56 protein-coding genes and 1 tRNA gene (1 of these 57 cut by a window edge) are annotated in these 56,462 nt (G+C 55.9%); 20 read left to right on the forward strand and 37 right to left on the reverse strand.

The window, feature by feature from the left end; genetic code table 11:
- From B2T33_RS02395 to B2T33_RS02405, 3 genes are all read left to right on the forward strand, one after another.
- Window positions 1-219: SDR family oxidoreductase (locus B2T33_RS02395; RefSeq protein ID WP_286791053.1), on the forward strand; the 219-nt coding region annotated here is incomplete at its 5' end.
- A gap of 159 nt (window positions 220-378) precedes the next feature.
- A complete protein-coding gene (locus B2T33_RS02400; RefSeq protein ID WP_286791054.1) occupies window positions 379-651 on the forward strand; it encodes a GIY-YIG nuclease family protein in 273 nt (90 codons plus the stop codon).
- A gap of 97 nt (window positions 652-748) precedes the next feature.
- Window positions 749-1,096 carry a hypothetical protein gene (locus B2T33_RS02405; RefSeq protein WP_008890446.1) on the forward strand — a complete coding sequence of 116 codons (348 nt, stop codon included), beginning with the start codon at window positions 749-751 and terminating at the stop codon, window positions 1,094-1,096.
- Window positions 1,097-1,176: 80 nt separating this feature from the next.
- Here B2T33_RS02405 and B2T33_RS02410 read toward each other — a convergent pair whose 3' ends face one another.
- From B2T33_RS02410 to cysD, 9 genes are all read right to left on the reverse strand, one after another.
- Window positions 1,177-2,280 carry an ABC transporter substrate-binding protein gene (locus tag B2T33_RS02410; protein ID WP_197147120.1) on the reverse strand — a complete coding sequence of 368 codons (1,104 nt, stop codon included), beginning with the start codon at window positions 2,278-2,280 and terminating at the stop codon, window positions 1,177-1,179.
- A gap of 169 nt (window positions 2,281-2,449) precedes the next feature.
- Window positions 2,450-3,088, reverse strand: a complete 639-nt coding sequence (locus tag B2T33_RS02415; protein ID WP_008890448.1) for a CDP-alcohol phosphatidyltransferase family protein — start codon at window positions 3,086-3,088, stop codon at window positions 2,450-2,452.
- A 92-nt stretch (window positions 3,089-3,180) separates the two neighbouring features.
- Complete coding sequence (locus tag B2T33_RS02420; RefSeq protein WP_286791055.1) at window positions 3,181-4,116, reverse strand: glucosaminidase domain-containing protein; 936 nt, start codon at window positions 4,114-4,116, stop codon at window positions 3,181-3,183.
- Window positions 4,117-4,179: 63 nt separating this feature from the next.
- Window positions 4,180-4,890 (reverse strand): GNAT family N-acetyltransferase, encoded by a 711-nt coding sequence (locus tag B2T33_RS02425; RefSeq protein ID WP_286791056.1) that lies wholly within the window; start codon window positions 4,888-4,890, stop codon window positions 4,180-4,182.
- A gap of 118 nt (window positions 4,891-5,008) precedes the next feature.
- The gene (locus B2T33_RS02430) at window positions 5,009-8,383 is read right to left on the reverse strand and encodes an error-prone DNA polymerase (RefSeq protein ID WP_286791057.1); all 3,375 of its coding nucleotides are present in this window, start codon (window positions 8,381-8,383) and stop codon (window positions 5,009-5,011) included.
- 4 nt (window positions 8,384-8,387) lie between these two features.
- Complete coding sequence (locus B2T33_RS02435; RefSeq protein ID WP_414716628.1) at window positions 8,388-10,022, reverse strand: Y-family DNA polymerase; 1,635 nt, start codon at window positions 10,020-10,022, stop codon at window positions 8,388-8,390.
- Window positions 9,934-10,746 (reverse strand): ImuA family protein, encoded by an 813-nt coding sequence (locus B2T33_RS02440; RefSeq protein ID WP_286791059.1) that lies wholly within the window; start codon window positions 10,744-10,746, stop codon window positions 9,934-9,936. The genes B2T33_RS02435 and B2T33_RS02440 overlap by 89 nt, the downstream gene beginning before the upstream one ends.
- Window positions 10,747-10,905: 159 nt before the next feature.
- Window positions 10,906-12,825, reverse strand: a complete 1,920-nt coding sequence (gene cysN, locus B2T33_RS02445) for a sulfate adenylyltransferase subunit CysN (RefSeq protein WP_286791060.1) — start codon at window positions 12,823-12,825, stop codon at window positions 10,906-10,908.
- A complete protein-coding gene (gene cysD / locus B2T33_RS02450) occupies window positions 12,825-13,730 on the reverse strand; it encodes a sulfate adenylyltransferase subunit CysD (RefSeq protein WP_197147131.1) in 906 nt (301 codons plus the stop codon). The genes cysN and cysD overlap by 1 nt, the downstream gene beginning before the upstream one ends.
- Before the next feature lie 333 nt (window positions 13,731-14,063).
- On the opposite strand from cysD, the gene B2T33_RS02455 reads away from it, so the two are divergent.
- Together B2T33_RS02455 and B2T33_RS02460 are read left to right on the forward strand one after the other, a co-directional pair.
- The gene (locus B2T33_RS02455; protein WP_197147132.1) at window positions 14,064-14,864 is read left to right on the forward strand and encodes a hypothetical protein; all 801 of its coding nucleotides are present in this window, start codon (window positions 14,064-14,066) and stop codon (window positions 14,862-14,864) included.
- Between the two features lie 157 nt (window positions 14,865-15,021).
- Entirely contained in the window at window positions 15,022-16,239 is a 1,218-nt protein-coding gene (locus B2T33_RS02460; protein WP_197147133.1) for a PLP-dependent aminotransferase family protein, read from the forward strand.
- A 108-nt stretch (window positions 16,240-16,347) separates the two neighbouring features.
- On the opposite strand, the gene B2T33_RS02465 is transcribed toward B2T33_RS02460, so the two are convergent.
- The 4 genes from B2T33_RS02465 to B2T33_RS02480 all read right to left on the reverse strand — a co-directional run bounded on the left by B2T33_RS02465 (window position 16,348) and on the right by B2T33_RS02480 (window position 19,968).
- Entirely contained in the window at window positions 16,348-16,482 is a 135-nt protein-coding gene (locus B2T33_RS02465) for a DUF2474 family protein (protein ID WP_197147134.1), read from the reverse strand.
- Window positions 16,482-17,480 (reverse strand): cytochrome d ubiquinol oxidase subunit II, encoded by a 999-nt coding sequence (gene cydB / locus B2T33_RS02470; protein ID WP_286791061.1) that lies wholly within the window; start codon window positions 17,478-17,480, stop codon window positions 16,482-16,484. The genes B2T33_RS02465 and cydB overlap by 1 nt, the downstream gene beginning before the upstream one ends.
- Window positions 17,477-18,865, reverse strand: a complete 1,389-nt coding sequence (locus tag B2T33_RS02475; protein ID WP_286791062.1) for a cytochrome ubiquinol oxidase subunit I — start codon at window positions 18,863-18,865, stop codon at window positions 17,477-17,479. The genes cydB and B2T33_RS02475 overlap by 4 nt, the downstream gene beginning before the upstream one ends.
- A gap of 206 nt (window positions 18,866-19,071) precedes the next feature.
- Window positions 19,072-19,968 carry a LysR substrate-binding domain-containing protein gene (locus B2T33_RS02480; protein WP_339661283.1) on the reverse strand — a complete coding sequence of 299 codons (897 nt, stop codon included), beginning with the start codon at window positions 19,966-19,968 and terminating at the stop codon, window positions 19,072-19,074.
- A gap of 109 nt (window positions 19,969-20,077) precedes the next feature.
- Between B2T33_RS02480 and B2T33_RS02485 the strand changes: the two genes are divergently transcribed.
- Window positions 20,078-21,082: a YeiH family protein gene (locus tag B2T33_RS02485; protein WP_286791063.1), complete on the forward strand. Its 1,005-nt coding sequence runs from the start codon at window positions 20,078-20,080 to the stop codon at window positions 21,080-21,082.
- Window positions 21,083-21,251: 169 nt separating this feature from the next.
- Here the strand turns inward: B2T33_RS02485 and B2T33_RS02490 are convergent, their stop codons facing one another.
- Window positions 21,252-21,653, reverse strand: coding sequence for a DUF779 domain-containing protein (locus B2T33_RS02490; protein ID WP_286791064.1), 402 nt, complete (start codon window positions 21,651-21,653; stop codon window positions 21,252-21,254).
- 72 nt (window positions 21,654-21,725) lie between these two features.
- Entirely contained in the window at window positions 21,726-23,246 is a 1,521-nt protein-coding gene (adh, locus tag B2T33_RS02495; RefSeq protein ID WP_286791065.1) for an aldehyde dehydrogenase, read from the reverse strand.
- A gap of 376 nt (window positions 23,247-23,622) precedes the next feature.
- Here adh and B2T33_RS02500 point away from each other — a divergent pair, with 376 nt between their 5' ends.
- The 4 genes from B2T33_RS02500 to B2T33_RS02515 all read left to right on the forward strand — a co-directional run bounded on the left by B2T33_RS02500 (window position 23,623) and on the right by B2T33_RS02515 (window position 31,352).
- Window positions 23,623-25,533 (forward strand): sigma-54-dependent Fis family transcriptional regulator, encoded by a 1,911-nt coding sequence (locus B2T33_RS02500; RefSeq protein ID WP_286791066.1) that lies wholly within the window; start codon window positions 23,623-23,625, stop codon window positions 25,531-25,533.
- 93 nt (window positions 25,534-25,626) lie between these two features.
- Window positions 25,627-27,561, forward strand: a complete 1,935-nt coding sequence (asnB, locus tag B2T33_RS02505) for an asparagine synthase (glutamine-hydrolyzing) (RefSeq protein ID WP_286791067.1) — start codon at window positions 25,627-25,629, stop codon at window positions 27,559-27,561.
- Window positions 27,562-27,828: 267 nt separating this feature from the next.
- Window positions 27,829-29,373 (forward strand): glycerol-3-phosphate dehydrogenase, encoded by a 1,545-nt coding sequence (gene glpD / locus B2T33_RS02510; RefSeq protein ID WP_286791068.1) that lies wholly within the window; start codon window positions 27,829-27,831, stop codon window positions 29,371-29,373.
- A 191-nt stretch (window positions 29,374-29,564) separates the two neighbouring features.
- On the forward strand, window positions 29,565-31,352 hold the full coding sequence (locus B2T33_RS02515; RefSeq protein ID WP_197147144.1) for a Na/Pi cotransporter family protein: 1,788 nt from the start codon (window positions 29,565-29,567) through the stop codon (window positions 31,350-31,352).
- 12 nt (window positions 31,353-31,364) lie between these two features.
- Here B2T33_RS02515 and B2T33_RS02520 read toward each other — a convergent pair whose 3' ends face one another.
- Window positions 31,365-31,817, reverse strand: coding sequence for a GNAT family acetyltransferase (locus B2T33_RS02520; protein ID WP_197147145.1), 453 nt, complete (start codon window positions 31,815-31,817; stop codon window positions 31,365-31,367).
- Window positions 31,818-32,029: 212 nt separating this feature from the next.
- Window positions 32,030-32,680, reverse strand: coding sequence for a hypothetical protein (locus B2T33_RS02525; protein ID WP_197147146.1), 651 nt, complete (start codon window positions 32,678-32,680; stop codon window positions 32,030-32,032).
- Between the two features lie 210 nt (window positions 32,681-32,890).
- Here B2T33_RS02525 and B2T33_RS02530 point away from each other — a divergent pair, with 210 nt between their 5' ends.
- The 3 genes from B2T33_RS02530 to B2T33_RS02540 all read left to right on the forward strand — a co-directional run bounded on the left by B2T33_RS02530 (window position 32,891) and on the right by B2T33_RS02540 (window position 36,694).
- On the forward strand, window positions 32,891-33,616 hold the full coding sequence (locus B2T33_RS02530; RefSeq protein WP_063088408.1) for a response regulator: 726 nt from the start codon (window positions 32,891-32,893) through the stop codon (window positions 33,614-33,616).
- Entirely contained in the window at window positions 33,613-35,163 is a 1,551-nt protein-coding gene (locus B2T33_RS02535) for an ATP-binding protein (protein WP_197147147.1), read from the forward strand. The genes B2T33_RS02530 and B2T33_RS02535 overlap by 4 nt, the downstream gene beginning before the upstream one ends.
- 226 nt (window positions 35,164-35,389) lie before the next feature.
- On the forward strand, window positions 35,390-36,694 hold the full coding sequence (locus B2T33_RS02540) for an adenylate/guanylate cyclase domain-containing protein (RefSeq protein WP_008890478.1): 1,305 nt from the start codon (window positions 35,390-35,392) through the stop codon (window positions 36,692-36,694).
- A gap of 6 nt (window positions 36,695-36,700) precedes the next feature.
- Here B2T33_RS02540 and B2T33_RS02545 read toward each other — a convergent pair whose 3' ends face one another.
- From B2T33_RS02545 to B2T33_RS02610, 14 genes are all read right to left on the reverse strand, one after another.
- The gene (locus tag B2T33_RS02545) at window positions 36,701-37,297 is read right to left on the reverse strand and encodes a hypothetical protein (protein ID WP_197147148.1); all 597 of its coding nucleotides are present in this window, start codon (window positions 37,295-37,297) and stop codon (window positions 36,701-36,703) included.
- Window positions 37,298-37,382: 85 nt separating this feature from the next.
- The gene (locus B2T33_RS02550; RefSeq protein ID WP_008890480.1) at window positions 37,383-37,643 is read right to left on the reverse strand and encodes a RebB family R body protein; all 261 of its coding nucleotides are present in this window, start codon (window positions 37,641-37,643) and stop codon (window positions 37,383-37,385) included.
- A 58-nt stretch (window positions 37,644-37,701) separates the two neighbouring features.
- The gene (locus B2T33_RS02555; RefSeq protein ID WP_008890481.1) at window positions 37,702-38,025 is read right to left on the reverse strand and encodes a RebB family R body protein; all 324 of its coding nucleotides are present in this window, start codon (window positions 38,023-38,025) and stop codon (window positions 37,702-37,704) included.
- Between the two features lie 86 nt (window positions 38,026-38,111).
- Window positions 38,112-38,336, reverse strand: a complete 225-nt coding sequence (locus B2T33_RS02560) for a RebB family R body protein (protein ID WP_008890482.1) — start codon at window positions 38,334-38,336, stop codon at window positions 38,112-38,114.
- On the reverse strand, window positions 38,333-38,518 hold the full coding sequence (locus B2T33_RS02565) for a hypothetical protein (RefSeq protein WP_063088406.1): 186 nt from the start codon (window positions 38,516-38,518) through the stop codon (window positions 38,333-38,335). The genes B2T33_RS02560 and B2T33_RS02565 overlap by 4 nt, the downstream gene beginning before the upstream one ends.
- A gap of 41 nt (window positions 38,519-38,559) precedes the next feature.
- Window positions 38,560-38,838 (reverse strand): RebB family R body protein, encoded by a 279-nt coding sequence (locus B2T33_RS02570; RefSeq protein ID WP_008890484.1) that lies wholly within the window; start codon window positions 38,836-38,838, stop codon window positions 38,560-38,562.
- Window positions 38,839-38,852: 14 nt separating this feature from the next.
- Window positions 38,853-39,149 carry a RebB family R body protein gene (locus B2T33_RS02575; protein WP_008890485.1) on the reverse strand — a complete coding sequence of 99 codons (297 nt, stop codon included), beginning with the start codon at window positions 39,147-39,149 and terminating at the stop codon, window positions 38,853-38,855.
- Window positions 39,150-39,289: 140 nt separating this feature from the next.
- On the reverse strand, window positions 39,290-39,625 hold the full coding sequence (locus tag B2T33_RS02580) for a RebB family R body protein (protein WP_008890486.1): 336 nt from the start codon (window positions 39,623-39,625) through the stop codon (window positions 39,290-39,292).
- 234 nt (window positions 39,626-39,859) lie between these two features.
- Window positions 39,860-40,183 carry a RebB family R body protein gene (locus B2T33_RS02585; RefSeq protein ID WP_008890487.1) on the reverse strand — a complete coding sequence of 108 codons (324 nt, stop codon included), beginning with the start codon at window positions 40,181-40,183 and terminating at the stop codon, window positions 39,860-39,862.
- A 232-nt stretch (window positions 40,184-40,415) separates the two neighbouring features.
- Window positions 40,416-40,739 (reverse strand): RebB family R body protein, encoded by a 324-nt coding sequence (locus B2T33_RS02590; protein WP_008890488.1) that lies wholly within the window; start codon window positions 40,737-40,739, stop codon window positions 40,416-40,418.
- A 154-nt stretch (window positions 40,740-40,893) separates the two neighbouring features.
- A complete protein-coding gene (locus tag B2T33_RS02595) occupies window positions 40,894-42,120 on the reverse strand; it encodes an RNA polymerase sigma factor (RefSeq protein WP_197147149.1) in 1,227 nt (408 codons plus the stop codon).
- A gap of 243 nt (window positions 42,121-42,363) precedes the next feature.
- A complete protein-coding gene (locus B2T33_RS02600) occupies window positions 42,364-42,864 on the reverse strand; it encodes a hypothetical protein (RefSeq protein ID WP_197147150.1) in 501 nt (166 codons plus the stop codon).
- Window positions 42,864-44,462, reverse strand: coding sequence for a hypothetical protein (locus tag B2T33_RS02605; protein ID WP_286791069.1), 1,599 nt, complete (start codon window positions 44,460-44,462; stop codon window positions 42,864-42,866). The genes B2T33_RS02600 and B2T33_RS02605 overlap by 1 nt, the downstream gene beginning before the upstream one ends.
- A gap of 205 nt (window positions 44,463-44,667) precedes the next feature.
- Window positions 44,668-44,743, reverse strand: a tRNA-Thr gene (locus B2T33_RS02610).
- A 195-nt stretch (window positions 44,744-44,938) separates the two neighbouring features.
- Here B2T33_RS02610 and B2T33_RS02615 point away from each other — a divergent pair.
- Window positions 44,939-45,706: a class II glutamine amidotransferase gene (locus B2T33_RS02615; protein ID WP_286791070.1), complete on the forward strand. Its 768-nt coding sequence runs from the start codon at window positions 44,939-44,941 to the stop codon at window positions 45,704-45,706.
- A 405-nt stretch (window positions 45,707-46,111) separates the two neighbouring features.
- Here B2T33_RS02615 and B2T33_RS02620 read toward each other — a convergent pair whose 3' ends face one another.
- Together B2T33_RS02620 and B2T33_RS02625 are read right to left on the reverse strand one after the other, a co-directional pair.
- Window positions 46,112-46,663 carry a hypothetical protein gene (locus B2T33_RS02620; RefSeq protein WP_286791071.1) on the reverse strand — a complete coding sequence of 184 codons (552 nt, stop codon included), beginning with the start codon at window positions 46,661-46,663 and terminating at the stop codon, window positions 46,112-46,114.
- Between the two features lie 141 nt (window positions 46,664-46,804).
- The gene (locus tag B2T33_RS02625; protein ID WP_286791072.1) at window positions 46,805-47,587 is read right to left on the reverse strand and encodes a DeoR/GlpR family DNA-binding transcription regulator; all 783 of its coding nucleotides are present in this window, start codon (window positions 47,585-47,587) and stop codon (window positions 46,805-46,807) included.
- Between the two features lie 200 nt (window positions 47,588-47,787).
- On the opposite strand from B2T33_RS02625, the gene B2T33_RS02630 reads away from it, so the two are divergent.
- Genes B2T33_RS02630 through B2T33_RS02655 form a run of 6 tightly spaced genes read left to right on the forward strand, consistent with a single transcriptional unit; the run spans window position 47,788 to window position 53,763 of the window.
- Window positions 47,788-48,765 (forward strand): ABC transporter substrate-binding protein, encoded by a 978-nt coding sequence (locus B2T33_RS02630; RefSeq protein WP_286791073.1) that lies wholly within the window; start codon window positions 47,788-47,790, stop codon window positions 48,763-48,765.
- On the forward strand, window positions 48,765-50,501 hold the full coding sequence (locus B2T33_RS02635) for an ABC transporter permease (protein WP_286791074.1): 1,737 nt from the start codon (window positions 48,765-48,767) through the stop codon (window positions 50,499-50,501). Before B2T33_RS02630 ends, B2T33_RS02635 begins: the two co-directional genes overlap by 1 nt.
- Window positions 50,489-51,580: an ABC transporter ATP-binding protein gene (locus tag B2T33_RS02640; protein WP_286791075.1), complete on the forward strand. Its 1,092-nt coding sequence runs from the start codon at window positions 50,489-50,491 to the stop codon at window positions 51,578-51,580. The genes B2T33_RS02635 and B2T33_RS02640 overlap by 13 nt, the downstream gene beginning before the upstream one ends.
- On the forward strand, window positions 51,580-52,668 hold the full coding sequence (locus tag B2T33_RS02645; protein ID WP_286791076.1) for an MBL fold metallo-hydrolase: 1,089 nt from the start codon (window positions 51,580-51,582) through the stop codon (window positions 52,666-52,668). Before B2T33_RS02640 ends, B2T33_RS02645 begins: the two co-directional genes overlap by 1 nt.
- Before the next feature lie 34 nt (window positions 52,669-52,702).
- Entirely contained in the window at window positions 52,703-53,293 is a 591-nt protein-coding gene (locus B2T33_RS02650) for a histidine phosphatase family protein (protein ID WP_286791077.1), read from the forward strand.
- On the forward strand, window positions 53,290-53,763 hold the full coding sequence (locus B2T33_RS02655; RefSeq protein ID WP_286791078.1) for an HAD family acid phosphatase: 474 nt from the start codon (window positions 53,290-53,292) through the stop codon (window positions 53,761-53,763). Before B2T33_RS02650 ends, B2T33_RS02655 begins: the two co-directional genes overlap by 4 nt.
- A 49-nt stretch (window positions 53,764-53,812) precedes the next feature.
- On the opposite strand, the gene msrB is transcribed toward B2T33_RS02655, so the two are convergent.
- The 4 genes from msrB to B2T33_RS02675 form a co-directional block, all read right to left on the reverse strand.
- On the reverse strand, window positions 53,813-54,253 hold the full coding sequence (msrB, locus tag B2T33_RS02660; protein WP_064781657.1) for a peptide-methionine (R)-S-oxide reductase MsrB: 441 nt from the start codon (window positions 54,251-54,253) through the stop codon (window positions 53,813-53,815).
- Window positions 54,254-54,397: 144 nt separating this feature from the next.
- Complete coding sequence (locus B2T33_RS02665; protein WP_286791079.1) at window positions 54,398-54,802, reverse strand: thermonuclease family protein; 405 nt, start codon at window positions 54,800-54,802, stop codon at window positions 54,398-54,400.
- 84 nt (window positions 54,803-54,886) lie between these two features.
- Window positions 54,887-55,441: an AAA family ATPase gene (locus tag B2T33_RS02670; RefSeq protein ID WP_008890503.1), complete on the reverse strand. Its 555-nt coding sequence runs from the start codon at window positions 55,439-55,441 to the stop codon at window positions 54,887-54,889.
- A gap of 192 nt (window positions 55,442-55,633) precedes the next feature.
- Window positions 55,634-56,462 carry the 3' portion of a hypothetical protein gene (locus B2T33_RS02675; RefSeq protein WP_286791080.1) on the reverse strand. Its footprint extends 236 nt past the window's final position, so 829 of the gene's 1,065 nt are visible here — the last part of the coding sequence; the start codon falls outside the window, past its right edge — the gene reads right to left on this strand; it ends in the stop codon at window positions 55,634-55,636.

Below are 56,462 nucleotides of genomic sequence, written 5' to 3' on the forward strand. Positions count from 1 at the left end.
ACGGACCGTATCAATGCGCTGATGACCAACAAATCCAAGGCCGAAGGCATTTCGCTGGAAGAGGCGCGCACCAAAACCCAGGCGGGTCTTCCCACGGGACGTTTTGGTGATCCGCTTGATTTCGGGGCGACCTGTGCCTTCATGTGCAGCGAGCATGCGAAATTCATGGTCGGGCAAAACATCCTGCTTGATGGTGGCGCCTTCAACTCGACGCTTTAATTCGTCCCATGCTGGTCTGCAAACGGCTGGCTTTTGCGCTTCCGGTGCTGACGTACTTTAAGTACGTTGCGCGCCGGTTCTCAAAGTCAGCCGTTTTCGCCACAGCATGAAACGAATTCCGGTACCTGATGCAACAACGGCGATAGCGCGAGTTCATAGATGGCGTCATTCACCTTTGTTTATGTGCTGCGCGAATGTGATTTCAGGCCGGGGCAGGGTAAGGCCACTTTGCCCCGGACCTATGTTGGCTGGTCGACCGATGTCGAGGCTAGGCTTGCCACGCATAATAGCGGCAAGGGGGCCAAGACGACGCGCGGGCGGCAATGGGAACTGGTGTATGTCGAACGGTTTCGCACCTTCGGGCAGGCGATGAGCCGGGAATGGCATCTTAAGCGCGATCGCAAGCTGCGCCGGATGCTGGCAGGTGGATAGGCTGGTTGATTTGGACACAAATCAGGACTTGCATCATCGCGCCAAGTGACAGATATGTCCTTGAAATAAACGCATTCAAACTAGGGTACCTCTGATCATGGCATTCGTTCGTAAAAATCCACTGAAACTTAACAATCTGCAGCTGCGCACGCTTGTGCTTGCACAGGTGATTGCCAAGGATCCGAATTCGGGCAAGATTGACGAGGCCACCGGCGAAGCAACGCTTTTGCGTGTCCCCCATGCTCATGGTGACCACGTTCATGTTGGCAAATTCACCGTGGCCGCCCGCGATGCCAGCGGGTTCGATAACCCGGCTGTCTGGGTCGCACTTGCCCGCAAGGGGCTGGTCAAGGAAGGCTATCCGGCCAGCATCGTTCTGACCAAGGAAGGCATGGAATATGATACCGGCCTTGGCGATCATTTCCTTGAGGAAAGCGATCACTAGGATCGGTTGATATCGGTACCAACCTGATGCGAAAAAGCCCTGCATTTGCAGGGCTTTTGTTTTGGCAATGACGTGCCTTTTTAGTCGACCCGGATGAATTTCCCGTCCTGGATGGCCACAAAATAGATGTTGCGATTGCCATCGCCAAAGGCATCAAACACCAGTTCCTGATGCAGCCCCTGTTGCGGCGGCAGATTTGTCAGCGCATCGGCAAGCGATTGATCCGGGTGCTTGGTACGGAGTGCGGCAAACAGCACGGTCGCCGCGTCATAGCCCAGAACCGCGGTATAGCCGGGCTGACGACCGAACATTTCGTTGAACGCGGCGACAAATTTCTGGAAGCGCGGATTGGTGTCATAACGGTCATAGGCCTGTGCGAGTTCCACGCCCTCGACCGCCTCGCCACCGACCTCTATCAGGGCCTGTGAACCGGCCCATTCTGAGACAGCAAGCGGAATGCTTGATGACAGCTTGCGGATTTCTTGGGCCATCTGCGCACTGTCTGTGCTGTTGGTGATCAGAACGATGGCGTCGGGATCGTCGGCCAACAATTGGCTTGCTGCTTCGGCGTGGGTGATATTGTCGGTGTTGATCCAGATTTTGGAGATGACCCGCCCGTCAAGGGCATCAAGTTCCAGAAGGAACTCGCGATACCAGCTGTCGGTAAAGGCCTGGTTCTGGCCATCAAGGGCAAGGGCGACCCGTTCATAGCCCTGATCGATATAGCGACGGGCATAGGCGCGCGCATTTTCACGCGTCGTGGTGTTCATGCGAAACAGGTTGTCACGAAAACCGGCAAAGTCGGCCGCAGAGACCGTAGGCGAAATGGTCACGACACCCAATTCATTGATCACCGGCAGCATCGCCATGCCGATCGAACTGATGATCGGGCCGACAATCGCATCAACGCCAAGACGCTTGAGCTCGCGCACGTGATTTTGGGCCACTTCCGGGGTTTTCAGATCATCACGCGGAATGATTTCCACCATGCGACCATTGATGCCGCCATCGGTATTGACCTGTTGGGCGGCCAGTTTCAACGCATCAAGCGCGTCCGTTCCGGCATCCGATCCGGGGCCGGACAGGCCGGCAATGAAACCGATTTTGATCGGGCCTGATTGATCACAGGCAACCAGCAAGAAGCATCCGACAAAGACAGAGCACAGAAACCTGATGGACCGCATTTTATTCCTTGCAGTTTTTCTTGATCGGCCCGATAGGCTGGCCCTTTGTTATTGCCTTATCCTGTCATGATCGTCAGCGACAAGGCGACAGATCCGATATGGCAGTTCCCCGAATGTGTTTCAAGCGGTTGATATTGCGATATTTGCCGCACCAACCCAAATCCCGATCCTAGCCAAAGTCGCGTCTGGCTTGCAGCACCCTTCCCATTGTGGTCATCAGGCACAAGGCACCGAAAATGGCGGCGATCATGTTAAACGAGGCCGGGAAGATACAAATAAGACATAAGACCAGTATGGTCTCGCTGCCTTCGGTGATGCCAGTCAGATAGAAGAAGCTCTTTTTGCCTTGGGCGTCGCCATCCGTGCGCCCCTGCTTGGCGGCAATGATCGCATAGGCCAGAAAACTCGACCCGGTGCCGACAAAACAGAAAATCAGAAACGCCGCCATCAGGGCATGTTCCGGCCGGCCAATGGCAAAGGCCAGAATGATGCCCGAATAAAACAAAAAGTCGGACACGATATCGTAGTAACCGCCAAGATCGCTTTCCTGACTTTTTGCATTGGGATGGCGCGACCGTGGGGCGGCATGGCGTGCAACTGCGCCATCAAGCCCGTCCATGAACCGTGAGCCAAGGATAAAAACAAGTGCTGCGTAATCAAGTTTCAGCACAAGACAGCCTGCCGCCAGCAGGCCAAGGAAAAAGCCAACGCCGGTGATGAAGTTCGGCGTAATGCCCGTGCCCGAAAGCGTACGCGCAATCGCATTTAACGGCACATCAATCAGCGGGCGCAGGCGGGCATCAAACATCTGGTGTTTCCGGTTATCTCGTTGAAACAGCGACTATAAGCGCAAGTTCGATGGAATGAAAATCACCAGTTTGTTGATGGCGGGTGAGATGGCTATTCACCGGACGGGATCAGTTGGTAATAGGGGCTTTCTTCAAGCACCGCGTCATCAACGGGGCTGAGTTTGTTTTGTCGAATGACCGCCTGGATTTCTTCGATATAGACACTGCCGCGTTCGGAATATCGGGTCAGTGTTTCGGCCAAGACAGATCCTGAAAGGGGTTCCTGATCGGCGATCATTCTGGCCCGCAAATCACGAAATTCCGTGTAGGCCGACCCGGTATTGAGGTTCATCATATAGGCTCGAACCGAACCGAACGGTGTTTTAAAAGCCGCGATCTTGTAATCACCAAGGTGCTTTCGCTGTTCTTCGGGCGTGATGCCTTCGCCGCCATAGGTCCATTGACCAAACAATGCGTTGCCAAGGGCGGCAAAGCGCGATGTGCCCCAGCCGCTTTCGATGGCCATTTGCGCCATGGCAAGCGACGGGGGAACCGGTGCGATGCGTTTTTCAAGTTCCACGATGGTTGCCGGGTCTTCGGGGGCTGTTTCAACACGGTATTGTTCGGCCAGCTCAGCAATGATCGAAAGGTCGTTGGTGCGGATCGCATCGCGAAGGACACTGCTTTGCAGGGCGATTTCCTCGTTCGCAAGCAGGGTCAGCGGGCCGAGTGTCCGGAAAAATGTGCGTTTTTTGGCCGTGACCGTCAGTTGATCGGCAAGTTCGTCACGCCATCTTGTCGGGATGGTTTGCAGGAAAAGCCGGGGAACGGTGCGTTCCCCCGCGTTCCAGCGTTCTGCGGTATAGCCAAGATCCTCAAACAGCTTTTCAAGCTGTTCATAGCCATTCAGTTCAATGCGGATGACGTCGCTTTGGTCGGGCGTAGGCAGAAGGATATCCGCCCGTGCAGCGGGAAGGACACCCGCGGCCATCCCAAAGGTGGCAGCCGCCAGAACGGAAAATGTGCGTATCAGGACACGTTTAAACATGGTGTGCCTCGCTGATCTGACCTGACATCGGTGCAGGATCAGAATGCTACCATGCTTTGGGGTTTAACGGCGAAAATCTTCAAGACGTTTGCGCTGTTTTCCAGCCTCGTCAAAGTTATCGGGTGCCAGCCACGCCTCGAACGCGGCCTTGACGGCAGGCCATTCTTCAACGATGACGGAAAACCATGCGGTGTCGCGGTTGCGCCCTTTGTAAACCATGTGGTTGCGAAACGTGCCTTCATAGGTGAAGCCATACCGTGTGGCGGCGGCACGCGACGGGGCATTTTGATCATCGCATTTCCATTCGTAGCGGCGATAGCCCAGCTCATCAAAGGCGCGCTTCATCATCAGATACATCGCCTCTGTCCCGCCAATGGTCTTTGAAAGGGCCGGGGCATAATTGATGTTGCCGATTTCGATCACGCCATTGTTGGCATCCATCCGCATGAAGGCGGCAACGCCGACGGCCATGTTGGATGCCTTGTCGATGATGGTATGGAGCATCGGGTCGTTACTGGCGTTCATGCCATCCAGCCAGGCCTTGTAGGCGGTGAAATCGGCAAACGGTCCGGTCGGAAGGTATGCGAAGCGTGACCCATCAGGCACCTTGCTGTTGGCATCAAACAGTTGCGTGGCATCGCGGGCAACATCAAGCGGGCTTACGATGACGTGGTTGCCGATCATGTCGTTGCGCGGTGGCAATGCGCACCTGGTCCAGTTTTCAACCGGGTGGCCGACGGGTTTGCCAAAGATGTCTTTGTGGGGCGTGGTCATGGTGGTTCCTGTTGGTCTGATAAAGTGTGGTTTCTGATCAGCAGGATGGTTGGAATTGGTCCTCTGTTCCAGTGCCAGTTTTACAAATGTGATGGTGCCAATCGTGGCAGCCACTCAATCAATGGAAATCATGGCTGTCGATCTTAAGGCGCTTGTGACTGGCGGTGGGTGTTTCCGGTTTTGAGCTCAACTGGTCCAGATCAGCCTCCGGTTTAGGGGCGGGTCGCGATGTTGTGGGTGATGCGGCTTCCCCGGTTTGCAGGGCGGTGCGTGGGCTGGCCCAACGCAGGTTGCGTGGATGGTTGTTGGCATCACGCGCGATTTTTGTGTTCTCGCTCATGGATTGCAGCATATGGCTCAGATCGACCAGCTTGTCGGCAATGATATGCGTCACCCCGTCTTCGCGTTGCAATTTGCCGGTCACGCCCAGAACCGTGGCGGTCATGACTTCGCGGCGGTGTTGTTCCATCACCTTGCTCCAGACCACAAGGTTGGTGATGCCGGTTTCATCCTCAAGGGTTATGAAAACAACCCCGGATGCCGTGCCGGGGCGCTGGCGGACAATCGCCAAGCCGGCATGGGTCAAACGATCCCCATTTCGCACATTGGGCAGATCACTGGCGGTACACACCCCGGCGGCACCCAATGCATCACGCAGCATCGCCATCGGATGGCCCTTAAGCGACAGACGCAGGCTGGCGTAATCTTCGATGATCTCCTCGCCCGGGCCCATGATCGGCAGATCCACCGGCGCTTCTGCACCGAACTCGGCCGAGACACCCATATTGTGGTTAAAGTTCTGGGCTGCCTCAAACAGGGGCAGGCTTGCTGGTGCCTTGCGGCCCTTGCCAAACCGGCGCACGGCCCAAAGCGCTTCGCGCCTTGATAAGCCCAGTGACCCGAACGCATCAGCCTCGGCCAGTTTTTCAAGCGCGGCGGGGGATAGTCCTGTCTGGCGCGCCATCAGGTAGACATCCTGAAACCCGCCAGCGGGCCTATTGGAAATCAGGGCAAGGGCATCAAGCTCGCCAAATCCCTTGATCTGGCGAAAACCAAGCCGCACGGAATGATATCCCGCCGTTCGGCCCAATTCGCGTTCCAACTGATTGTCCCAGAAACTGTGATTGATATCGATTTCAAGCACACGCACACCGTGATTGCGCGCATCATTAACCAACTGTGCCGGGGCATAAAACCCCATCGGTTGTGAATTCAAAAGCGCACATAAAAACACATCCGGGTGATGGCATTTAAGCCAGGATGACGCATAGGCCAGAATGGCAAAACTCGCCGCGTGGCTTTCAGGGAAGCCATAATCGGCAAAGCCTTCGATCTGTTTGAAGCAGCGTTCGGCAAAGTCCATGTCATAGCCGTTACCCAGCATGCCATTGATGAACTTGGTCCGGTGTTCGCCGATGGTGCCGGTGCGCTTGAACGTTGCCATGGCACGACGCAGGTTATCGGCCTCTCCGCCGGAATAGCCGGCGGCGACAATGGCGATCTGCATCGCCTGTTCCTGAAACAGCGGCATACCGCAGGTGCGTTTCAATACGGCTTCGAGTTCCGGGGATGGATATTCGACCTTTTCGCGGCCCATGCGCCGCTGCAAAAACGGATGGACCATGCCGCCCTGGATCGGGCCGGGGCGGACGATGGCGACCTGAATGGTCAGATCATAAATGCTTTGCGGTTTTAAACGTGGCAGCATGCTCATTTGCGCGCGCGATTCCACCTGAAAGGTGCCGATACTGTCGGCCTTTTCCAACATGCGATAGGTCGCCCGGTCTTCCTTGGGCAGGGTCGCAAGATCGTAATCAATGTTCTTGTGCGTGCGCAGCTCATCCAAGGCCTTTCGGATGCAGGTCAGCATGCCAAGGGCCAAGATATCGACCTTAAGGATACCCAGCGCATCAATGTCATCCTTGTCCCATTCAATGGTGGTCCGGTCCGCCATGGCGGCATTGGCAATCGGGGACAGTTCACAAAGCGGCCCGCGCGTAATGACAAAGCCACCAACATGTTGCGACAAATGGCGCGGAAAGCCCGTCAACTCGCCCGCGATATCGAGCACCGCCTTCAGGCGCGGTTCATCGGGATGAATGCCGGATTGGCGCATCATGTTGTCATGCGCGCCCTTGCTGCTGGATCCCCAGATGGTTTTGGTCAGTTTGACGATGGTGTCTTCCGACAGGCCAAACACCTTGCCGACATCACGAATGGCGCTGCGCGATCGGTATGAAATCACCGTGGCGGTCAGCCCGGCCCGTTCGCGACCATAACGTTCATAGATGAACTGAATAACCTCTTCGCGGCGTTCATGTTCGAAATCGACATCGATATCAGGCGGTTCATTGCGCGCATTGCTGATGAAGCGTGAAAACAGCAATTCCACCTTGTTGGGATCGACCGAGGTGACATGCAAACAAAAACAAACCGATGAATTGGCCGCTGATCCGCGCCCCTGACACAAAATGCCCCGGGACCGGGCAAAGGCGACAATGTCATGCACGGTCAGGAAATAGGGGGCATAGCCCAACTCGTCGATCAGTTTAAGCTCTGTCTCAATCAGGTTTTTGACCTTGTCGGGCACACCATCGGGATAGCGTTTATGCGCGCCTTCCCAGGTCAGGCGGGTCAACCGTTCCTGGGTGCCTTCGCCCGATCCGTCATTTTCGTCGGGGTATTCATAGCGCAACTCATCAAGGCTGAAGGTGCATTGATCGGCAATCTCGGTGGTGCGGGCCAACCAGTGCGGGTGACCCGGAAACAGGCGGGCCATTTCACGCGGTGATTTGATATGACGTTCGCCATTGGGAAACAGGCGGTATCCCGCATCCTCAATCGTGCAGTGATGGCGAATGCAGGTCAGGACATCCTGCAATGGTTTGCGTGACCTAAGATGCATATGCACGTCATTGGTCACCACGGCCGGAATGCCAAGATCGGCCTCGACCATTTCGGTAAACTCAAGGCGTTCTGTGTCAAACCCGTCCATGAACCGCCCAACCGCCAGCCAAAGGCGATCTCCGAAATGCGATTTCAAACTGATCAGTTCAGTGCGAAAGGCATCACCCGGCACTTGGGGCGGCACGGCGATAAACAGCAGCCCTTCGCCATGGGTGACGATATCGGCAAGATAAATCTCGCATGATCCCTTGGGCGCGCGGCGCTTGCCAAGGGTGAGGAGCCTGCACAGCCGGGCATAAGATGCACGGTCGGTCGGATAACACAGCAAGGATGGCCCATCCATCGGGTCCAGCCGACAGCCAACAATGTAACTCAACCGGTCGGCATAAGTGCGATGGGCGGTATGGCCGCGCACCACCCCGGCCAACGTGTTGTGATCGGTGATCGCAATTGCATGCAGGCCCTTGGTGGCGGCGGTCAGAACCAGTTCCTCGGCATGCGATGCGCCGCGCAGAAATGAAAAATTGCTGCTGACATGCAATTCGGCATAGGTCGGGGTGTCGGTGCTGTTGGTTTGTTCGGTCATGGCATCATCCGGCAAATAATCCATGCACCGACCAGATATCCTGCCCGGCATGGCCACTGCGAAACAGCCAGATCAACCGGCCTTTCTGATCGCAAATGCGGAAATAATCGCGTGTCATCTGCGACAGGGCGTAATTATCCCGGTCCAGATGGCTCCACCATTCCGGGCAGATGCGCTCTGGCCCGTCGGCCCGCAGAACATCAATCATCATCTTGCGCCAGCGCAGTTTTGTTGGCGCGCCGTTGGCACTGCGTTCCATAACATCAACTGGTTCGGGCGGATCAATCAGCCGAACCGGGCGTTTGGGCAGGGGCGCGTCGGTCAGGCGGCCCGGTTTGGCCGCCCCGGTCGGCGATTGCCGGATGGCGGCCCGTTCGGGCAGGTGGCTGGCGTGATGGGCCGGGCGATACAAAATGTCCTTGGGTCCCAGATGATGGGCAATGCGATCAAGCAGTTGGGCAAGGGCGATATGATCGCTGCTGTCTTCCTGTTTGCGATCAAGGCGGACCTGGCGAAAGGCGACATGTTCGACCCAGGGGGCATAGACAATCACCTGTTCGATGCCAAACCCGGTATCCACCCCGGGCATCTTTTCTGCGAGCAATCGCAAAATATGGCTTTCGGACTGGCAGGGCGTGCCGGTTGTGGTCGTGATGGTATGGGCATGGCCATCGACCCGAATGGACCGGACGAGTAACCGCCTAAGACCAAGGTTTTCATCGCGCAGCTTTGCGCAAAGGTCCGCCACCATGCTTTCAATCGCATGTGCCAGCGTGTCTGCACTCCCCAATGGTTCGCCAAAGTTCTGTTTGATCAGCCACGGGGCATCGGGCAGCTCGAAATTCAGATGTTCGGGCAGGCGGCCATAAAACTGATCAAGGCGATGCAACACATCTGGCCCAAGGCGGGTGGTGATATTGGCACGCGGCAGCGGCGTGATATCGCCAAGGTGTTTCAGGCCAAGTCGCGACAGAACCGCCTTGATGTCATCAGACAGCCGCAGGCACGATACCGGAAACCCGGCCGCAATTCCGTGATCGCGTGGCAGGGACAAAATGCGCTCATTGGGTGCGCCCGGATGACACCGGGCCGCGGCCCATGCGGCACCAGCGGTATCGGCAATGGCGGTGCGGGCAGCAATGCCTTGGGCCTTCATGTCGCGCAGGATTTGCGTGATCATGGTGCTTTCACCGCCAAACAAATGACTGCCGCCAGTGATTTCAAGCCATAGGCCCGCATCGCCATTAAGCCCATGTGCATGCAGGTCGCGGTCTGGCGCAATCCATGGGCTATAGCGGTCCATGAAGCGCACCAGTCGGGCAAATTTGCCATCGCAGAGTTCAGGCTCTTCAGGGCTGTCCTGAAGATCGGGCAGGATGCTGCGCGCATCAGAAAGGCGCATGCCACCGTGCAATCCGGCCTTTTGTGCCGCTGCATTCAGTCCACAGACGAGCACGCCCTTGTGGTCGCTGCGCGTGATCACGTGCGGGGGGGCTTGTGGCTTTGAGGCCTGTGGGGCAGTTTTCAGACTGTCAGCATCGCGGGGCTGATCAGGCGTGGGCGTGCCTGTCTTTGGGGTTGTCTTCTGACAGTCGGTTTTCCAGTGGGGCAGCCACAGATAAAGAAAACGTTGTTGCATCGGTTTTGACTTTCCAGCTTCCCGGTCGGACCCCGCGTCCCCCGATCAGGCTGAGATGATGGTCGTTTCCTGTTGGTCGTTCTGTTGGTTCCAAGGCGTTTACAGGTGTTATTTGCCAGCGCGTCCAGGCGCTTGAGGTCGGAATCCGCCCGTTTCTGGCAAGCGGGCGTAAAACAATGATGCGTGTGCCGCCACTTTCGCAGGCCAGTTGCAGGCGTCGTGCCGTGGTCAGGTCATAGTCGGAGGTTTCAATGATCACCGCACGGACCTGACCGGATTTTGCCACTTCCTCGCAGGTCCAAAGGGCGGTGGCCTGTTGATCCACCGTCATCATCAACGGTTCTGGTTCAAGGGCCGTCATCGGCAGGGACAGGGCATAAAACCCGCCCTGATCCAGCGCGCGACGCTGCCGGATCCAGAAGATGCCCTTGCCGGGTGGAGAGGCAAATGGGGCATCAGAGGGCGCATCCACAGACAATGTCGCCAGATACCACGCCAAAAGGGACGCCGCGCAATCATCATGGCCGCACAACACTTCATGCAGGCCAATCGGGGCAAGGCCGCCGATGCTGATATGATCGCGCAGGAACGTGCCGCCAAAGGCACGCGCAATTACCCCGTCTGCCCGATCTGGCCCACCGGACAGACAGGAAACCTGAACTTTCCATTGTTGCTCGGCCCGGGCCAAAGCTGCGCGTGCCTGATGAATGCGTCTGTCTGACATTTTATTGTTCCTGTTTTGTTCTATTTTATGTGGTCAAAGCGGAACAGGAGTCAAGGCGTATCCAATCGGGTTTTTCAGGATCGGGGATATGTGGTTGAAGCAAAAGAAAACCCGACATTCGCAAATGCCGGGTTTTCCTGAATGCATGTCTGAGTCAGATCAGATTTCCGGGAACCAGGCCCCGAGAACACCGAATTCTTCAAGCTTGGAGACAATCGCCTCTGCGGCTTCTTCGGCGGTTTGATCGGATGTGTTGACCGTGATCTCGGCATTTTCCGGCCGCTCATAGGGGCTGTCGATCCCGGTGAAGTTGGCGATCTCGCCCGCACGGGCCTTTTTATAAAGGCCTTTCACATCGCGCTGTTCGCAGACTTCAAGCGGGGTGTCGATAAACACCTCGATGAACTCGTCTTTCTCAACAAGGCTGCGTGCCAGTTGGCGTTCGCTTTTGAACGGCGAGATGAAGGACACCAGCGTGATCACGCCCGCATCGACAAAAAGCTTGGCGGTTTCCCCCACACGGCGGATGTTTTCCACGCGATCGGCATCGGTAAAGCCAAGATCCTTGTTCAGGCCATGACGGACATTGTCGCCATCAAGGGTGTAGGTGTGCTTGCCAAGGGCGTGGAGCTTTTTCTCAACTAGGTTGGCAACGGTCGATTTGCCCGCACCCGACAGGCCGGTGAACCACAGAATGACCGATTTCTGGCCTTTCTGATAGGCACGAGCCCCCTTGTTGATGTCCATTTCCTGCCATTTGATGTTGGTCGCACGGCGCAGGGAATGGTTGACCATGCCCGCCCCAACAGTGGCGTTGGTAAAGCGGTCAATAATGATGAAGCGGCCCGAATGACGGTTTTGATCATAGGGATCAAACGCCAACGCCTTGTCGGCCGAGATATTGGCAATCCCGACTTCATTAAGCTCAAGCGTCTTGCCCGCCACGTGTTCAAGCGTGTTCACATTGACCTTGTATTTTAGGTCGCTGATCTGCGCATTGGCAACCTGTGCGCCCATCTTGATCAGATAGGGACGGCCGGGCAGAAGGTGATCTTCGTGCATCCAGATGATGCGGGCTTCGAACTGATCGGCAAAGTCGGGCTTGGCATCCGCATGCGCCAAAATGTCGCCACGCGAAATGTCGATTTCATCTTCAAGGGTCAGGGTGATCGCCTGACCGGCAATGGCAACATCCAGGTTGCCATCAAAGGTGACGATGTCCTTGACCTTGCTGGTATGACCCGATGCGGTGACGACAACCTCGTCACCCGGTTTGACGCGGCCTGATGAAATGGTGCCGGAAAAGCCCCGGAAATCAAGGTTCGGGCGGTTAACCCACTGCACTGGCAAACGGAACGGCTTTTCAATCGCATCCTGTTCGACCTGCACATCTTCAAGATGGGCCAGAAGCGTCGGGCCGGAATACCAGGGCGTATTCGCGCTCGGCTCGATCATGTTGTCGCCACGCAGGGCCGAAAGCGGGATCGCGGTGATCGAGCTATAGTTCAGCTGCTCGGCGAATTTCAGATACTCGGCAACGATCTGATCAAATTTGGCCTGATCATAATCGATCAGGTCCATCTTGTTGACGGCCAGCACCACATGCTTGATGCCCAAAAGGGATGTGATGAAGCTGTGACGGCGGGTCTGGGTCAGAATCCCCTTGCGCGCATCAATCAGGATCACGGCAACATCGGCGGTCGAGGCACCGGTTGCCATGTTACGGGTATATTGTTCGTGGCCGGGGGTATCGGCGACGATGAATTTACGCTTGTCGGTCGAGAAGAAACGATAGGCAACATCAATGGTGATGCCCTGTTCGCGTTCGGCCTGTAAACCATCAAGCAGCAGGGCGAAATCAATCTCGCCGCCCTGGGTGCCAACCTTGCGGCTATCTGATTCAAGGGCGGCCAGCTGATCTTCAAAGATCAGTTTGGAATCCCAAAGCAGACGCCCGATGAGGGTCGATTTACCGTCATCCACGCTGCCGCAGGTGATGAAACGCAGAAGGCTTTTTTCTTCCTGAGCCTTGAGGTAGCCGAGAATATCATCGGCGATCAAATCAGACTTGTGTGACATCAGAAATAGCCTTCCTGCTTCTTCTTCTCCATCGACCCGGCCTGGTCGTGGTCAATCATGCGGCCCTGACGTTCGCTTGAACGGGTCAAAAGCATTTCCTGGATAATCTCGGGCAGGGTGGCGGCCTCGGACTCAACCGCCCCGGTGAGTGGGTAGCAGCCAAGGGTCCTGAAACGCACCGATTTCATTTCCGGGGTCTCGCCCGGATTAAGCGGCATACGGTCGTCATCGACCATGATCAGCATGCCGTCGCGTTCGACCACCGGACGTTTGGCGGAATAATACAGCGGCACAATCGGGATCTGCTCAAGATAGATATATTGCCAGATATCAAGCTCGGTCCAGTTCGAGATCGGGAAAGCACGGATGCTTTCACCCTTGTTGATCCGGGCGTTATAGATATCCCACAATTCCGGGCGCTGGTTTTTCGGATCCCAGCGGTGGGTTTCGGTGCGGAAGGAAAACACGCGTTCCTTGGCACGAGCCTTTTCCTCGTCACGCCGCGCACCGCCAAAGGCGGCATCGAACTTGTATTTGTTCAGCGCCTGTTTAAGCGATTCCGTCTTCATGACATCAGTATGCAGGCTCGATCCATGGGTGAACGGGCCAATGCCGCGCTCCACACCGTCCTGATTGATGTGAACAATCAGATCAAAGCCGTATTCAGCCGCCATCCGGTCGCGAAATTCGATCATTTCGCGGAATTTCCAGGTGGTGTCGACATGCATCAATGGAAAGGGCGGCGGGGCCGGGTAAAACGCCTTGCGCGCCAGATGCAGCAGAACTGATGAATCCTTGCCGATGGAATAAAGCATCACCGGCCGCTCGAACGATGCCGCCACCTCGCGGATGATGTGGATACTCTCTGCCTCAAGCTGGCGGAGATGGGTCAGATTAGGCTGCATTCTCTTTCCTGCCGATCAATCATAACTGTGGCAATCAACACATAATTTAGTGTTTATAAAAGTATTTCACTTAGCTTTGATGGGTAATATGGAACGCCCCGCAACGCAAGTGTGATTTCTATTTTTACACAAAATTTTGTAGTCGAATGATTATCAACACCTTTAATGGTGTTTAATTCGAAAGGCGTGGCAGGGCAAGTTTATTTGCATCGCAGGGCCTCTGTTCGGGGAGGAAGACCTCAATTTTACCTTCCAAGCCAGATGCATTGACCAGATACCCCATTCATCGCCATATCAATCGCACGCAATTGCGGCGGCGATATGTGGGGGGTGATGAACGGACACGCACAGCCATTCAAGACCTGGATTATTCAGGATGGTATGGCCCTGATGTGGCAGGGGCGGGGCATTGTTGCCATTTCGGCGCTGCTGACAGTTCTGATCAGCGGGCTTGGCGCTGTCATGCCCGGACCCGCATTGTTGGGTGATGACGGAGCGCCCAGCCTGACGGGCACCATCTGGCAAGTCATCTGGTTTGCGATTTACGCCATTCCGCTGATCCCTGTTGCCTATGTCAGCCACATCGCTGTTCTGAGGGGCAAAGTCGGGTTTGCGGCCATGCTATCAAACGGTTTGGCCGGGTTGCTGTATTTTGCGCGAGCCATGATGGCTGCTGTAGTGGTGGTCGCGGTTTTGGTCACGCTCTATCAGCTTGTGTTCGTATCCGACCTTCTTTTGATGAGTACAGGCCGCGTTGATGTGTCGGCGGCGTTGCGCCTTGGTGTGGGGGCTGTGACGGCCCTTCTGGTCTTTGCCCTGCTTGTGCTGTTGGGCGCATGGGGTGCGATGATCGTTCAGGCGGGGCAGGCAGGGTTTGGCGATGTTCTGGCCGTCGGACGGCGATGCTTCTTCTATCTGTTTGTGCGACTCTTGGCGGTGGTTCTGTCCCTGCCCATTCTCTCAGCCTTGGTGTTGCCGGTCATGGGGCAGGTGGTGGCGATACTGGTTGCCGTTGGCATCCCCGCCGATCCGGCATTTCTGATCGTCAGTGCGGCATTTTCCGCGTTGATCGGCTGTTTCGCTGTTGTGCTGGTTTCCGTGGTCTTTTGTCGGGCCTGGCTGCGGGTAAAATAGCGGGCACAGCGCAAAACCGCATGGGGCTGTAACAAGCTTGGTGATAGAGTTAATTGTAATTTTATTTCAAATTTCGATGGCTCGATAAAATAAACTTGATTTAGGTCAGTGTTGCTTGCCAAATAACGGCAATGTTGCTGACCTAAAGAGTGCTGCCATGTCTGTTCAATGGAATGAAATGATCGTCCCCGATGCCCGTGCCCTGCGGGCGTCCGAAATTCGTGACCTGCTGAAAGTGGCTGAACGGCCAGAGATTATTTCATTTGCCGGTGGCGTGCCCGATCCCAAGCTTTTCCCGCTTGCGACCTTTAATCATGCTTATGGCGATTTGACCGGCGATGAGCAGGCCGGGCGTCGCAGCCTGCAATATTCCATCAGTGAAGGCCTGCCCGGGCTGCGACAATGGATTGCGGCCGATCTGGCGGCGACGGGGGCTGTGCGGGATATTGATAATATCCTGATCACCTGTGGCGCGCAGCAGGGGCTCGATATGCTCGCCCGCCTGTTGCTGGAGCCGGGGCGCGAGATCGTTCTGGAAAAGCCAAGTTATCTCGGCGCGATGCAGGCCTTTTCCATGCGTCGGCCAAGCTATGTCGGCATTGCCATGGATGATGCCGGCCCGGTGATTGCCGAACTTGATGCCGCCTTTGCCAAGGGGGCCCGGATTGCCTATCTGTCGCCGGATTTCCAGAACCCGACCGGGCGATCCTATTCGCTTGATCGCCGTTTGGCGGTGCTGGAAACCGCGCGCAAATACGGGGCGGTGATCCTTGAGGACGCGGCCTATTGCAAGCTTGCCTATGAAGGTGAAAGCCTGCCGTCGCTTTTGGCACTTGATGACACCCATGGCGATCCGGATGCCGGAACGGTTATTCAGCTTGGTACTTTTTCCAAAACCCTGGCACCGGCACTTCGTATTGGCTGGATCACGGCGCCGCGCCCAGTGATCCGTCAGCTTGTCCTGATGAAGCAGGCGGGGGATCTGCATGTATCAACCATCAATCAGGAAATTGCACTGCGTGCTGCATCGAAACTGTTCCCAAGCCATCTGGAAACCCTGCAGGATGCCTATCGCGCCAAACGCGATGTGATGCTGGGCGCGCTTGCGGACTTCATGCCTGAAGGTGTCAGTTGGTCGCGCCCGCAAGGCGGCATGTTTGTCTGGTTAACATTGCCCGAAAACATCAACAGCCGCGAACTTCTGATCGATGCGATGGAGGATGCCAAAGTCGCCTTTGTCCCCGGTCAGGCATTCTTCTGTGATCAAAGCGGGATCAACACCGCGCGCCTGAGCTTTGCCACCGAAAGCAGCGAGCGTATCCGCGACGGGATTGAACGTTTGGCTTTGCTGATCCGGCGCAAGGACAACCAGTAAGCAAAAAAAGAACCCGGCAGCGGGTGGGGAGTGCTGCCGGGTAGAGACCTGCTGTCGGGGGTATGAAGCAGGTCACGGGAGTTTGGTTCGGTTAGGTCAAGTGGATCATCACGCCTGACCCATCAGGGCACGCAGCAGTAAGGATGCTGCGCCAAGCACGACAACCCCGCCGACATAAAGGCCGACAAACCACAGCCATCTGCGGGCTTTTGGGGATTTGACAGGTGATTTGATGCTGGTCATCAGTGATACCCCTCATCCCCGGTCTTGCCGCGAAATACCCAATAGGCATAGGCGGTGTAGCCCAGAATGATCGGCAGCAGGACCACAGCCCCCACCAGCATGAAGGCAAGGCTGTTTTCCGGGGCAGCCGCATCGCGGAAGGTGATCATCGGCGGCACGATATTGGGATAAAGCGTGATCCCGAAACCGACGTAACTGAGGAAGAAAATGCCAAGCGTGATGCCAAACACCGTCTTTTCACGCTTCTTGACCGCATGCCACAGCCAATAGAGCAATCCGACCGTCACAATCGGGATCGGTGCGAGATACAGCATGTTAGGCAGTTCAAACCAGCGCTGGGCATAGGCCGGGTTAACATAGGTCGTCATCAGCGACACCACGCCAAGATTGGCCGCCATCCAGATCACAGCCGGTTTGGCGAGCTTTCGCAGGTTGCCCTGAAAATCGCCTTCCATCTTCATGATCAGCCAACCGGTGCCAAGCAGGGCATAGCCGACGACAACCGCCGTCGCGCAGAACACCGAAAACGGGCTCAGCCAATCAAACGCCCCGCCAACAAAATGTCCGTTTTCAACGGCAATGCCTTCGATAAAGCCGCCCAGCATCGCACCCTGCATCGCGGCTGCGATGATCGAACCGGCCGAAAAGGCAAAGTCCCAGTGTTTCTGGTGGTTCTTGCTTTTGAACCGGAATTCAAACGCAACCCCGCGAAACACAAGCGCCAACAGCATCGTAAAGACCGGAATGTAAAAAGCGGTCATCAGCAATGAATAGGCCTGCGGGAAGGCGGCATAAAGCCCACCCCCGCCCAGGATCAGCCAGGTTTCATTGCCATCCCACACCGGGGCGACGGTATTCATCATCCGGCCGCGATTTTTCGGCTCTTTGATGAAGGGGAACAGGATGCCGATGCCAAGGTCAAAGCCATCCAGCGTGACATAGGCAAAGACGGCAACAGCAATCAGCAGAACCCAGATCAGTTGATAATCCATGATCATTCTCCTGCCACGGGCGGATGTGCGGCGGTCGATTGGCGGCCACCGGCCCGCAAGATTTCGGTTTCTTCAGGGATGTGGGCGCTACGCGGGTCCTTGACCATGGCGCGCAGGATATAGGCCGTGCCGACCCCGAACACGATGGCATAAACCACAACAAAGGCGATCAGTGATCCGGCAATGGCGGTCGGGGCGACGGGCGACCCGGCCTCGGATGTGCGCATCAGGCCATAAACTACCCAGGGCTGGCGCCCGACTTCGGTGGTAAACCAGCCGGCCAGAATGGCAACAAAGCCACTTGGCCCCATCAAAAGGGCAAAACGATGTAGATAACCACAGCTATAAAGCTTCTTGCGCAGGCGTGCGATGACACTGGCAACACCCAGAAGTGCCATCAAAACACCCAGCCCGACCATGATCCGGAAGGTCCAGAACACAATTGCCGCATTCGGGCGATCTTCAGGGGCAAAGTCTTTAAGCCCGGTGATCTTGCCATCCCATTCATGGGTCAGGATCATCGAACCCAGTTTTGGAATTTCGACCGCATATTTGGTTTCTTCCTCTTCCATGTCGGGCATGCCAAACAGGATCAGGGGCGCACCTTCGCGGGTTTCAAAATGCCCTTCCATCGCGGCCACTTTGGCGGGTTGATGTTCAAGGGTATTGAGCCCATGCAAATCGCCGGCAAAAATCTGGACCGGGCCAAGGATGGCCGCCATCCACATCGCCATGGAAAACATGATCCTAGCCGCCCGGTTTTCGCGATCACGCATCAGATGCCATGCGCCAACCGCACCAACGACAAGGGCGGTGGTGAGGTAAGCCGCCAGCACCATATGCACCAGCCGATACGGGAAGCTCGGATTGAAAATCGCATCGATCCAGCTTGAAACAACCGCCCGGCCATTTTCGATCACATAACCGTCCGGTGTTTGCATCCAGCTGTTGGCCGACAAAATCCAGAAGGCCGAGAAAAGCGTGCCAATCGCAACCATGGTGGTGGCGGTAAAGTGCAGTTTTGGTCCGACACGGTTCAAGCCAAACAGCATGATGCCAAGGAACCCGGCCTCAAGGAAGAAGGCGCTCAGCACCTCATAGGCCAGAAGCGGGCCGATCACACCGCCGGTAAATTCGGAAAACGGTCCCCAGTTCGTGCCGAACTGATAGGACATCACAATCCCGGATACGACCCCCATGCCAAAGGCCAGGGCAAAGATTTTCATCCAGAATTTGTAAAGCGAAAGATAGGTCTCGTCCCTGGTGCGCAGCCACAGGGCTTCGAGCACAAACAGGAAGCTTGCCAGTCCGATGGTAAAGGACGGGAAGATAATGTGGAACGAGACGGTGAAGGCAAACTGTATGCGCGCCAATAATTCTGCATCAAGCATTGGCAGGGTCCTCTAAGGTGGCGAAGCCTCGGGACAACTCTGCATCTTCCGCGATCGGAAGTGCCCTTTGACGGATGCATGTGTCGGTTTCGGGTGGCGCATGCACAGGTTGCCCTGTCAAACCGACCATTAGAACCGCCCCCGAAATGCTGCATTGCGAATGCGCAATTTACACTTGGAATATTTTTAAATTCGATTGTTGCGATCTAGGTATTCAGGGGCGAAAGGCACAGTTTCTCAAGTGCCAAAGAACTTTGCGTTTGCTGGCGTTCCTTGTGGCGGAGCACCATGAATTTGCGCGGCGGGATCGGGAAGTTTGCGCGCGCAAGGCGGCCCTGGGCGATCAGCGAGCTGACCGCGAATTGTGAAACGGCGGTGGCGGCGATGCCGTTTTCAACTGCGGTAATGACGGCCTCGTTACTTGGCAGGACAAGCGCGGTGCGCAGGCGCGCGGGATCAACGCCAAGATCGCGCAGGGCGGTTTCGAATTCCGATCTGGTGCCCGAACCGGCTTCGCGCAGGATCCAGTTGGTCTGGGTGGCAAGCGCCTGCGGGCTCAGCGCCCGGCCATTGGCCCACGGGTGTTTGGGCGACACAACAATCACCAGGGCGTCTTCGGCGACTTCGCGTTTGGCCAGGGCAGGTTCATCAATATCGCCTTCGATAAAGCCGATATCAGCCGCCCCGCCGCGCACAGCATCGGATACGGTTTTGGTGTTGCCAATCGTCAGGCGGATTTCGATGCCGGGATACTGATCATGAAATTTCATCAAGAACGGCGGCAGCCAGTAGCTGGCAATCGTCTGACTGGCATAAACATTAAGCTCCCCGCGCTGCATGCCGCCCAGTTCGGCCAGCGTCAGTTCGGCTGCCCGCGCACGGGCCAGTGTTGATTTGGCTTCATCAAGGAACAGTCGTCCGGTCTGGGTCAGCTCAATCCGCCGTCCGACCCGGTTAAACAGCGCGACACCATAAAAGCCTTCAAGGTTCTTGATCGCAGAACTGACGGCCGATGGCGTAAGCCCAATTGCCTCTGCCGCGCGGGTCAGATGTTCGCGTTCGGCAACCGCGACAAAGATCTGAAGCTGTTCGAGTGTCATCATGGTTATGCTCAACCGTTCAATTTAATCGAATGAAATATGAGTTTTTATTCGATGGAAGTAAATGGTTGGGCATGAGATTTTCTGCCTGTGATCAAAACACAGGAAAACCATGTTTTTTAACACCCACCTCAAACCGATCCTGCCCGGGCTTGCCGTGACCATCTTGGTCGCACTTGCCGCCAAGCTGGCCGAACATGCCGAGCGTATGTTGTTCGGGCGTGGCTGGGTGGAAAGTCTGGTTTTTGCCATTCTGATCGGGGTTGTGGTGCGATCCGTGTTTGGATTGGCGCCGCGCTATTTTGCCGGGGTGCGGTTTTGCGCCAAGACGGTGCTTGAAATCGCCATTGTGCTGCTTGGTGCGTCGATCAGTGCGCAGGCGATCGGATCGGCCGGGGGCGGGTTGGTCGCGGCAATCATCGCGGTCGTTTGTATCAGTCTGTTTGTCAGCTATCACATTGGTCGCGCGCTTGGTCTTTCCAATCATCTGTCGATGCTGGTGGCGTGCGGCAATTCGATCTGTGGCAATTCGGCAATTGCGGCGACCGCACCAGTGATTGAGGCGCAATCAGATGATGTGGCGGCTTCGATCTCCTTTACTGCCGTTCTGGGGGTGCTGTTTGTCTTTGTCCTGCCGATGATTCATGTCGGATTGGGATTATCGGCAACCCAATACGGGATCTTTTCAGGGCTTACGGTTTATGCCGTGCCACAGGTTCTGGCTGCAACCGCGCCGGCCGGCACCCTTGCGGTTCAGGTTGGTACACTGGTCAAGCTGATCCGGGTTCTGATGCTGGGGCCGGTGATCTTTGCGCTGGCAGTGATTGGTGGTCGGGCACGCGAGACGAAGCTTCCAATTGCGCAGGTCGTGCCGTGGTTCATTATCGGCTTTATCGCCACGATGGTGGCCTGTTCGTTTGACCTGATCCCCGATATTGCCCGCGCGCCGATCAAGACGACTTCGTCCTTCCTGACCATCCTTGCCATGGCCGCTTTGGGATTGAGTGTTGATATCCGCAATGTACTGCATGTTGGCGGGCGGGTAGTGATGGCGGCCCTGTTGTCCCTGATGTTTCTCTGTGCCCTTTCTGGGGTGGTGCTTTTGGTTCTGGCATAAAAAATGCCCGCTGCCCAAATGGGGAAGCAGCGGGCAAGGGGGAAGAAGCCGCACATGCGCCGGATAAGCTGGCAGCTTCTTATGGCGTTTCGCTGGGGTGGACACCATGGGAGGAGATGTCGGAAACGAAACGCCCGGGTAGATCCAGGATCGAAAAGCGTTGGCTTTGCTAATCCGTGATCGGTGCCTTTTCTTCATGCGCCTTAAGCGCGTTCCATTCATCGTCGCTAAAGATGCGCGATCGGGTCAGAAAGCGTTTGCCTTCCGGCCCTTCAAGCGAAAACATGCCGCCGCGCCCATCGACCACATCGATGATCAGTTGGGTATGACGCCAATATTCGAACTGTGCGCGCCCGATATAAAACGGACTGCCTTCAATCTCGCCCAGCAACACATCCTGATCACCGGTTTTGAACTCCCCGTCGGGAAAGCACATCGGCGCACTGCCATCGCAACAGCCGCCCGACTGGTGAAACATCACCGGCCCGTGGATATCCTTGAGCTTCCTGATCAGTTCAATTGCGGCATCTGTCGCAACCACCCTGTCAGGCGCGTTTTCTGATCCGTTCAATGTCACCTCCTTCTTTGCGAAAGGCAACCGGACGCAAGGTTGGCCTCGCGTCCGGCTGTGAAGAGGATCGGATCAGAAGAAGCCCATCGGTTTCGGATCGTAGGAAACCAGAAGGTTCTTGGTCTGCTGATAGTGGTTGAGCATCATCTTGTGGTTTTCACGCCCGATGCCCGACTGCTTGTAACCGCCAAAGGCCGCATGCGCCGGATAGAGGTGATAACAGTTGGTCCACACGCGACCGGCCTTGATTTCGCGGCCAAAGCGGTATGAACGGTTGGCATCACGGGTCCAGACACCGGCACCAAGGCCATAAAGCGTGTCATTGGCGATATGCAGCGCCTCGGCATCGTCCTTGAAGGTGGTGGCCGATACGACCGGGCCAAAGATTTCCTCCTGGAAAATCCGCATGCGGTTATGGCCCTTGAAGATGGTCGGCTGGATATAGAAACCATCGGAAAGATCGCCGCCCAGATCGGCCTTGTCACCGCCACACAGGACTTCGGCACCTTCCTGTTTGCCGATATCCAGATAGGACATGATTTTTTCCATCTGCTCGGTTGAGGCCTGCGCACCCATCATGGTGTCGGTATCAAGCGGGTTGCCCTGTTTGATGTTGGCAATGCGCGACAGCACGCTATCCATGAATTTGTCATAGATGCTTTCCTGAATGATCGCGCGCGACGGGCAGGTGCAAACTTCACCCTGGTTCAGGGCAAACATCGCCATGCCTTCGGCAGCCTTTTGGCGGAAATCATCATCCGCCGCCATGATGTCTTCAAAGAAGATGTTCGGCGATTTGCCACCAAGCTCCAAGGTGACCGGAATGATGTTTTCCGATGCGTACTGCATGATCAGGCGGCCGGTAGTGGTTTCACCCGTAAAGGCAACCTTGGCCACACGGTTGCTTTGTGCCAATGGCTTGCCGGCTTCTACGCCAAAGCCCTGAACAACGTTGACCACACCCGCCGGGATCAGATCGGAAATCAGTTCCAGAAGAACACAGATCGATGCCGGGGTTTGTTCGGCCGGTTTCAGAACAACACAGTTCCCCGCGGCAAGGGCCGGGGCCAGTTTCCAGACCGCCATCAGGATCGGGAAGTTCCAAGGAATGATCTGACCGACCACGCCAAGCGGCTCGTGGAAGTGATAGGCAACCGTGTTGTCGTCAATCTCGCCAAGCGAGCCTTCCTGCGCGCGAATGGCACCAGCAAAATAGCGGAAATGGTCAATCGCAAGCGGAATGTCGGCTGCCAGGGTTTCACGCACGGCCTTGCCATTGTCCCAGGTTTCGGCGACTGCCAGCATTTCAAGATTGGCTTCCATGCGATCAGCAATCTTGTTGAGCATGTTGGCCCGTTCCGTGACCGAGGTCTTGCCCCAGGCCGGGAAGGCGGCATGGGCGGCATCAAGGGCCTTTTCGATGTCTGCAGAGCTGGATCGTGCGACTTCGCAGAACGGCTTGCCATTCACCGGCGAGACATTTTCAAAATACTGACCCTTGGCAGGGGCCACCCATTCACCGCCAATGAAGTTTTCATAGCGGCTTTTGAAGCTGACCTTGCTGCCAGAGTCATTTGGATTCTTGTAGATCATTTGGGTTCCTCCGAGATAACGGGCGATTTGCCGCCCGCATTTTTGATTATGACGATCCGTTACCCGCAAAGGTCGTGCCACTTGGCGATTTCGATGGCGGTTTGTCAGAAAGAACCTGTTTTTCAGATGGTTGCGCGTTTCCCGTTGAACCGGGTGTTTTGTGCCATCGGCATGACTGGAACAGGGCGATTGGCACAAATTGTTCCAAAAATGGAACACTCGCGGTTTTGCCGGATTTGGCGGGCGAAACTGTTTGGCGTGGGGGACGTCAAATGTGTTACGATTTGGCCTGTGATCGGCTGTGGCAAAAGTCACGCACCGGAAAAATCCGGGCCAAAACAATGGCAAAAACACCGACACAAGGGAGATAGCGTCTATGTCAGGAAACATTCCCGGCGGACGGATAGAAGCAGCCCTGCAGCTGAGCGGCGGGGCGCAAAATCGTGCGGTGCTTGAAAGCTGGCAACGGTGTGAACAACGCTTTGGTCTGGCTCATGACACCTTGCGCCGTCCCGAAGTCATGCCCGAAAGCCAGACCCGGCAATTGCGCGATCGCAACGGGCGGCTTTATCACCACGCCCATGACCTTGTGCGTACCCTCTATCGCAAGATTGATGCATCCGGCTATGCGGTGTTTCTGACCGATAATAGCGGTGTGATCCTTGACAGTGTGGCGGCCCATTCGCTTTTGCCATCGTTTCGGACCAACGGGCTTTTGCCCGGTGCGGTCTGGAGTGAGGAACGCGAAGGTACCAATGGCATTGGCACCTGTATTGTCGAAGGTCGCCCGATCACCATCCACAAGGATGAACATTTCCTGGCCCAGCATTCGGTTCTGACCTGCACGGCTGCCCCGGTGTTTGATCCCGATGGCAAGGTGTGCTCGGTGCTGGATGTATCGGCGGTCCGCGAAGATATCAAACGCCCTGATTGCCTGCGGGTGCGTGGTATGGTGGCCGACTACGCCGATGCGCTTGAACGTATCCTGTTTTTTGATGAACGCGTCGGTGATGTTATTGTTCATCTACATCCCGATGCCCGCCATGTCGGATCAACCCGTGATGCAATGATTTCGATTGCGTCAGATGGCACAATCAGCGGGGCGACATCGACCGCGCGGCGCATTCTGGCGGCGTGTGATAATTCCGCCGACATCGCCGATATGTTCGAGATGGATGTCGATAACCTGATTGCCAAGCTGGCAAGCCCGGACGGGCAGGGACCATCGGCAACCCCGCTTAATATCGCGGGCGGTGGTGTTTTGTTTGGCAGTGTTACCATCCCGCAACGCATGCGCCGCCGTTATGTCGGGCGCTCAACACCGGTGGCGCGCAAGGCGCCATCCCTGCCATCCCAGCCAGCCCGACGTACGACCGACATCCCGGACAAGGACGCCGCCCTTCGGCGTATTTTTGAAATCGGCACGCGGCTTCATGCGCGCGATATCAATGTCCTGATGTCGGGTGAAACCGGCAGCGGCAAGGAATATCTGGCCCGTCATATTCATGATGCCACCCTTGGCAAAGCAAAGGCGTTTGTTGCGATCAACTGTGCCGCCCTTCCCGAAGGACTGATTGAAAACGAACTGTTTGGCCATGCCGGTGGTGCCTTTACCGGGGCGGCACGCGATGGTTTTGGCGGCCGTATCCGCGAGGCCAATGGCGGCACGCTGTTTCTCGATGAAATCGGTGATATGCCGCTGGCAGCCCAAGGCCGATTGCTGCGTGTGCTTGAAAGCCGCACGGTCGAGCCGCTTGGCAGTACAAAGTCCGTGCCGGTCGATTTCCGTCTGATCTGTGCGAGTAATGTCGATTTAAACGCGGCGGTGGCCGAGGGCAAGTTCCGCGAAGACCTGCTTTATCGCATCAAGGGGGCGCGCCTTGCGGTGCCGCCGTTACGTGAACGCAGTGATCTGGCTGATCTGATCAAACGGCTATTGGCGGCGTTGTCCGATGAGTATGTCGCATGCAGTGATGATGTTCTGGCACTTTTGACGGCTCACCGCTGGCCGGGCAATGTGCGCGAACTGATCAATGTTTTGCAATATGCCGCTGTCTTTGCCGAAGACGGGGTGATTGAACCCCATCATCTGCCCGATGATTTCCATGCAACGCAGGATATAGCACCGCCATCGCCGGGCCAGACCATCGCACGGGCAGAGGCCGATGCCCTGCGCCAAGTCCTTGATGATCAGCAATGGCACATCAGCAACACCGCCAAGGCGCTGGGCATTGGGCGCAACACGCTTTATCGCCGGATGGCCCGGCTTGGGATCAATCGGCGTTAAAAATCGTCGAATTGCCCGGCTTTTGCGAATGTTTTCATTGTAGGGCACACCGTTATTGTTTTAAGTAACGGCAGGGCTTTACAGGATATTTTCATGTGTGGAATTGCCGGTTTATGGCTGTCTGAACAAGCTGATGCAACGCGCTTGGGCGATCGTGTGTCGCGCATGAATGATGCGCTGTATCATCGTGGCCCGGATGGCGGTGATGTCTGGCTTGATGAGCAAGAGGGTATTGCTCTTGGGCAGCGCCGCCTTGCCATCATTGATCTTTCCGATGCCGGCAAACAACCGATGCATTCCGCCAATGGCCGTTATGTCATGGTCTATAATGGCGAAATCTATAACGCCCCGGAACTGCGTGAAAAGCTTGCCTCGGCCAACATCACGTGGCGCGGCCATTCCGACACAGAAGTCATTCTTGAATGCATAGCCCATTGGGGGCTGCGCGATACCATCAAGCGCCTGATTGGCATGTTTGCCATCGCCCTTTGGGATCGGCAGAAAAAGAAGCTGTTCCTTGTACGTGACCGTCTGGGCATCAAGCCGCTTTACTGGTCGCGCTATGACGGCCATATCGGTTTCGCCTCCGAGGTCAAAGGACTGCTGGCAGGCGACGCCATCTCGCGCGAGGTCAACCAGACCGGCCTTGATGCCTATTTGCGCTTTGGCTATGTGCCATCGGGGCTTTCGATCTATGCCCACGCCAAGATGCTGAAACCCGGCCACATCCTTGAAATTTCATCGCATGATCAGGCGACCGAAAATGCCTATTGGTCGGTCGAAGATGCGGTCCTGAACGGTCAGACCCATGCCTGGAGCGGCGATGATCAAAGTGCGATTGACGCGCTTGAAGATTTGCTGCGCGATGCGGTTCAACGCCGCATGGTGGCCGATGTGCCGTTGGGCGCGTTCCTGTCGGGCGGGATTGATTCATCGACCGTCGTTGCCCTGATGCAGTCCGTTTCAGACCGGCCGGTCAAGACATTCTCCGTCGGGTTCGAGGACGAGGCCTTTAACGAGGCCGCCTTTGCCGGTGAAGTCGCAAAGCACCTCAAGACCGACCATACCGAGCTTTATGTCACGCCAAAGGATGCGCTTGATCTGGTGCCGAAGCTTTCGGAAACCTATGACGAGCCGTTCTTTGACAGCTCCGCCATTCCGACCTATCTGATCTCGGCCCTGACCCGCAAACACGTTACCGTGGCCCTTTCGGGCGATGGCGGCGATGAGACATTCGGGGGTTATAACCGCTATTTGTGGGCCAAGCAGCTCAGTCGCGCGGCCGGCAGTATTCCATTTGGCTGCGGGCTTGTGTCGCGTGGCCTTACCATGCTTTCGCCCGATCATTGGGACAAGCTTGTCGGGCTGATGCCGGGCAAAAAATCGACCAGTGCGATTGGCGATAAAATCCATAAGGCCGCACCGCTTCTGGCGATCCGCGATGATATTGATCGCTATCATGCGCTGATTTCGCTGTTTGAACCGGACAAGCTGCGCGGCAAGCATGCATCGAGCAAGAAATTCCGCGTGCCGGGCGAGAAGTTCTGTCGCAACCGTCATCTGGATTATGTGTCCTCCATGCAGGCCATGGATACGATGATGTATATGGTCGATGATGTTCTGACCAAGGTGGACCGGGCATCGATGGCCAATTCGCTTGAAGTGCGCGTGCCGTTCATTGATCACCGCGTGATCGAGTTTGGCTGGCGTTTGCCAGCACGGCTCAAGATGAATGGATCGGTCGGCAAATATGCCCTGCGCCAGATCCTGTATAAATATGTGCCGCGCGAAATGATTGACCGGCCGAAAACCGGCTTTGGCGTGCCGCTGGCCCAATGGCTGCGCGGGCCGCTTTATGAATGGATGGGTGACCATCTGGCCAATGAAGCGCTTTATACCGACTTCGGTCTGGATCGTCGCCAGATCGAAAAGCTCCGGTCCGAGCATATGTCAGGCAAACGCAATTGGGGTCATCAGCTTTGGACGATTGCCATTCTGTCTGACTGGCAGAAACGCTGGCTGGCCTGATTTAGTCATACATCTTGGTCTTACATCTTGCGTGTTGCGCATTCTTTGAACCTCGTCTGAACCTCAGGCGGGGTTTTTCATTTTCGTTCACGAATGAACGTTTTCTTTCCTGTGGGTGATTCGGGTTCATCAGGCATAGTTGAAGCATGTGTGTGCAAGCGGCGCATGGCTGTGTCGAATAAATGTCACAATTCGAAACTTGAAAATTTTCGAAAATGAACTATTTTGAAGCTTAACGAGTTTTCCTTCTGTGATGAGAGGCCCCCGATGGCTGGCACTTCAAACTATGACCTGATCATTATTGGCGGCGGCATCAACGGTGCCGGGATCGCACGCGATGCGGCGGGCCGGGGTCTTCGCGTGTTGCTGTGTGAAAAGGATGATCTGGCCAGTGCCACCTCGTCGGCCAGTACAAAGCTGATCCATGGTGGGTTGCGTTACCTTGAACATTATGAGTTCCGTCTGGTGCGCGAAGCACTGACCGAACGGGAAGTCTTGTTGGATAATGCGCCGCATATCATCTGGCCGCTGCGGTTTGTGCTGCCACATCGCAATGATCTGCGTCCGGCCTGGATGATCCGTCTTGGATTGTTCCTTTATGATCATCTTGGCGGGCGCAAAAAGCTTCCGGCGTCCGAGGGCATTTCATTTGCCAAACACGTATCGGGTGCGCCGCTGCGTGATGAAATGACAAAGGGCTTTGTCTATTCCGATTGCTGGGTCGATGATGCGCGGCTTGTTGTGCTCAATGCGATGGATGCCAAGGACATGGGGGCCGAGATTTTGACCCGCACCGAATGTGTCGGGGCAAGCCGCACAGGTGATGGGTGGAGCGTGACGCTGCGCGATCAGGAAACCGGCGAAAACCGTTCGGTATCAGGGCGCATGTTGATCAATGCCGCCGGGCCGTGGTGTGCCGACCTGATCAATCCGGAAAACGGTGTGGTTAAATCCGACACCAAGGCCAACATCCGTCTGGTCAAGGGCAGCCACATTGTCGTGCCCAAGATGTTCGATCATGATTTCTGCTATATCTTCCAAAACGGCGATGGCCGCATTGTCTTTGCCATTCCCTATCAGGATGACTTCACCCTGATCGGTACCACCGATGTCGATTTCAAGGGCGACCCGGCCAAGGTCAAGATTGATCAGGGCGAGATCGATTACCTGTGCAAGCTTGCCAGCGGCTATTTCAAAAAGCCGATCGCATCTGATGATGTCGTCTGGACCTATTCCGGGGTGCGGCCGCTTTACGCTGGTGAAGGCGCGGAAGCAAACGCCTCCAAGGTATCGCGTGACTACACCCTTAAACTGGAAGCCAACGGTGATCAGGCGCCGGCGCTGCATGTGTTTGGTGGCAAAATCACCACCTATCGCAAGCTTGCCGAACACGCGCTTCAGATCATTTCAAAGGAACTGGGCACCAAGGACACCCCGTGGACAGCAAATGCCGTGCTGCCGGGTGGGGATTTCCCCAATGCGTCCTATGAGGCGGCCTTTTCCGATTATGCCGCACGCTATGACTGGATGGATGCGGTGATGCTCAAACGTCTGCTGCGCGCTTATGGCACGCGGATCGACCAGATTGTTGGCGATGCCAAAACTGTTGGTGATCTTGGCAAATGTTACGGTCATGACCTGTACGAGGCCGAAGTCCGCTATTTGATCGAAAACGAATGGGTGCGTGATCTTGATGACCTGATCTGGCGTCGTTCCAAGCTTGGTCTGCGGTTGTCTGGTGATCAGGTTGCGGTCCTGCGCGAACGTCTGGCACAGGAAAAACCAGATCATAAATCGGTTGCCGCCGAATAAGCCATTGATCGCCTGCGAGCTGTCTGGCCTGATCGTCGGCTCGTTGGCCGGGCGCGGCAATGGGCTAGGCTCGGCTGGTGGAATGTCTGCCACCTCACAGTTTGGCAAGGGGCTAAACATCCGATTGGGTTTAGTCCCCAAACTGCGCTATGGTCGGTTTGTTTTCAACCGATTACCTCGACCGGTGCCCAATGCCACCCATCCTGAAATCCATCCTTGCAAGCACGCTCTTGCTCCTTGTGACCAACTCGGCTGCATGGGCGGCGGACGACGCGCCTTCGCTTGATACCTGGTCGATGGCCATCGGTTTGGTTGGCGGGTTGGCCCTGTTTTTATACGGGATGGATCACCTTGCCGGCGCGCTTAAAACCCTTGCCGGGGCAAGGCTACGCCGCGTTTTGTCTGGCATGACGCGCAATCGCATTTGGGCGGCAGTTTCGGGTGCGGTCATTACCGGGTTGGTACAATCTTCAAGTGTTACGACCGTGCTGGTGGTCGGGTTTGTATCGGCCGGACTGATGCCGTTTGCGCAATCGATTGCCGTGATCATGGGCGCCAATGTCGGCAGTACCCTGACCGCGCAAATCATCGCCTTTCGGATTGATGCCATTGCGCCGCTTGTCATCGCGATTGGCTTTGCCATGACAATGTTGGCCGATCGCAAGCGGTTTACGCTGATCGGCAAGGCAGTGCTGGGCATGGGGATGCTGTTCTTTGGCATGGGCATGATGAGTGATGCCATGGAACCGCTTCGGACCTATGGCCCGTTCATCGATGTGATGGGCCAGATGCGCAATCCGTTTCTCGCCATGCTGGTTGCGGCGGCGTTCACTGCGCTGGTGCAATCAAGTGCGGCGACCATGGGGATTGTCATTGTTCTGGCCGGGCAGGGGTTGGTGCCGCTTGATAGCGGGATCGCGCTTATTTTCGGGGCCAATATCGGTACCTGTGTTACGGCCCTGTTGGTGACGATTGGCAAGAACCGCGATGCGTTCCGAACCGCCCTTGGCCATATCCTGTTTAATGTGGTCGGGGTTTTGATCTGGCTGCCATTTATTGATCATCTGGTGACGCTTGTGGAGTTCATCACCACCGGGCGCACCGCCGAAACCGTCGATATTGCACGTGAAATTGCCAACGCGCACACCATTTTCAACGTCGCCAACGTCATCCTGATGATCGGCTTTGTCCCCGCAATAGCACGCCTGATTGAAAAGCTGGTCCCGGCCGAAATCGATACCGAACCGCGCCTCAGCCCGGAGCCGAAATACGTCATCCACGAACTGACCATAGCCCCGGCAGCAGCCCTTAGTTTGTTGCGTAATGAAGTCATGCATATGGGCGATGTGGTGATTGATGTCGTGCGCCGTGGGCGTGAAAACCTGCGCAACCCGACACGCCCGAAGCTTAAAAAGCTTGGCGAATTGGATGACGGGGTCGATAGCCTGCAAGACGCGATTGCGCTGTTTGCGGCGAAACTGCCGCGTGCGGAACTGCTGGCAGCTGACCTCAACCGCATGCAGAACGAGCTTGCGGTCAGCAACCATCTTGAAGCTGTTGGCGATCTGATCAGCGAGGAAATGGTCAAGCTGGTCGGCGAGTGGCTTGATATTCGCCACATGCCGTCAGACGAAAACCGCCAGAAAATGGCAGAGCTTTACGAGATCGCCGAAGATTGCCTGAAACAGGCGATGACCGCCTTTTCCGCCGAGGATCTGGAGGCCGCCAATCGTGTGCTGGGCCGCAAGGCGGAGTTCACCACCAAGCTTGATACGACCCTTCGCAAGGTCAGCGATGAAATCGGCCCGCGCGATCTTGATATTCGCCGGTATCGGATTGAGGTCGCAATGGTCGAACGTATCAACCGCCTGTATGAGCGCGCACGCCGGATTGCCCATGCGACAATCGCGATTAAAAATCAGCAGGAACCAGCGCCGACCGAACAGAACGCGGCATCGACCATTGCCGATGCCATGTAATGTTCTGGTGCCTTAACGGTCGGCAGGCGGGGTGTTGATGTCTTTTTGCATCACGGTGACGTCGCAGGCGCGATAGCCAAGATGGCGATAGAAATCCTGCGTCGCATGGTTATCTGCACGCACCATCAATTGCATGCGCCAGACACCCTGATCGCGCAGCCAGTTTTCCCCGACTTCCATCAGGCGGCGACCCAGTCCTGATTTCTGCAAACTTGGTGTGACGGCCATATAATAGACCCAGCCACGGTGCCCATCATGACCCGCCATGATGGAGCCGATAATGTTATCGCTGTTATCTTCCCAAACGAAAAGGGTGGCTTCGCTGCTTTCAAGCGCGAAGCGCACATCCCATTCCGGCGGATTATACGGGCGGTAAAGCCCGGTTTCCTGCCAAAGGGCTGTCAGTGCGGGGATATCATCAAGGGTCGCGGTTCTGGGGGCGGGTTTTGGGGCGTTGGTCGTCATGGTGCTTCTTTCATGGGGCGCGTTGCAGAAGCGCGTAACAATGCTTGGATTACGCAAAGCCGTCAAACCCAATTGCATGACAAGTCGATGAAGTTAAACGCCAAAACGCAAAACGCCCCCAAGGGGAGCCTTGGGGGCGCAGGCGGGTCCGGGGTATCGGTTGGGATGGGGGAAGTCCCCGGACCGGGGAAGGTCAGGTTTTGACGGAATTATCAGATGATCGGGCGACCGGTCACGCTGCTCAGTTCCATTTCGCGGACAATGTCGCCGGCCTGATTGGTGACGGTGGCGGTATAAGTACCGCGCGGGGTTTCGGTGATGTCGCCCAGTTTAAGCTCACCATTGCCAAACCGGATCACCATCGCATTGGCCAAAAGCATCATCTGATCGGCGGTGAATTTGCGATCAAAACGTGCGGCCTTGTCTTTGTTCGGTTTGCCGATCAGTTTGCGCAGGTCATGATGGGTGCCGCGATCCATGCGGCCGGTTTTTTCATCAAATTTCAAAACCTCGACCACATCGCCACTGGCATTGAGCAAGACAACATCAATCTTGCCAGCCTGTTCGGACACCTTGGCATCACCGGTCTTGAGGTTGGATTCACCCATCTTCAAAAGCATCGCATCAACCAGCGTGCGGGCTTCATCGGTGGTCAATGGCACGGCGCGTGCGCGGACTTCGCCATGGAACATGCCGCCTTTGCCGTGTTTGCCATGTTCGCCGTATTCACCGTGTTCACCGCGCATATATTCGCCTTTATGTTCGCGTTCGCCAGGCGATGCATATGTCGCTGCAAACGGGGTTGCGATCATGGTGGTGGCAATCAGGGCCGCAGCAAGTTTAAGGGTGGTTTTGCGTTTCATCGGGGACCTCATCAGGTTTGTGGGGGATCAATGTGTTGAAGCCCGTTATCGCCTATGATTGTCGCGAAATGATCCCGGCGAACGGGCAAAATGGTCGCAAGCTTTGCCAAAAGGCCGTTTTGCGACAATCTGATACAAATTGCCGTTTCTGCCGGAACTGACGACGCGTTAGGTTAGGCTTCACAGACGATTTTGATTTCAGGACCGCATATGAGCGACCAGCCCCACATTCTTGTTGTCGATGACCATCGTGATATCCGTGACCTTTTGGGGCGGTATCTGCGTCAACATGAATATCGTGTGACACTGGCATCTGACGGGCGCGAGTTGCGCAAGCTGATGGCGGATAACATCGCACCCGACCTGATCGTGCTCGATCTGATGATGCCGGGCGAAGACGGGCTGAGTTTGTGTCGCTGGCTGCGTGAAAACTATGATGTGCCAGTCGTGATGCTGACAGCCCTTGGCGAGGAAACCGATCGCATCATCGGTCTTGAGATGGGCGCGGATGATTATCTGGCCAAGCCGTTTAATCCGCGCGAATTGCTGGCCCGGATCAAGGCCGTGATGCGGCGTGCGCAAAGTCTTCCGGTCGGGCGCAAGGGGCCGCTTCCGGGCGGGCAGGTGCATTTTGACCGTTGGGTGCTGGATCGTACCCGCCATGAATTGCGCGATGCCAATGATGTGGTCGTGCCACTCAGTGCCGGGGAATATGGCCTGCTTTGTGCCTTTGTCGAACATCCCAACATGGTGCTTAACCGCGATCAGTTGCTTGATCTAACCCGTGGGCGCGAAGCCGTGCCGTTTGATCGCAGCATCGATAATCAGGTCAGCCGCCTGCGCAAGAAAATTGAACATGATGCCAAGAACCCGACCCTGATCAAGACCGTCTGGGGCGGGGGATACATGTTCACCTGCGAGGTGACCGAAAAATGACCAAGCGCCGCCTGATCAAACGCCTTTGGCCGCAAAGTCTGACCGCGCAGCTTGTCTGTCTGCTGTTGGGCGCAATCATCCTGACCCACATCGTCCTTGGTGTCATGCTGGCCGAAGAACGCCGGGATGCGGTGGCGTCTGAGCGGCGCGGTTATGCCCTGTCACGGGTGGCGGCAATTTCGCGCATTCTGACAACAACCCCGCGTGATAACTGGGCCGATGTGTTGCGCGTGGCGCAATCACCGCAAAACCGCCTGCGGCTGGTGCCGGAAAGTGATGTGGTTTCCGGTGACGGATTTACCTCGGACACGCTGAGCCAGCGTTTGAACGAGGCACTGGACCTTGAAACCGGGGTTCCGGCGCGGGTTGAAATCCTGTCCGAGGATGAATGCTGGACGGAACGTAAAACACTCCGGCGTGAAAAGGATGCGTTTCTGGAACGTGACCGTATGGAGCGATCCGGCCACGACGATGATCATCATGATCGCGATGATGACCGTGATGATGATCGCCGAGCCCCTTGGTCGTTGCGCTACCTTGACCGGTTTGATTGCGATACCTCGCCGGTGATGCGCCTTGTTGTGCCGATCAGGATCCTTGGTCCGGACGGGGAGCCAACCGGCACAGCGCCCGATGTCTGGCTGGAAGCCATGATTGGCGGGGTCGTCTCGCCGCCGTGGTTTGTGTTCGACAATCTTTTGCGTGTTCTGGCGTCCGGGCTTGTCATTGCCGTGATTGCCTTTTTCCTGGCGCGCCGAATTTCCCGGTCGTGGGACGTTTTGACAAAGGCAGCCGATCGTGTCGGGCGCGGGGATTATCCCGAACCGGTGCCTGAAACCGGTCCGATTGAAATCAGACGCGCCACAAGGGCCTTTAACCGGATGACTGCCCGCCTCAAACGCTTTGTCGAGGATCGCACAAGGATGCTGGCCGCCATTTCGCATGATCTGCGTACGCCAATTACGTCGCTGCGCCTGCGCGCCGAATTTGTCGATGATCCGGAAAACCGTGCGCGCATCATCGAAACCCTTGATGAAATGGAACAGATGGTCGAAGCGGCAATGACCTTTGCCCGCGAAGAAACCGCGAATGAGGAAACCCGCAAGATCGATCTGACTGCCCTTGTTGAATCCGCGGTCGAGGATCTGGCAGAAACCGGACGCCCAATCAGATATATTGGCGAGGTCGATACCCGGGTTTATCCGTGCCGGCCGCTTTCGATCAAGCGCGCCTTTGGCAATCTGGTGTCCAATGCCCTTAACTTCGGCGATACGGTCGAGGTCGCGGTGCGCGATGCCGATGATGGCGGCCTGTGGATCGAAATTGCCGATGACGGGCCGGGGATACCGGTCGAACAGCGCGAACAGGTGTTTGAGCCATTCTTCAGGATTGAAGCGTCACGCAATCGTGATACTGGCGGTATTGGTCTTGGGATGGCAATCGCACGCACCGCCGTCCGGGCGCATGGTGGCGAAATATACCTTGAAGACTCCCAGAAAGGCGGGCTTCTGGCGCGTATTTACCTGCCGCCGGCACAGCCGCAATAACGTTGAATTCAGTCGTTTTGAGACTGCGTAATTCCGGTGCCGGCAAAGTGCGACAGTTTTTTGACAGATAGCCCTTGCGCTTTAAGTGACCAATAGTCATTTGTTTGCCGGAAAATAACTGTTTCCAAATCAATAATTGCTAAATTGCATTGCTGTTCTATTTAGGGTCTGGATTTGAACCAACGGCAGTGCGACAATCAAGCAGACGAACGGACGGAGCGTGCCCATGACCAATAACCAGTCTTCATCCGGCGTGGTAACCCCGCTTCCCGGAACCAATAACGCGCAAGCCGCGCGTGGATTTGTGCGCTCTGTTAACGACTGGCTGATGGAATGTGCGCTTGATGATACCGACATCAGCGAACTTCTGTCTGGCATGGCCAGTCGTCTGGTCGCATCGGGAATCCCGATTGATCGCGTCATGGTCGCGTTCAAGACCCTGCACCCGCTGTATGAAGGTGTTTCCTATATCTGGACCAAGGAAAACGGCCAGGTTGTGCGTACCACCCACATGGGCGATGATGAAAAGGACCGCGATTGGGCTGAAAGCCCGATGAAATGGATGCTTGATAGCGATGTCAGCTTCATGCGCCGTCATCTTATTGGCCCCAGTGCGGTTGTCGACTTCCCGATCCTTGAAACTTTCCGCCGCCAACGGGGCACAGACTATTACGCCCTGATGACCCCGTTCGTGACCGATAGCGACAGCACGCTCAATAGCAACCGCATCTTCATGACCTATCTGACGCGGCGTCCCAGTGGCTTCTCGGACGAGGATCTGGCGATCCTGTCAGGTATTCAGCGCCGCTTTGCCGTGTCGTGCAAAATGCGCATCAACCATGAAGAAACCCGCACCATTCTGGAAACCTATCTTGGCACCGACGCCGGGCAACGTGTCCGCAATGGTCAGATCAAGCTGGGCGACAGTACCAAAACCCGTGCAGTGATCTGGTTTTCGGATATGCGCAACTCGACCTCGGTTGCGACCCATGTCGGTGATGATGCGTTCCTGGGCGAAATGAATGATTTCTTTGGTGCAACAGCCGGTGCCGTGCTTAAGCACGGTGGGCAGGTTTTGCGCTATATCGGGGATGCGACGCTTGCGATTTTCCCGATTGATGAAGACGAAACCAATCTTGAAACCGCCTGTTACGCAGCACTTTATGCCGCGGCCGAGGCCCAGTTGAACATCGATGCGCTGAATGCGCGGCGCGAAGAAGTCGGAAAACTGCCATTCGATTACGGCCTTGGCATGCATGTCGGGGAAGTGATTTACGGCAATGTCGGCGTTTCGGAGCGTGTTGATTTTACCGTGGTCGGGCAGGCGGCAAACGAAGCAGCCCGCATCGAACAACTTACCAAGCAACTTGGTCGGCGTGTTCTGGTCAGTTCGACCGTGGCCCGGTTCATTTCCTGCCCGACAGAGGAAATGGGCGCCTATGAGCTTCAGGGGACGGGTGTCAGTCTTAAACTGTTTGCCCCGGATTTCTCGGAGACCTGCCACCGTATCGAGCTGATGCGCAGCGCCTGAGCCTGATCAGGCGAGGCTGTCAAAATCCTTCACCACCGAACTGGCTGACGTGCCGACCTTGGAGAAGGTTGTCTGGGCGTCACTGACGGCATCGGTCGCAGCCTTGATGATCTTGGAATAAGGGTCGACTTCCTTGGTAGCCAGCATCTGTTGCATGGCGACGCCGGTGGTGGCGGATGCCATCGACATGATATTGCGCAGATAATCCGTCGAATCCTGCACCGCATAGGCGGCGGCCTGCGCAACCTTTTGATAGGCCACACCATTGGCACCGGGGATCGCACCGTTCAGAACCGCATGGTTGGTCGTGCCGACAGCCTGCACGATCTGCGGGTTCAATGCCGTGCTGAGCGGCGGGGTGCCCGGCGGATTGTCCGGGGCTGCAGGATCAGACGGCGATGCCGGTTTGTTTGCATCATCCTTGTCATCGGCCTTCTTATCGCCTTTTGCGTCGCCACCATCTTTCGCGTCTTTGGTGTCTGCGGCGTTTTTGTCGCCGTCACCATCCTTGTCGGCGGGGGACGCGGCTTTGTCCGGCTCATTGCCCTGATCTTTGTTTTCAGCTTTCGGATCTTCGTTCTGTTTTGCGTCGTCGTCTGCCATCGAAAACCTCATATGCAACGGGTCAAAAGACCGGTTTGATTATCTCTGTCGGGACGGGTCAGGAGCCATAAAATCTGCGGGCGCGTTATTCGCCGCTTTTGCCGCCGCCCATGCCACCGCCAGTACTTTCCAGGATCATACGGCAGGCGCTTGATGTGACGGCGTTGCCGATCTGCTGCAGGCCGCCTTGGGTCTGCATGGCGTTTTGCATCGACAAACTGATGGAATGTGCCATCGTCTGATACACAAGCCCCATGGCATGTGCCGGTGCTTCGCCCAGAACCTTGACGTTGTTCTGGGTCACTGCATCGGTGATTTGTGAGTTTACAGGGGTGTTGTCTGCCATTTCACGCCCTCATGTTTTGACCGTATTTGGTCCGGGCAGGACCAGACGGATCATGTGCCTAGCGGCGGGTTGCTGCCAAAATTACGAGTAGTGTCAAAAGCGCATCGCTGTTGTCAGACCGGCCGAGTTTGGCTGTTGCCTGCGCACCCGCCATGGTGTTGACGGAATAAAGCTGCATCACGCCCTGATTGGTGGCGGCTTGCGAACACATCGATGCCTGTTGCTGTGCCTGAACAGCGTTCTGGAACAGGATCGATGTTGAATGGGCCGCACTTTGGTAAATCGCACCCATCGCATTCGCAGGCGCGGAACCAAGAACACTGACCGCACTCTGGGTCACAGAGTCTGTAATCTGACCATTCACCGGGGTTGGAATTGCCATGTTATCCTCCGAAAAAGCGATCGGTCTGACCGCACATCTCTAGACGTCGCACGGACGTGATTGTGATCAATTAGAGTCTGTTGCGCCTAGCCCGCCTGGGCGGTGATCAGGGCAACAAGCTTTGACGTTGCTGTATTGGCAACCTGTTGCATGTTGCCTTGTGTCAGGGTTGCGTTTTCCATGGCAAGGCCGGTGGCATGTGAATGCGACTGCATGGCCATGGAAACCGCCTGTGCCGGGCTTTCACCCAGAATTTTGACGTTGGTCTGGGTGACAGCATCGGTAACTTGCGGGTTTACGATATCACTCATGTTACGTCCTTTGTCTGTTCGCCCTGGGCGCTGGCGGCGTAGTCAAACTTTTCCTTGTAGTCCGATCCATCCCCCATAAACATTGGGTCGGCCTGGCCAAGCCACGAACTGGTTTCGGTGTTATCTTGACCTTCACCTTTCTGATCGCCGGATTCTTGTGAATCTGCGTCTTCGAGGGACACGGTATCCGAATCCCCTGTCGCATCGAGGCCGTCGTAAGATGCTATTTCCCCTTCGTCCCAGTCTGCTGTGTCGTAAAAAAATTTGGCTTGTTGTCCTGGACCGACAGGGTGGCCTTTGCACATTCCATGGTGGTTGCAAGGCTTGCGACCGCCTGTTGCTGCTGTTCATTGACCATGTTGGCAAACAGGATCCCCTGTGCCTGGGCCTGCGACAGATAGGTCTGCATCGCGCCCATCGCCGGGCCATTGGCAATGACCGATGTGTTGGTTTGGGTGACGCTGTCGGTAATTTGTTCATCGACTTCGTTCGGATTGCTCATCGGGGTGATCCTTATTAACTACGACGTTTCATCATTTGCAGAATGCTCTGGGTCATGGTCGTCATGCCGATCATGGCATTTTGCTTTTGGGCCGAGACCATGTTCGCCATCAGGATGTTCTGCGATTGCGCCTGACCCATCATGGATTGCAACGCGGCGAAGCCTGGACCGGCCCCCATCGTGGCAACATTGGTCTGGGCAACGCTGTCAGTGATCTGATCTGAAACCGAGCACTGATGATCATCTTCATGGTGACTGGCGGGGTGGTGCTGGGATTTCTTGCCGTCTTGCTCAGGTGGTGCCGATGGCATGTCCGTCTCCTTGTCTGGAGGAATGGGCTGGCGGAAGTGCTACGTATCGGTTTGACGCCGAGCGCGGGCATTTGTGAAAGAAAAAGCCCGGCAAGCGCATGCATGCCGGGCGGGGTTGGCGGCGAAACCAGTGGGGATGTTTAGGACACGGCCGTACCGGTCGTGGCTTTAAGAGCCGACAACAGCGAAAGCATATTGTCGGGAACGTCGCTTGCGGCGAGTTTCGAGGTCGCAACGGCCCCCGCCATGGTGTTGACAGAGTAGACCTGGATGACGCCCTGATTGGTGGCCGCCTGAGAGGAAATGCCCACCTGATGCTGGCTGCTGACAGCGTTCTCATAGAGAATGCCATGAGAATGCGCCAGCGACTGGTAAAGCGAGCCCATGGCCATTGCCGGCGCATCACCCATGACCTCGACATTGGCTTGGGTGACGGCGTCGGTAATCATACCATTGACCGGAGTGTTATCAGCCATTGTGTATCTCCTGGTTACCTAAAGAAGTGCCGGAAGGAACGTAAGGCCCCGAACCGACCCTTTCCGCATGTCCTGCGGTCAGACAGATGACGGGGGACTTGGTGTCTTGTGACGATGGGCTGGCAAAAACTTGGATTGCTTGCAGAACCGTTGCCACAATGAAAACGGGCGGTCGCAGATCAATACGACCGCCCGGTGTGATACTGGCTGGACGGGCCGAAACCCGGATCAAAATCAGTTTCTGGTTGCCTGAAGCGTCGTCAGAAGCGTCAGCATATTGTCGGGCACATCGCTTTTGGCGATCTTGGAGGTCGCAACGGCGTCAGCCATGGTGTCGACCGAATAGATCTGCAGGATGCCCTGATTGGTCGCGGCCTGCGAGGTGATGCCGTTCTGCTGCTGGGCGCTGACGGCGTTCTGATACAGGATGCCCGTCGAATGTGCGAGGGACTGGAAGATTGAACCCATCGCCATTGCCGGGGCGTCGCCCAGAACTTTCACGTTCGCCTGGGTCACGGCATCTGTGATCTGACCATTTAGCGGAGTGTTATCAGCCACTGTTTATCTCCTGTTTGCCTAGGGAAATGCTGGAAGGAAGAGATGTTCCAAACCAGCCACTTTGCGTGTGTTGCGGTCAGACAGATGACGGGGGGCTTGGCGTCTTGTGACGCAGGGCTTTGCAAAAGAACGGATTGTTTTGCAAAGCCCTGATCAAATGAAATCGGGCGATCGCTGATGATTGCGACCGCCCGATTTGAAACTGGCTTTGGGGCCAAAGATGTTTTGAAAATCAGCCCTTGGTTGCCTGAAGAGCGGTAAGAAGCGACAGCATGTTGTCGGGTACGTCGCTTTTGGCAATTTTGGAGGTCGCAACAGAGTCTGCCATCGTGTCGACCGAATAGATCTGGATGACGCCCTGGTTGGTTGCGGCCTGCGAGGTGATGCCGATCTGCTGCTGTGCGCTGACGGCGTTTTCATAAAGAATGCCGGTGGAATGAGCGAGGGACTGGAAGATCGAGCCCATTGCCATTGCCGGGGCGTCGCCCAGAACTTTCACGTTAGCCTGGGTGACTGCATCAGTGATCTGACCATTTACCGGGGTCGGAATCGCCATTGTAAAGTCTCCTTCGTTACGCTTTGCGGTGTGCTGCTTGCTGTTGTGTTTCTGTCGGGGTTTCGCCGTCCCGTTTTCAGTCTATCGACGCTGGTGGTGTATCGTTGTGACGCGTCTTTTTTGCGAGTTGGTCGTTTTTTTTACGCACGTATTCTTATTGAATGCCCGAAGCCCTGAGATGTTCGCGGGCCAGCTGAACACGTTTGCGCACCGCGCAGTTGCTTAAGCCCAGGGCCGCTGCAATCTCGTCATAGGTGCGGTCCTGGACACAGCGCATCAAAAGCGGCTTGCGCAGTTTTTCCTGCATCTCAAGAAGGGCCGCTTCGAGCTGATCCAGTTTTTCACCAGCGAGATAAGATTCCTCGGGGCTCGGTGTGATCGGCGCTGTCATCGGGGAGGCCGGTGTGTCGGCAGCCCCATGGGTTTCTTCGCGGTATTCCGCCTTGCGCCGGTTTTGCCTGTGCAAATCAATGCAGGCGTTATGGACAATGCGCGATAACCAGGCGCGATGGTTGCGGATTTCATCCATGGATTCTTCGAATTTGGTCGATGCCTTGACCATCGCCTCGGACAGCGCATCTTGCGCGTCATCCATATTGCCCGACATCAGTTTCAGGCATTGCTTCAAAAGCGTGTCTTGCTGATCAATCCACAGCGGCCAGAAATTCGGTGCCGCCGGGCCCAAATCGGCATCCGTTTGCGGATGGGTTTGCGGCGTGGATTGCGGGGAGGAATATTGTCCGTCATCGGGGGCATTTGGTGCGGTCGGTGCCACCGGTGCTTGCGGGACCGGCACATGTGGCACCGGTTGGCGCAATGTCGGGCTTTCTGCCCCCGGCACAAGACCGCGCAGGATATCAAGCGGGTCGGTCGGTGTGCCGCCAGGCGTGCCAAGCGCACCGGCAATGATGTCTTCGGGGCTCGGGCCGCTGCGTGATGGTTCAAGACCCGGGAAGCCTGCCAGCGGGTTGAAGTCTGCCGGGTAACCGGGCGGCGGGCTGTATCGTGGCTGGACCTGGTCTGTTGCCGAGCCGGGGTTTGCGGTTGCGGCGGGGCGGGTGTCTGCCGGTTTTGCTGCTGGCGTCATCGATTGCATGATGGTGCGTGCATCAAGGGCGCTACTTGCCGGGGGCGTCAATCTGTCGTGACCGGCCTTTTGATCGGCTTCTTGATCTCCGGGGTCGTCGGCTGCGGCAAGCTTTGCCAGATAATCTTCGGCAATGCGCGCCCTTTGTTCGGGTTTTAACCGGGACCAGATTGACGTCACCTTGTCATCATCACCCAACGCCAGCGACAGGCTTTGTTCAAGACTTTTGGCAAAGCTGATCTCGGCTTCTGTCAGGGTTGCCTCATCCTGCGGACTGTTCTTTTCGTTCTGCACTATGGACCCCTCCGGTTGATTGAATGCAACCATAGGCTGATTAAGTTTTGCGGTAATCATTATGACGTAGCCGCAAAAGAATTGTGAATAAAAGTTTATATACATCCTATAGTTGTGTTTTCGTGCGCAACGGCGCAGCCGTCGCGATGCGGGCTGAGGATAGGTTGGGGACAGATCGTCGCGCTTTGATGCGCTTGTTATTGCCGTTCCTGTTCCGGGCGTTGCCCGGTTGCAGACATCAAGCTAGGTCTTTTTGCCGGATGTCTTTTGCTGGGGCGCGGGACCTGAAGATTGGGGGGCTTGTTCCTTTTTCGGATCCCTTGGCGGGAAGGCTTCGGCAAGGGCGGTTTCCACCTTCTCGGACAAGGCCTGCATGCGCAAGTCAATCTCGCGTGCGATGATGTTGCGGATTTCATTTGCGATATCGAACATGACCTGCTGGCCGTTCTGCATGTTTGGATCCGATGCCATATGCGGTGCCCCTTGTTGTGCCGCCTGAGGATGTGGGGTGGCTTGCCCTGTCTGCTGGCTGCCGATTGCGGGCTGCGGGGCCTGGGCGCCGGATTTCACGTTTTCGGCATGATTGGAAATGGTCTGTTTTTGATCAAGAACCTGGGCGCGGGCCCGTTCGGCGGCTTGCGCCATGGCCTGCTGGGTTGCCAGATATTCCTGATTGAACGCCTTCCGGACCGCGTCCTTGCGATCACTTGCCGTGGTTACATCGTTTTGCGCCTGCCCAGACATCAGGTGCCTCCTTTGCTGCTGCCAGTGCTGCCAGAGTTGTCACTGTTGTCACTATTGCCGTTCTTGCCTTTGCTTGTGCCCGTTGACGATTTGGCATTGCTGCTGCTGGTTTTGCTGCTGTCGCTGTTGTCGGTGTCACCATCATCGCCCGGGTCGGATGTTTTTGCCGCTGCGCCAGATTTCGCCGGCGTGGGTGTGGGCGCAGCTTTCGCCGCTGCTGGTGTCGACGCCGCTGCTGATGCCGATGCGCTTATATCTGCATCAAGCATAAAGGCCGGTGGGATGAACCCGTATTTTTCAAGATCGGCAGCATTGGGATCGGTTGGCAGACCGGTCAACCCGGTTTCAAGCCGTCCTCTGCTATCTGAGATCATGCTGGCAGCCCGGCAGGCCGACTGATCATGCTGGGCATTGCAGCTCAGGATCGCGGTTGGGGTGCTGGTTCTGGCCTGGGTCATCAGCTGGGCGGTGACATCAAAGCTGGTCTCGGCTTCATAGCGCACCAGAACAACAAGACCGGCCCCCTTGTCGCCTTCGCTGGGCGGGGTGATCTGCACCCAAAACGGGACGCTGGAATTGGGGGCGACCATCACATTGCCCGCAACGATGGGGCTGGGCAGGGTACCGACATATTCCAGATGGATCGGCACCGGTGCACGATCAGCAAAGATCAGACGGATCAACGCCACATCCGGGGTTGCTTCACTGCCCGTCGCGCCAACCGTCTGTTCAAGATGGATGGCATGCGGTGCGCCGCCATAAATCGGTACTTCGGACATCTGGGGGGCGGCGCCATCGGCATCGATTGCATCAAACAAAAGCGCGCGTAATTGTGACGGGGCCGCATTCGGTGCCGTAACCGAAAGTTCGGACTGCGCATCTGTTGATGCGCCGACATGCAAGGACCATTTGCACAAGTATTTTGGCACATCCGGTGCCAGCATTTTCGCAGAAATGGCTGTTTGTGCACTGGTTTTGGTCGGCGACAGGGGATAGCCCTGTTCCATGCTGATCGCCCAGTCCGGCGTATCGGCGGTGGTGTCTGCCTTGCCCTGAAGGGTCGGCATGGCGGTGCGGAACATGTCATCGCGGATGACGGGGCCGGTCATGTCGGTTGTGCTGCCGTCCGCATGGATCGTGGTCACACCCCATTGCGCGTCCGTAGAACTGCCCGGGGTATTTGTGGCAGCCGAACCACTATCAGTACTGTACCAAGGGTCCATGTTTTCAAGCGGGCCGGTGTAACCTTCCGTCGGCGCACTTGCGGTTATTGGGGTTGGCGATGACGTCCCGCCATCAAGCAGATAACGTTGAATGATCTGAAACGCGGTTTCCATTGGCTGTGGCTGCTGTGACGGCTGAGCCTGACTGCCTGATGCAGCTTGCTCAAAGCCCGGCAGGCCAAAGTCACGGCAAAGCGCTGCCATCATATCCACGGCGGCCTGTTCGGAGCTGATCGCGTCCGGGGCTTCGGTTGGTTCGCGCAGATTGTTTTCGGCGTTTGCCGCACCGGCTTCGGATGACGGTTGCCCGTTATCGGAATTGTCGCTGGATTTGGTCGAAGCCTTGGCTGGTTTGGGCGCGTCACTATCGGTCATGCCTGCACTCCCCAATGGTGTCTTGCAACACTCAAAAGGGCCGCCATCATGCCGCCCCTGATCTGCAAGAAGTTATAACGGTTCCTTGCAAACAGACGCATCGGGTAGGGGGAATGTGAAAAGATTGCGCTGCAAACGGCCAGAAAACACAAAACCCGCCAAAGATGCAGCAGGCTGCGTCTTGGCGGGTCTTTGTTTTACAAAATGGTGCTGGTGATAGGATTTGAACCTACGACCTACGCATTACGAATGCGCCGCTCTACCAGCTGAGCTACACCAGCACGATTCATTTTGTGGCGCGGAAAATACGGACAATCACCCGCCTTGGCAAGAGGTTTGTTGTTCTTTTTGCCAACAAGTGCCGGACTTTCAGCCATGCCCTGAAATCAGGACAGAGACACACAATATCACATTGACCATGCTGTGATTATCCGGCTTAGATGTGCGCGATCAAAATTCATGTGCGGGGGCAAATCATGTGTCGTTGGCTGAGCTATATCGGGGATCCGGTTTATCTGGAAAAGCTGGTCTTTGAGCCGCGCCATTCACTGGTCGAACAAAGCCTGCATGCCGAACAGGCCAAAACGCCGACCAATGGCGATGGCTTTGGCCTTGGCTGGTATGACGAACGCCCGACACCGGGGCTTTATCGCGAAATCCTGCCGGCCTGGAATGACCCGAACCTGCGATCGCTTGCCCATCATATCCGCTCGGGCCTTTTCTTTGCCCATGTTCGCGCCTCGACCGGCACCCACACCAGCCGCACCAACTGCCACCCGTTTTCCAACGGCCAGTATCTTTTCATGCATAACGGCCAGATTGGTGATTACCCGCTGGTGCGTCGATCCCTGGAAATGATGATCGAGGATGAGTTTTACGAAGGTCGGCAGGGCTCCACAGATAGCGAACTGATATTTTGCCTGATGCTGACGCTCGGCCTGCGCGATGACCCGCACCGCGCCATTCGCCGCACGATCGAGGTCGTTGAAAACGAAATGAAGGTGCGCGGTGCAACGTCGCCGTTCCGCTTCACAGCCTGCCTGTCAAACGGCAAAAGCGTCTGCGCCATCCGACATGCCAGCGACGACAAGCCGCCATCACTTTACTGGCGCAAACGCGATGATCACGTGATCGTCGTTTCCGAACCGCTTGATACAGAAACCGAAAGCTGGACTGCTGTCGCGCCAAACCATACGCTGCATGTGGATGGGAATCTGGTGGTGTGCGAGGCAGCTACAATGTGATTACTGGTTGAGGTCAAAAGAGTTTAAGGCTAAATAGGCTACAGCTATGAAGAGCATCAGACTATAAAACACCGATACCGCATCTATGCTATTTGCAAATCTGCATTTGATGTTACAGGAATTGGCGTTACAATATTATTGACTTTGAATATAAGTCAAGAACATGTGATAATTCCACTGAACGACAATGTTTCGACGAGTGAATTTGTTGTCAGGTCTGTGTTTGTTCATTCGTTATCTTGTTGTCTAATGCAGGATAAGGTTATTTATTCATAGTGAATTCAAAAAAAATTCAAACCTAAGATAAAAGTATAATTTTTATATATGTTGTCAATGGCATGTATTTATCTTCGACGTGTTTTATTTATTTGTTGCATGGTGGGTCTGGGGGTTTGCTTTGGGTGCTCAAAACAGTTCTGCTATTAGAATATTAATAGAAATTATAGACGACGTTACTGCAAAAATTGCGTCGATTACACGAAGTTTCTTGAAGAGGCTGTTGACTGTTTTTAAAGCCGGAGTACCCCACTGTTTGATGGCGACGGCTTCATTGGTATTTAAGCTCTTGTATCGATCAACAAGGTTCGAGCGAACGTATCTAACTAAAAACCCGACTAAAAAGTACACTAGGCCGGCCAGCATAACTGCTTTGTAGGTCAAGGGGGCTGTCGTGGCCAGGGACACGTTTAGCAACTTCAATTCGTTAATTGGCCAATCTAAATGCCAGAGAATTAATACTGTAAGGGAAAGTATAGTTAAGTTCCGCATGGAGCGTCGAGCGTCCTCGGCCATATCATGCTGTAGGGCTGAAGCTATGACCGCCATTTGCTCATTTATACGGGCCTCAATCTCCTTGTCCTTGGCTTCTTGTTCCCTCATCTTTTCTAGCCCCCATTCATTTTCTTCCTTTGTCGCATCCCGAATTTCTTTTATTTTCCATTGTGGCTTTTTTTCCATCGATTTCTCATATTGGTTTTGGAATATAATGTTAGAAAGGGTAGGTAACTGTACTTGTTTTGAAGTGTCACGCAGTACAAAAAATGTCGAGTAAAAGCATTAAACACCTAGTGTAATCCTTAGTCACCCCGTATTGGGCGCTTAATTCACAACAACAATCTGACTGCGCGCCTTGACCAGTGCGCGTTGCAGGGCGTCGCTTGGCGCGGTGTTGAGCAACACGGTCTGAAAATCGCTGGCGTGGCCGTCGCGGCAGAGTGCCTTGCGGCCAACCTTTTTCTCGTCGATCATCAGGATCGCGTGGTCGCAGCATGACACAAGGGCACGACGGGCCCGGACTTCGTCCATGTTGAAGTCCAGCAAATCGCCTTCGTCACTCATGCCGCCCACACTGACAATCCCGAAATCGGCCCGCATGCTACCGAAAAAGTCTGCACTGTCCGCCCCGATGATATCCAGATCACGCGTACGCACCGTGCCACCGGCAAGGCGGAGCGTGACATTTGGCGCGTTTTGCAGCGCCATCACCACATGCAGATTGTTTGTGAGAACCGTTAAGTTGCGATGCGATGCCAGATGCTGGGCGGCAAGTTCGGCGGTGGTGCCGGTGCCAATCGCAATCGTGCAGCCCTCGGGGATCAGGTCAGCCACCTTGGCGGCAATCGCCATTTTGCCGGTGCGGTTCCAGACTTCGCGTTTTTCATAGGCCGAGTTATCCGGATCGGGTGCCGGGCCCGCCAGACCATGACGGCGAAACACGCGTCCCTGTTCATGTAGGTCGCGCAAATCGGTGCGGATCGTCTGGACCGAGACGTTAAACCGGCGTGCCAGTTCCTCGACCGCCATGAAGCCGGTCGATTTGACAAGGGCGACGATGCGGTCGCGTCGGCGGTCAAGGGGCACTGCATCAGACGTTCTAGTCACGGCTTTTCTTTCGTTCGAAAGTTGTTATTTCGCTTCTGATCTGAGTATAGACAGGCTGAAACACCGCTGCATAGCCCGGTTTTCCTATTGAAACATTTAATTCTTGGTGTTGTCACACAACTGAAATCGAAATCCCGATAGCTTCCGGATCGAAACATTTTCGAACGAAACCTTCTTTTCGATCTATAGGGATGCCGATCATGCGTAACGTTCTTCTTGCTGCGGTTGCCTCTGCCGCGATGATGCTGCCGGTTGTTGGGCAGGCTGCTGAAAAGCTGGTTCTTTATACCAGCCAGCCAAACAAGGATGCCCAGACCACTGTTGATGCCTTTATGGCTGCCAACCCGGATATTGAAGTTGAGTGGGTCCGTGACGGCACCACCAAACTGATGGCGAAACTGCGTGCGGAAATCGCTGCCGGCGACCCGCGCCCGGACGTTCTTCTGATTGCAGATACCGTGACCCTTGAAGGTCTCAAGCAGGAAGGTCAGCTTCAGGCCTATAAATCGGGCGAGGCAAGTGCCTATGAAGATGGTCTTTATGACGGTGAAGGCTATTACTATTCGACCAAGCTGATCACCAGCGGCATCGTTTACAACACCGCCGTCAAAGCCCCGACATCGTGGAAAGACCTTGCTGATCCGGCCGTGAAAAACCAAATCGCAATGCCAAGCCCGCTTTATTCCGGTGCAGCTCTTATTCACCTCTCCACCCTGACCGAGAACAAGGATCTTGGCTGGGATTACTATCAGGCCCTGGCAGCCAACGAAGCACGCGCCAAGGGTGGTAATGGCGGTACTTTCAAGGCCGTTGCGTCGGGTGAAAAGCCTTATGGTGTGGTTGTCGACTTCCTTGCCATTCGTGGCAAGGCCGATGGATCGCCAGTTGACTTCGTCTTCCCGTCTGAAGGTGTGACCTATGTGACCGAGCCGGTTGCGATCATGAAAGACGCCAAGAACGTTGATGCCGCGCACAAGTTCGTCGACTTCCTTCTGTCCGAAGCTGGTCAGGAACTGGTGCTTGATATGGGTTACATCCCGGCACGTAACGACATGGCGCTTCCGGCCGGTTTCCCGGCACGCAGCGAGATCAAGTTGATGGACTTCAATCCGGCCATCGCGCTGGAACAGGCCGAAGCCAACAAACAGAAATTCGCAGACATGTTCGGGGCTGAATAATGCAGGCTACAGGTCGCCTTCGCGGCGTTCTGCCTGGCATAATCGCCAAACCAAATGGCAACCGGTCTTCGGACCGGTTGCTGATTTGGTTGGTGGTGCCGGTATTTATTATTTCGATTTTGCCGATCCTGCGCCTTGGGTTTGAAGGCGTGATGGTCGGTGGTGTGCCTTCGTTTGATTATTTTCACGACGTGCTGGGCAATTCATCAACCTGGCGGGCCACGGCAAACAGTCTTTATACCGCCGGTCTGGGAACGATTATTTCCCTTTTGATTGGGGGTGCCTTTGCCTTTTTGGTGGCACTCACCGATATCCGCGCCAAGGCGGCATTGGTGTTCTGTTTCATGATCCCGATGATGATCCCGCCACAGATCACGGCCCTTAGCTGGGTGCAACTGACCGGACCAAGCAGCGCACTTTTAAACGCCATTGGCATGGCCCCTCCGCTGGGATCGCCCCAACCGCTTTATTCGGCCGAGGGCATCGCCCTTTTGCTGGGTATTCAGCATGCCTCCATCGTGTTTCTGACCCTGCGGGCAAACCTGCGCATGTTGCCCCGCGAACAGATCGAAGCCGCCCGTCTGGCGGGTGCACGCGGTGGGCGTTTGTGGTGGCAGATCATTTTGCCGCTGACCAGTCCGGGCCTGATTGCCGGAACCGCCATGGCGTTTGTGACCGCGCTTGGCAATTTTGGCATTCCGGCGATGCTGGGTATTCCGGCAGGCTACCAGACGCTGCCAACCTTGATTTATCAAAAGCTTGCCGGGTTTGGCCCGTCCGTTCTGGGTGAGGTTTCAGTCCTTGCCATGCTGATCGGGGCGATTGCGATTTGTGGCGTGGCACTGCATCACCGTTTGCTGTCCAAACGTGACTATCGTCTGATGGGGATGGTCGGGCGCCCTTTGGATGTGAAGCTCGGTGCGCGTCGCGGCTTGGTTGAAATGGTCCTTTGGGCGGTATTGGTTGCCATTCTGGTCATTCCGCTTTTGGCCCTGTTTACCACGGCACTGGTGCCGGCCTTTGGCGTCAAGCTGACATTCGCCAATGCGACGTTTGAGGCGTTTCACGAAGTCATGTTCGTGCAGCCATCCACCATCCGCGCGTTTCAGAACAGTTTTGTTCTGTCCGTGGGGGCGGCGGTGACGCTTGTTCTCATGTGCCTGCCGCTGGCTTATGTGATGGTGCGCAGGCCGTCCAACCTGACAAAGCTGATCAATCTTCTGGTCGAGGTGCCCTATGCGCTTCCGGGTGTGGTGTTGGCGATTGCGTGTATCTTGTTGTTCATCCGCATTCCGCTGATTGATGTCAGTTTGTATGGCACGCTTGCGATCATTTTTGTCGCCTACCTTGCGCGTTTTCTGGTGATTGCGCTGCGTCCGGTGATGAACAGCTTTACCCAGCTTGACCCGGCCCTTGAAGAAGCCGCCCAGGCATGCGGCGCCGGGTTGTCGCGCCGCTTGCGCGATATCCTGCTGCCGCTTGCTGCCCCTTCGGCTGCGGCCGGTGCACTATTGGTGTTCCTGACCGCCTTTAATGAACTCACCGTTTCGGCCCTTTTGTGGTCGGCCGGGAACGAGACGTTGGGCGTTCTGATTTTCAATCTTGATGACAGTGGCGACACCGTTCTGGCCTCGGCCGTGGCGGTTCTGGTCGTCCTTGTGGTGATCGCGCTGATGAGCTGTTTTCAGCTTGCCGCGCGTCGTTTGCCCAAAGGAGTTGTACCGTGGCAGACATAAATCTTTCGCGCATTACCAAATGCTTTGGCGATTATCGGGCGGTCAATCAGGTCTCGCTTGATATTGCCGATGGTGAATTCGTAGCCCTTCTTGGCCCGTCCGGCTGCGGCAAGACGACGCTTTTGCGCTTGCTCGCCGGGTTCGAGGAACCCGATCACGGTCAGATTTCACTCGGTGGTCAGGTCATGGCAAGTCCTGAAAACAACGTCATGATCAGTCCCGAGGATCGCAATCTTGGCATCGTGTTTCAGTCCTATGCCCTGTGGCCGCATATGACGGTCGCGCGCAATGTCGGCTATCCGCTTGAGGTGCGCGGGCTCAGCCGTGCCGATCAGGATCGCAAGATTGCCGAGGCGCTTGATATCGTTGCCCTTGGCCCCTATGCCAATCGCAGTCCGTCGGAACTATCAGGCGGGCAGCGTCAGCGTGTGGCATTGGCAAGGTGCCTTGTCATGGAGCCGCGGGCGGTGTTGCTTGATGAACCGTTGGCCAACCTTGATGTCCACCTGCGTGAAACCATGCAGCAGGCGTTTCTTGATTTCCATCGCCGCACCGGGGCGACGATGATTTACGTCACCCATGACCAGGCTGAGGCCATGGCGATGGCGGATAGGATTGCGGTGATGGACAAGGGCCATATTCGCCAGATGGCAGCGCCTGAAACGCTTTATCGCGAACCGGCTGATCTGATGGTGGCGGGCTTTGTCGGGGCAGGGGCGGTTTTGCCGGTACAAGGTGTGACGGTCGGAAGTAACGGCAATTGCTCCGTCCAGTTGGGGCAAAGCAGCATTACCGCGCGCATCTGCCCGAAACTGGCCGATGGCCTTACGACTGTGAATACGGCCAATGCCGGTCTTTGTCTACGGCCAGAAGACGTCTGGGTCACGGATGATGCGCCGTTGCGTGGTCAAGTTGATGATTGCGTCTATCTCGGCGGGCGGTTCCGCCTGTCGGTTCGGATTGGCGCGGATCAGACATTGCCGGTCTATGCCAACCGCCGGGCCCGGATCGGAGAGCAAGTCGGCCTTCAGGTCAATGACGGCTGGGTGTTTGACCGCATGTCGGGTGAGGCCGCCTGATGTCAGCCCGTATGCGTGTTCTTTCCGGTCTTGGTGAAAAGGGACCGGCCTGTTTGCGACTAGAATTCTTTAACCGGCGCTGGCTGCTTGATTGCGGCGTCGGTCCCGAAAGTGATCAGGGATTTGATCCGGCGTGGCTTAATAAAGTTAACGCTGTTTTCATTACCCACGATCATATCGACCATATCGGGGCGGCCGGCGAAATCGTTGATGCCGGTTTGCCGATCTATTGCACCGAAGTTACTGCGCGTTCCCTTCCCAAGGGCGCCAATGTCATCCCCTTGCCGCCTTATGGGGAAATTCAGGTCGATGGCGTGACCGTCACCACCGGACGCACCGGCCATTCATTTGGCGGGGTGTGGCTGCATTTCGAACTGGGGGGCGGGGTGCTGTATTCCGGCGATTTCTGTCAGGAATCTGATTACTTCCTTTATGACGCGCCGCCTGATGCCGCAACGGTCCTGCTTGATGCGTCTTACGGCATGGAACAACTGACCCAGCAGGTCCGCATTGATAGCCTTTTGACCACCATGACCAAGCTCGATGGGCAAATCCTGTTTCCTGTGCCGCCCAGTGGCCGCGCGGCGGAAATGGCGCTTCTGTTTGAACGTCATAGCCTGACAGACTGGTCGATGGATGATCGTTGTTATGGGCAGGTCAAACAGGTGCTTGATGCCCATGGATCGGATTATGTCGCAAGTGACGCGATCCGCCAGTTGCGCAGTCTTAAGGACAAGGCAAAGCATTTCAATCCGGATGCACGGTTGCTTTTGTGTCATGCGCCATGCGCGACCTTTGGCAAGGCGCGTGAACTGATTGATCAGTGGCAGGATGCCGGTCGCATGGGGGCAAGTGCGCATGTGATCTTTACCGGTTTCATGCCGATCGAGGCGCGCAAGATGGTCGAAAAGGGCCATGCCCATTTCCGGCGTTGGAACGTGCACCCATTGGCAAGCCATGTGATTGATCTCGCCAATCAATGTCACGCGATGCAGGTCGTGCCGCTTTTCACCAGCCGGCCCGAGGATTTTGGACTTGTCGACGGGTTTGACGGGCGGCTACAGCTTGCAGATCGGTTCTATTTGTAATGCATGCGTTCTCCAACAAAGGTGATGTCCGGTCATGATCTATGCCGCTGAAAAGTTCGATTTTCCCAAACTGCCGTTTGTTTTCATCCGGCACGGGGAAACCGATGCCAACAGGGCTGGCATCATTGCCGGATCAAATGAACCACCACTGAATGAAACCGGGCGCGAACAGGCGGTGGCAATCGCGCCACTGATGGCGATGGCAAAATGGCGGGCGGTCTATGTCAGCCCGCAGGACCGGGCACGCACGACGGCCAATCTGGTTCTGCCAGATTACGAGGCCAAGGTGCTTGATGGCCTGCGGGAACGTCATTGGGGTGATCTGGAAGGCCGCCCGATCTCCGAACTTTGCCCGCGCTTTGACACCCCGCCCAATGGCGAGGGGTTTGATGCTATGTGCCAACGCGTGTCCTTTGCCATGCAACAGGCCCTGGCCGAGGTCAGTGATGACCTGACCGTGATCGTTGCCCATTCCGGGGTGGCGCGCTGCATTCTTTACATGACCGGGTTTGAGGCCGATGGCCCGCGCGTACCCAACGCCACCCCGATCCTGTTCCGCCCGATGGAAATCGGCTGGGAGTATGAAAATTTGACCGAAAACCTGATCAAGGAGATTTCTGCGTGACTGAACCCAAAGCCCGTGATGCGCGTGATGCAGTCGTGTTCGATATGGATGGCACGCTGGCGCATTTTGATGCCGATGCTTTGGGGCATCTGGTTCATGGTGTGGAAAAACAGTGGGATGCGTTCTTTGACGCCATGGACCACGCCAAACCGATTGAAAATATCGAAAAACTGTTGCGCATCCTGCATGCATCCGGCCATGCAATCCTGATCTGTTCGGGCCGCCCGGCGGGCTGGCAGCACCGGTCAGAAGCCTGGCTGCGTGCGCATGATATCCCGTTTGATGGCATGTATCTGCGGCCCATGGATGCCGATCACCGCAGTGATGAAGAGGTCAAGGAAGACCTGCTGGCCAAGATTATTGAGGATGGCTTTAACCCGTGGCTTGTGGTCGATGATCGCAGACGGGTGGTCGATAAATGGCGCGATATGGGGCTGACTTGCCTGCAATGTGCACCGGGTGATTTTTAATCCTCATACAAATAAAAAGACCGGCCAGATGCCGGTCTTTTTTGTCTGCTTATTCGAATAAGTGGCGATACTCGCCATATCCCTCAGCCTCAAGATCCTCGATCGCAACAAAGCGAAGAGACGCCGAGTTGATGCAATAACGCAATCCACCGCGATCCTTCGGGCCATCGGGAAAGACGTGGCCAAGGTGGCTGTCGCCATGTTTGGACCGGACTTCGATCCGGCGCATGCCGTGCGTGTTGTCTTCTTTGGCAACGACATGCTCGGACTGAACGGGCTTCACAAAGCTTGGCCAGCCACAGCCGCTATCGAATTTATCGCGCGAGGTAAAAAGTGGCTCGCCCGAGACGATATCGACATAAAGCCCGTCTTCCTTATGGTCCCAGAAATCATTGCGAAATGGCGGTTCGGTGCCGCTTTCCTGTGTCACGTAATACTGTTCAGGTGACAGGTCGCGGATGGCATCCGGGTCTTTGTGATATTTGCTCATATTTCGTCACTCAAGCCTTTCTGGTCTTCGGTCCGGCAATTTCCTGTTTGCAAAGATGGTTGGAATATTGTCGTTGTCCAGTGACTTCACACCGAAGTGACATCAAAGGCTGATTTGGCCAGCTCTGATACTTAGCCTTGGCACTCAACCTTGGCACCAGGGCTGACGTTTGGTTTTGCCGTCATAAGGGCGGGCAAGGCCGTTTTCGATCAGCTCAAGATCAAGCGGGCTGCCATCAATCTTTACAGACGCCACCACACGTCCGCCATAACGGCCCCATTCCGGTTCGCAGAATTGAACCGATGTCGCGGCTTTCAGGCGTTGGCGGGCATAGTCGCGCGCCTTTTGCGCCAGTTGTTTTTCACTGTCGCATTGGCCGCGCATTTCAGGCGTATCAACCCCGCGCACGCGCACCGACATATTGGCGATCTCATCCGGCAGGCCGGGAATGGCGACATATATGGTATCGCCGTCATAGGCATAGTTGCCGCGATATTCGCGCAGCGGCCAGTCATAGCAGGCGGCAATCGCCGGTAGGCTTGTGATCATCGTTAATGCGACCGTGCATGCCATGACGGCACATTTGGCAAATCGGGATGTGGGCTGGCTTAAAGGCATCATGGGGCGTTTATCTTAAAGTTTGAGGCGGGCAAGGATCTGGGCGGCGCGTTGTTCGACCGGGCCTTTGCGAATTTCGACCAGTTCATAGCCGCATTCGTGATAGGTTCGGCACAGCACGACATATGTTCTGACGGCCTCGGAGAAGCTTTGTGTTCGTGCTGCATCGTTTTTGTAGATTTCCGACCAGGGCGGCAGGACAAACGCCACCCTGTGATAGCGATAGGTATTGATCGCGCGGATCAGATCGGGATTTTCCGGTAATCCAGAAAGCCTGCGGTGCGCCAAGGTGTCGGGCAGGCCGCGGTCGCAGAAAACCGTGCGTGGATGATTTTGGATGTCTTCCTGCCATGCCCGGATGGATCGGCGGAACATCAGTCCGGCATAGGCATCATTATCCTCCCACGGCAAGGCGGTGCCACCGCGTTCAAGCTGTTCTTCGATGATGGCACGCGCCACCTCGGGGCTGGTGTCAAAGCCCCGGTCATCAAGATGGTTGATCAATGTGGTTTTGCCCGTACCGGGACCGCCGGTAAGGACAACAAGGTTGGACGTTATGGGTGTTTGCATTCGTGTTCGTGTCTCCGCAAGCACGCCGTTCTGGTCGGGCTTTGCGGCAAGGGGATGGCAATATTGTTGTTGGTTTTGGGTATTGGCGAGATCTGTATGATCTGCGCAAGACGCGCTTTTACCGGCTTGGCCCTGCAAGTCAATTGCCAAGTCAACGGCAAAGAAAATGCCGTGCTGCTTGGTTGTCGGGGATTAGACGCAGCCTTCGATCAGTGTGATTGCATCGCTGCCAGCATGAATGGCGATGACCGTGCCGTTTTCATCAATCTCAAACCGGATGCCGTGCGTTTTGGCGTCATCCTGCCACCAGGTGACATAGCGCCCGTCCGGACCAAGATATTCGTTTTCTTCCTCGATCAAGGTTTGACCGGCAAAGGCGGCATACACGTCTTCCTTGGTCGATCCGATGGAAAGGCCATTGCGGGTGCGCACAAGGCTTGTGGCAACATCATGTTCGTCGCCATAAAGCGACACCCGGGCAAGTTTGCCATCAAGAACCATGTAGCCCAGTCCGGACGGATCCAGATCGCGCTGCAGATAGGTGCAGCTTTCATCATCGCCGGCAATAAAGGTATCAAGGTTCGGGCCGATCACATCGCGCAGTTCATCATCGCTCATGCCGATTTTGGTCGGGCCATAGCCCTGTTCGGACAGGTTGGCGATGCCCGTGGCAATGGCATCGGTAATGACAAGGTCAATGATCGCCGTGCTGCCGTCATGGCGGATTTTACGCGGTGTGACGGTCTGGTGCAGATGGACTTGGGGCCAGCCATTGCCGGCAATCCAGTCATCGGGGAAAAGCAGGTTGCTTTGTGGTTGCAGGCACAGAAGGTCGGCCTTTTTCAAAACATCCTTGTGGCGCGCCTTAAGCACAAGCGGAATGTCCATGCAGATGGTTTGCGGGACATCTTCCATCCAGCTGACCGGGACGCCCGGACCATCGCAATTCTGGGGATCGGGGCGGAGTTCGCAATAGGACGGAACGATATTGTCCATGACGAAATCAAGCCGCATCGGACCT

The organism is Thalassospira sp. UBA4513 (genome assembly GCF_002388495.1).
Classification (GTDB): domain Bacteria; phylum Pseudomonadota; class Alphaproteobacteria; order Rhodospirillales; family Thalassospiraceae; genus Thalassospira; species Thalassospira tepidiphila.

What these genes read in the sequence shown, in the direction of transcription:
- B2T33_RS02615 (WP_286791070.1), top strand. Translation starts at nt 44,939, where the DNA reads ATGTGTCGTTGGCTGAGCTATATCGGGGATCCGGTTTATCTGGAAAAG.
- B2T33_RS02575 (WP_008890485.1), bottom strand. Translation starts at nt 39,149, where the DNA reads ATGCCATCGGCACCACCTGAGCAAGACGGCAAGAAATCCCAGCACCAC.
- B2T33_RS02440 (WP_286791059.1), bottom strand. Translation starts at nt 10,746, where the DNA reads ATGTCAGACAGACGCATTCATCAGGCACGCGCAGCTTTGGCCCGGGCC.
- asnB (WP_286791067.1), top strand. Translation starts at nt 25,627, where the DNA reads ATGTGTGGAATTGCCGGTTTATGGCTGTCTGAACAAGCTGATGCAACG.
- cysN (WP_286791060.1), bottom strand. Translation starts at nt 12,825, where the DNA reads ATGTCACACAAGTCTGATTTGATCGCCGATGATATTCTCGGCTACCTC.
- B2T33_RS02550 (WP_008890480.1), bottom strand. Translation starts at nt 37,643, where the DNA reads ATGGCAGACAACACCCCTGTAAACTCACAAATCACCGATGCAGTGACC.
- B2T33_RS02560 (WP_008890482.1), bottom strand. Translation starts at nt 38,336, where the DNA reads ATGAGTGATATCGTAAACCCGCAAGTTACCGATGCTGTCACCCAGACC.
- B2T33_RS02555 (WP_008890481.1), bottom strand. Translation starts at nt 38,025, where the DNA reads ATGGCAATTCCAACCCCGGTGAATGGTCAGATTACAGACTCTGTGACC.
- B2T33_RS02425 (WP_286791056.1), bottom strand. Translation starts at nt 4,890, where the DNA reads ATGACCACGCCCCACAAAGACATCTTTGGCAAACCCGTCGGCCACCCG.
- msrB (WP_064781657.1), bottom strand. Translation starts at nt 54,253, where the DNA reads ATGAGCAAATATCACAAAGACCCGGATGCCATCCGCGACCTGTCACCT.
- glpD (WP_286791068.1), top strand. Translation starts at nt 27,829, where the DNA reads ATGGCTGGCACTTCAAACTATGACCTGATCATTATTGGCGGCGGCATC.
- B2T33_RS02590 (WP_008890488.1), bottom strand. Translation starts at nt 40,739, where the DNA reads ATGGCGATTCCGACCCCGGTAAATGGTCAGATCACTGATGCAGTCACC.
- B2T33_RS02600 (WP_197147150.1), bottom strand. Translation starts at nt 42,864, where the DNA reads ATGTCTGGGCAGGCGCAAAACGATGTAACCACGGCAAGTGATCGCAAG.
- B2T33_RS02475 (WP_286791062.1), bottom strand. Translation starts at nt 18,865, where the DNA reads ATGCTTGATGCAGAATTATTGGCGCGCATACAGTTTGCCTTCACCGTC.
- B2T33_RS02570 (WP_008890484.1), bottom strand. Translation starts at nt 38,838, where the DNA reads ATGAGCAATCCGAACGAAGTCGATGAACAAATTACCGACAGCGTCACC.
- adh (WP_286791065.1), bottom strand. Translation starts at nt 23,246, where the DNA reads ATGATCTACAAGAATCCAAATGACTCTGGCAGCAAGGTCAGCTTCAAA.
- B2T33_RS02525 (WP_197147146.1), bottom strand. Translation starts at nt 32,680, where the DNA reads ATGAAACGCAAAACCACCCTTAAACTTGCTGCGGCCCTGATTGCCACC.
- cysD (WP_197147131.1), bottom strand. Translation starts at nt 13,730, where the DNA reads ATGCAGCCTAATCTGACCCATCTCCGCCAGCTTGAGGCAGAGAGTATC.
- B2T33_RS02620 (WP_286791071.1), bottom strand. Translation starts at nt 46,663, where the DNA reads ATGGAAAAAAAGCCACAATGGAAAATAAAAGAAATTCGGGATGCGACA.
- B2T33_RS02530 (WP_063088408.1), top strand. Translation starts at nt 32,891, where the DNA reads ATGAGCGACCAGCCCCACATTCTTGTTGTCGATGACCATCGTGATATC.
- B2T33_RS02500 (WP_286791066.1), top strand. Translation starts at nt 23,623, where the DNA reads ATGTCAGGAAACATTCCCGGCGGACGGATAGAAGCAGCCCTGCAGCTG.
- B2T33_RS02400 (WP_286791054.1), top strand. Translation starts at nt 379, where the DNA reads ATGGCGTCATTCACCTTTGTTTATGTGCTGCGCGAATGTGATTTCAGG.
- B2T33_RS02435 (WP_414716628.1), bottom strand. Translation starts at nt 10,022, where the DNA reads ATGCAACAACGTTTTCTTTATCTGTGGCTGCCCCACTGGAAAACCGAC.
- B2T33_RS02580 (WP_008890486.1), bottom strand. Translation starts at nt 39,625, where the DNA reads ATGGCTGATAACACTCCGGTCAATGGTATGATTACCGACGCCGTCACC.
- B2T33_RS02460 (WP_197147133.1), top strand. Translation starts at nt 15,022, where the DNA reads ATGTCTGTTCAATGGAATGAAATGATCGTCCCCGATGCCCGTGCCCTG.
- B2T33_RS02515 (WP_197147144.1), top strand. Translation starts at nt 29,565, where the DNA reads ATGCCACCCATCCTGAAATCCATCCTTGCAAGCACGCTCTTGCTCCTT.
- B2T33_RS02630 (WP_286791073.1), top strand. Translation starts at nt 47,788, where the DNA reads ATGCGTAACGTTCTTCTTGCTGCGGTTGCCTCTGCCGCGATGATGCTG.
- B2T33_RS02455 (WP_197147132.1), top strand. Translation starts at nt 14,064, where the DNA reads ATGAACGGACACGCACAGCCATTCAAGACCTGGATTATTCAGGATGGT.
- B2T33_RS02420 (WP_286791055.1), bottom strand. Translation starts at nt 4,116, where the DNA reads ATGTTTAAACGTGTCCTGATACGCACATTTTCCGTTCTGGCGGCTGCC.
- B2T33_RS02430 (WP_286791057.1), bottom strand. Translation starts at nt 8,383, where the DNA reads ATGACCGAACAAACCAACAGCACCGACACCCCGACCTATGCCGAATTG.
- B2T33_RS02650 (WP_286791077.1), top strand. Translation starts at nt 52,703, where the DNA reads ATGATCTATGCCGCTGAAAAGTTCGATTTTCCCAAACTGCCGTTTGTT.
- B2T33_RS02405 (WP_008890446.1), top strand. Translation starts at nt 749, where the DNA reads ATGGCATTCGTTCGTAAAAATCCACTGAAACTTAACAATCTGCAGCTG.
- B2T33_RS02605 (WP_286791069.1), bottom strand. Translation starts at nt 44,462, where the DNA reads ATGACCGATAGTGACGCGCCCAAACCAGCCAAGGCTTCGACCAAATCC.
- B2T33_RS02540 (WP_008890478.1), top strand. Translation starts at nt 35,390, where the DNA reads ATGACCAATAACCAGTCTTCATCCGGCGTGGTAACCCCGCTTCCCGGA.
- B2T33_RS02670 (WP_008890503.1), bottom strand. Translation starts at nt 55,441, where the DNA reads ATGCAAACACCCATAACGTCCAACCTTGTTGTCCTTACCGGCGGTCCC.
- B2T33_RS02520 (WP_197147145.1), bottom strand. Translation starts at nt 31,817, where the DNA reads ATGACGACCAACGCCCCAAAACCCGCCCCCAGAACCGCGACCCTTGAT.
- B2T33_RS02635 (WP_286791074.1), top strand. Translation starts at nt 48,765, where the DNA reads ATGCAGGCTACAGGTCGCCTTCGCGGCGTTCTGCCTGGCATAATCGCC.
- B2T33_RS02535 (WP_197147147.1), top strand. Translation starts at nt 33,613, where the DNA reads ATGACCAAGCGCCGCCTGATCAAACGCCTTTGGCCGCAAAGTCTGACC.
- B2T33_RS02415 (WP_008890448.1), bottom strand. Translation starts at nt 3,088, where the DNA reads ATGTTTGATGCCCGCCTGCGCCCGCTGATTGATGTGCCGTTAAATGCG.
- B2T33_RS02665 (WP_286791079.1), bottom strand. Translation starts at nt 54,802, where the DNA reads ATGATCACAAGCCTACCGGCGATTGCCGCCTGCTATGACTGGCCGCTG.
- B2T33_RS02645 (WP_286791076.1), top strand. Translation starts at nt 51,580, where the DNA reads ATGTCAGCCCGTATGCGTGTTCTTTCCGGTCTTGGTGAAAAGGGACCG.
- cydB (WP_286791061.1), bottom strand. Translation starts at nt 17,480, where the DNA reads ATGATCATGGATTATCAACTGATCTGGGTTCTGCTGATTGCTGTTGCC.
- B2T33_RS02410 (WP_197147120.1), bottom strand. Translation starts at nt 2,280, where the DNA reads ATGCGGTCCATCAGGTTTCTGTGCTCTGTCTTTGTCGGATGCTTCTTG.
- B2T33_RS02545 (WP_197147148.1), bottom strand. Translation starts at nt 37,297, where the DNA reads ATGGCAGACGACGACGCAAAACAGAACGAAGATCCGAAAGCTGAAAAC.
- B2T33_RS02480 (WP_339661283.1), bottom strand. Translation starts at nt 19,968, where the DNA reads ATGATGACACTCGAACAGCTTCAGATCTTTGTCGCGGTTGCCGAACGC.
- B2T33_RS02465 (WP_197147134.1), bottom strand. Translation starts at nt 16,482, where the DNA reads ATGACCAGCATCAAATCACCTGTCAAATCCCCAAAAGCCCGCAGATGG.
- B2T33_RS02485 (WP_286791063.1), top strand. Translation starts at nt 20,078, where the DNA reads ATGTTTTTTAACACCCACCTCAAACCGATCCTGCCCGGGCTTGCCGTG.